This window comes from Novosphingobium gossypii (assembly GCF_050433305.1).
Lineage (GTDB): Bacteria > Pseudomonadota > Alphaproteobacteria > Sphingomonadales > Sphingomonadaceae > Novosphingobium > Novosphingobium gossypii.
Window position 1 is genome coordinate 1,059,670 of sequence record NZ_JBNPXM010000001.1, and the last position, 57,671, is coordinate 1,117,340.

The window sequence follows — 57,671 nt, forward strand, 5'->3', positions numbered from 1 at the left end:
GCGGCGCCGACCTGCGCATCGGGACCGAGCGCTACGGCGTCACGCTGTCCCTCCAGAACCTCACCAATTCGCGGGGCAACCGCTTCTCTTTAGGCACGCCGTTCGGCACCGGCCGCGACCAGACTACCCCCTTGCGCCCCAGAAGCGTGCGGCTGGGGCTCGACGCGCGGTTTTAATTCCGGCGGCAGGAACTTTTTTCCAAGGCTCTTTCATGACGCTTCCGTCTCAAAGGTCAGACTACAGACCTTAAAGGGACGATGATGCCTTCCCACATGACTGCCAGGACCCTGCTTGCCACCACGGCGGCGCTCGCCATCACGACCGGCGCGCATGCAGAGGACGTGAAGACCAAGCTGACTTCGCCCATCCGCACCTCCACGATCAGGAACGGCGGCGCAGATGCCATCTCCATCACCAAGGACGGTTCGGTCGTCCTGACCAGCGGAACCGCGGTTACGCAGGACAGCAACCACGCCGTCACCAACGCGGGCACCATCACCGTCACCAATTCGGACGGCGCCAACGGCATCCTGTCAACATCGGGCGCGGGCGATATCGTCAACACCGGCACCATCACGGTGGACGAGACGTATGCCCCCACCGACACCGACAAGGACGGCGATCTCGACGGCCCCTTCGCGCTGGGCTCCAACCGCACCGGCATCCGCACGCAAGGTGCGCACGCCGGCAAGATCACGCAAAGTGGCACTATCACCGTCAAAGGCAACGATTCCGCCGGCATCCGCCTTGGCGGCACGCTGACCGGCAACTTCACGCATGACGGCACCACCACCGTTCTGGGCGACCGCAGCGTCGGCGTTTCGGCGCAGCAGATCGACGGCAACGTGCGGCTGGCGGGCACCGTCACCGCGCAGGGCAAGGACGCCATCGGCGCGCGCTTTGCCGGTGACGTAAATGGCGCGATGGTCGTGCAGGGTACGGTGTCGTCGACCGGCTATCGCACGACCACGCCCCCCGCCGACCCCTCCAAGCTCGACGCTGACGACCTGTTACAGGGCGGCTCTGCCCTGATCGTGGAGGGCAACGTCAGCGGCGGCATCGTCCTGGCCGCCGCGCCCAAGGCGGATCCGGCCAAGCCTGATTCGGATGGAGACGGCATCGACGACAGCAAGGAAGGTACGGCCAAGGTCGTCTCCTTCGGCAGCGCCGCCGCGATGCAGGTCGGCGCGACGGACCGCGCGGTCACCATCGGCCCCGTCGCGGGCACCGCAAGCAAGTTCGGCCTTATCATCGAAGGCACAGTGGACGGACAGGGCCTCTATTCCGGCGTGGCTGCGAACGGCCTCGTCATCGGCGGGCGCGGCGGCGCGGTGACGATTGCCAACGGCATCGGCATTTCCGGCACTGTCAACGCCACGGCGGCGGGCGCAAACGCCACGGCCCTTCGCATCGGCTCCGGCGCGACGACGCCGCTGCTGCAGAACACCGGGACCATCTCAGCCGGTTCAGGCAATGCCGACAACGCGCTGGCCACCGCCGTGCGGATCGACGCGGGCGGCAACCTTCTAACGATCAGGAACAGCGGCACGATCAAGGCGGTCGCGGGCGAAAAGGGTTCCGCCACCGCGATCTCGGATGCCAGCGGTACTCTCTCGCTGGTCGAGAACGCGGGCACGATCTCCGCCACCGGGGCCAAGGACGGCGTGCGCAATGTCGCCATCGACCTGACCGCGGCAACCGGAGACGTCACCGTACGCCAGACGCAGGTGGCCTCCGGCTTCACCGCCCCCTCCATCGTCGGCGACGTGCGCTTTGCAGGTGGCAACGATACGCTGGACCTTGCCGACGGCACGCTGGCAGGTTCGGTATCGTTCGGCGCGGGCAACAACACGCTGCAACTGTCGGGCGATGCGGCGCAGACGGGCGCAGTGTTGTTCGGGTCGGGCAATGATACGGTCAGCCTGGCCGGAACGTCCAGCTACAGGGGCGCGATGGACTTCGGTGGCGGCGCTGACACCCTTACGCTGGCGGGAAGCGCTTACTTTGGCGGCTCCATCGCCAACAGCGCACAGCTTGCAGTCAAGGTTTCCGGCGGCGTGCTGGACATCAACAAGCCCGCATCCATCGCATCGCTGGACGTGGGCGCCACCGGCACCCTGCTGGTGACACTGGACAAGTCCGCAGGCGCCGGTTCGGCATACACGGTTGCGGGCAACGCCGCGTTCGCGGAAGGGTCGAAGCTGGCCATCCGCCTGGCCGACGTGGCAACGGCAGAGGGCAGCTATCAGGTACTCAGTGCCGGCAGCCTGACTGGCCGCGACAAGCTGGCGACCAACAGCGACCTTGTGCCTTTCATGTTCAAGGCCGAACTGGACAAGACCGCCGCCGCGAACACCATCGTCGTCGATGTATCGCGCCGCACGGTCAGCGAACTGGGCCTCAACCGCTCGGGCGCATCGGCCTATGATGCGGTGTTCAAGCAGATCGGCAAGGACGACAAGGTCGAGCAGGTGTTCCTTGGCATCACCAACGGCGACGCCTTCCGCGCCGCCGTGGGCCAGATGCTGCCCGACCACGCGGGCGGCGCCTTCGAAGGGATCAGCCTGGGTACGCGCGCTCTGGCCCGCCAGATGCAGGATCCGCAGGGACCGATCATCGGCAGCAGCCGCTTCAGCACCACCATCAACATGGCGATCTGGGGCAGCGACCGTAAGACGGGCCAGACCGCGGCTTACAAACTGAGCGGCTATGCCTGGTCCGCTACCGGGGAATACCGGACCGGCATCGGCCGGTTTGGCGCGACGGTCGCCTACATCGACAACAACCACAAGAACGGCTCGGTGTCCGAAGTGAAGGGCAAGGCGTTCGAACTGGCGGCGCACTGGCGCGGCAAGTTCGGCCCCGTCGCTGCCTTCGCGCGCGGATCGATGGGCAAGGCGGACTTCGACGGCACCCGCAGCTTCTACGGCGTGATCGGTTCCGAAAACGTGACCCGCACGATGGACGCCAGCTGGAACGGCGACTTCGTCACGGCGACAGGCGGCGTTTCGGTTGAGGGCGGTTCGCAGTTCTTCTTCTTCCGCCCCGGCGTCACGGTCGATTATGTGCGCCTGAAGGAAGACGGCTATACCGAAACCGGCGGCGAGAAGCTGAACCTGACAGTCGCGGGCCGCAAGAGCGACGAACTGGCGGTGAACCCCAGCATGACCGTGGGCGTCGATTTCCTGGGCATGAAGGCGCAGGACGAAAACTGGTTCCGCGTCGAAACCGAAGGCGGCTGGCGCGAGATCGTCAGCGGCGGTGTAGGCGCCACGACCGCCCACTTCGAAGGCGGCCAGAACTTCACGCTTGAGGGCGACGGCGCCACCAGCGGCTGGTTCGCCCGCCTGCGCGCTATCGGCGGCTCGTCCGGCTTCACGATGGGCGGCGAAGTCTCTGCCGAAGACCGGCACGGACGGGTCGATCTGGCACTGCGCGGCTCTGTCACGATCGGATGGTGAGCATGAAAAGGACGACGAACATGATCAGCAAAGAACGCGGGCGCGGACCACTCCTCTGCGCCATCGTTCTGGGCGCCGCGCTGCTTTCCAACTGCACCCCCCGCGTGCAGCCCGGCGCCCCTTCCCTTCCCGCCGCACCGTCGGTTGCCGACGCAGAGGAAATCCGCATATCGCGCGGTCCCTGCTTCGGCTTCTGCCCCGTCTATTCGATCGCGGTGGCGCCCGGCGGACAGGTGCAGTTCACCGGAGAGCGCCACACCACCGTGATCGGCACGCGATCGCGCACGGTAGGTCCGGCAGGGTACGAGGCGGTGCGCAAGTCCCTTGCCCCGCTTCGCCCGGCTTCGGGCACGACGCAGGACTTCGCCTGCGATGCTGCCGCCACCGACATGTCGCAGGTGACCGTCGAATGGGTATCTGCCACAGGCGCGCGCACCGGGTTTTCCTACAACATGGGTTGCCGATCGCCCAAGGGCTTGGAAATCAACCGCACGGTTGAGGAACAACTGCAGAAGCTGGATGGAGAAGGCTGGGCGGCGCAGAAAACCTGGCCCGGAGCCACACGCGGATAAGCACCCCCGCGCGGCGGCGCCTGCGGTTCCGTATCAAATCATTGCCACCCGGTTGACGCCACGCCCGCGCGGTGTGAGCGAACCGTAAACGCGAGGGGCATCACGCCGCCGAACCCTTGCGCGGCTGGAGAGGAACTGCAGGTGGCCCGTGCCTTCGCGCCGCGTTTCGCGGCTTATCTGACGCTGGTATTCATCGTGCTGGGCGTGCTGCAACTGGCCGCCAGCCTGGTGTTCTACCAGTCGATAGACCGGCAGACGCTGGACGAGGATCACGCGCGCCGCATCGCGGAGCTGCTTGTCGTCAGCGACCGCATCCATGCCGCCAACCCCGCGCTTACCGCGCCTACGATGAGCACCCGCCATCTTGCAGCAGCCGTCGGGTTGCAGCCCACGGTCAAAACGCGGACGGCGGACGGCGCTCTCAGCCGGATCGGCGCGCGGATCATAGATTGGGAGCCGGGGCTTGCCGGGCGCGACCTGAGGCTGGCGATGGAGCAGCCGCATCACGGCAAGTCCGATCTGGTCGGCTCGATCCGCATGTCGGATGGGCACTGGCTCAACTTCCGGTCGCGGGACATCAACTCGATGTGGCCGGTCGCCCTGCGCGCCACGGTGCTGACACTGGCAACGACGACCGCGTGCTTCGTGCTGGGCCTGATCGCGCTGCACGTCCTCACCCGCCCGCTACGCCGCATGATCGACGCTGCCGACGCCATCGGCCGGGGGCGCAACGTCATGGTGCAGGAAGGGGGGACGCAGGATCTGCGCAAGCTGGCGCATTCCATGAACCTCATGCAGGAACGCATTGCGCGGCTGCTGCAGGACCAGGCCAAGTCGTTCGAAGCGATCAGCCACGACCTGCGCACCCCGCTGTCGCGCCAGAAGGTCGCCGCCGACCTCCTTGACGATCCCGAACTGGGCAGCGTTATCCGATCCAGCGTCGACGAGATGGAGGCCCTTCTCGCCTCGCTCCAGCGCTTCCTGCGCGCCCAGCATCTGGACGCGGAGCCGGAACGGCTCGACCTTGTCGAACTCGCCCATGAAGTGCTCTCGCCCTATGCCGAGCAGGCGCGGATCGTCACAGCTGGCCCGGCCCATGCCGTTACGTTCCGCGAACCTTTGGCACTGGCGCTGCTGGCATTGGTGGAAAATGCCATCCAGTTCGGCGGAGAGGCCCGCATCTCCATCCAGCGCCACGACCGGCACTGGCGTATCGAGATTGCCGACTCCGGCCCAGGCATCCCGTCCGCCTACTTCGACGCGATCCTCGATCCGTTCTTCCGCCTCGACACCGCACGGGCGCGGGATACCAATGGCTTTGGGCTTGGCATCCCCACCGCGCACCGGCTGATGGTGCGTTTCGACGGGCACCTGTCCTTCGCCGCCGCGCCTGATGGCGGGCTGATCGCGCGACTGGACGTGCCGCATCCCGGCGAGAACTGAGGGCGCATCGGCGCGCTATGGCCTTGGCGTGCCGACGCCGCTATTCCACAGGGTGGATCGGCCCGGCGAGGCCGCCTTTGGAGAGCGACGCGTGAACTGGTGGACAATCGATGAAACCCACGATCCGGCCCGCGCCAGCTGGGTGCCTTCCGCGCAGGGACACCACGACTTCCCGATCCAGAACCTGCCTTTCGCCACTTTCACGCCTTCGTCCGGCGACGAGAGCAGGATCGGCGTCGCCATCGGCGACTTCATCCTGGACCTCGCTGCGGTTGCAGACGCCGGACTGGTGCCCACCCATGTGACGGGCATTTGCCGCGACCCCACGCTTGCCCGCCTGCTGGCCCTGCCGCCGGAGGAGCGCACGGCACTTCGCCGGGCGCTGTCCGATCTACTGAGCGACGTGGCACGGCAGTCCACGGTCGAACCCATGCTGCACCCCGCTGATGCCTGCACGCTGCACCTTCCGACGCGCATCGGGGACTACACGGACTTCTACGTCGGCATCCACCACGCCGGCAATGTGGGCCGCCAGTTCCGGCCCGACAATCCGCTGCTGCCCAACTACAAGCACGTTCCGATCGGCTATCACGGACGCGCCTCCTCCATCCGCCCGTCCGGAGTGCCCGTCGTGCGCCCACGCGGCCAGCGCAAGGCTCCGGACGCCGACGCGCCCGTCTTCGCGCCCTCCGCAAGGCTGGATTACGAACTGGAGATGGGCGTGTGGATCGGCCCCGGCAACACGCTGGGCGAGCCGATCGCGATCGCCGACGCTGCGCAACATATCGCGGGCTTCTGCCTCCTGAACGACTGGTCCGCGCGCGACATTCAGGGGTGGGAATACCAGCCGCTTGGCCCGTTCCTCGCCAAGAACTTCCACACGACGATCTCGCCCTGGGTCGTCACGCCCGAAGCCTTGGCGCCGTTCCGCATCGCCCAGCCGCTCCGGCCCGAGGGCGATCCCCAGCCCCTGCCCTACCTGCAGCTAGCCGATGACCAGCAGCACGGCTCGCTGGCCGTGACGCTCGAAGTGCATCTCACCACGCCAGCGATGCGCGATGCCGGCCTGCCCCCGCACCGGCTCAGCAGCGGCCCGGCAAGCAACATGTACTGGACCGTGCAGCAGATGGTGACGCACCACGCGTCCAACGGCTGCAACCTCTCCCCCGGCGACCTGCTGGGCACCGGCACGATCTCCGCCCCCGACCGCGATGGTTTTGGGAGCCTGCTCGAGCTGTCCGAAGGGGGCAGGAACCCGCTGGCGCTTCCGGGCGGCGAAACCCGCACCTTTCTGGAAGACGGGGACGAGGTGGCACTGTCCGCCACTGCCTCTGCCCCCGGCTATGTGTCCATCGGCTTTGGCGAGTGCCGGGCGCGGATCACTCCAGCGCCCTGACAAGGTCCGCGTTGAAGCGCTGCGGCGCCGTTACCTGCGGGCTGTGCCCATATTCGGGATAAGCGATCAGCCGCGCTCCGCCGATCCGCGCCGCTGCCGCACGCGCCAGCCGGGGATAGTCACCCAGCGTCGCGCGCAGGACCGGATCGGCGCGGTTCTTGCCGATGGCGGTGTTGTCCTTCTCGCCGATCATCAGCACCGTCGGGACGGAAATGCGCTGGATTTCGTGGATGACCGGCTGGTTGAATACCATGTCCGACGTCAGCGCCTGGTTCCACGCCACGATCGCGCCATCCTGCCCCGCGTACATCGACGCCAGCATGTCCACCCAACGGTCGTAGTCCGGGCGCCACTGGCCTGCATAATACGTGCTTTGCTGATAGGCCTTGATGCTGGCCCGCGTGGTCTTGAGTTCGGCGGCGTAGAGCTTGTCCACCGTGGTGTTGGGCACCCCCTTGGCGCGCCAGTCCTCAAGCCCGAGCGGGTTGACCAGCACCAGCTGTGATACGTCGGCCGGGTACTGCAACGCATAGCGCATCGCCAGCATCCCACCCATCGAATGCCCGACGATCACCGGCTTTTCGATCTTCAGCCGCACCAGCAGATCGTGTGTGTTGGCGGCCAGTGTGTGCAGCCCGTACTGGTAGCGCTCCGGCTTGCTCGACTTGCAGAACCCGATCTGGTCGGGCGCAATCACGCGGTACCCGGCGCCTGAAAGCGCACGGATCGTGGTATCCCACGTGCCTGCGCAGAAGTTCTTGCCGTGCAGCAGCACCGCCGTCCGACCGTTGGGCTTTGCGGGCATGACATCGAGGTAGGCCATGTCCAGCGTCTGGCTCTGGCTGGTGAAGCCAAAGTGCTGGACAGGCCGGCCGTAAGAGACGTCGGCCAGCATCGGATCGGCGCGTGCGGGCACGGCCACGACCGACGCCAGAGCTGCGGCAATGCCGATGAAACGCAGGGCTGGCAAAACGATATCTCCTTCAGCAGTTTACCGCTCAATGGTCGCAGACCGCCAAGGTTGCCGCAACACGGCACTTGCGCGCGCCTTTGCGCCCCGGTATCCGCGACCGGGTCCGGACTTATCGTCTGGGCAAAGATCGCGCCGGTGCTCCGAAAGGGGCTTAAAAGGGAAGGCGGTGGGGATGGTCTTCCATCCGAATCCGCAGCTGTCCCTGCAACTGTAAGCGGCGAGCGCGATGCACATCGCTTCCCCACAGCGCGGGAAGCAGCCACTGAGGCCGGACGCTGCGACATGCGAGGCTTCGGGAAGGCCGTGCATCGATGCGTTGACCCGCGAGCCAGGAGACCTGCCTGCGTCCGGTCGCTCTTGCTTTGGCCCAGGGGATGGCCGCGGCACGGTTCACCGTCTGAGCGACGACACGCATGCGGCATGGGGCCGCAGCGGACAGGGTCGCCGGGCGTCTTCGCGCCTGTCCGTCGCCCTTGCCTGCGCCGCCGTCAGCCCGGCGGTAAGCCCCGCCGCGAAACGTCGCCGGCGCGGGAGTGCAGACCTTGAGCAAAGTACCCACCACCGTCATCACCGGCTTCCTGGGCGCCGGCAAGACCACGCTTATCCGCCACCTGCTGCAGAACGCGCATGGCCGCCGCCTGGCGCTGGTCATCAACGAATTCGGCGAGGTTGGCGTCGACGGCGAACTGGTGAAGGGCTGCAACGACGAAGCCTGCCCGGAGGACGACATCCTCGAACTGGCCAACGGCTGCATCTGCTGCACCGTGGCCGACGATTTCCTGCCCACCATGCAGAAGCTGTTGGACCGCCCCACCCCGCCCGATCACATCATCATCGAAACGTCCGGCCTTGCCCTGCCCAAGCCGCTGGTCAAGGCGTTCCAGTGGCCCGACATCCGCACCCGCGCCACGGTAGACGGCGTGGTCGCGCTGATCGATGCAGATGCGGTGGCCGCTGGCCGCTTCGCCACTGACGAGGATGCGCTGGCTGCCGCCCGCGCCGCCGATCCCAACCTCGACCATGACAGCCCGCTGGAGGAACTGTTCGAGGAACAGCTGGGCTGCGCCGACATGGTCGTGCTCAACAAGACCGACCTCGTCGATGCCGACGTGCTGGCGCAAGTGGAGCAAACCGTCCTTTCGCATACCCGCCCCGGCGTTAAGATCGTGCGCGCGGATCACGGCGCGGTCGAGATCGCCGCACTGCTCGGCATCGTCGCGGCGGCAGAGGACGATCTCGACAGCCGCAAGTCGCACATCGACGGCCTCGACGACGATCACGACCACGACGATTTCGACACCTTCATCCTCGAAGGGCGCGAAGTGGCCGATCTCGACGCGCTGCTGGCGGGGCTGCGGGAACAGATCGCCACGCATGACGTGCTGCGCGTGAAGGGTATGGTGGCGCTTGCCGGAAAGCCCAGCCGCCTCGTCGTGCAGGGCGTGGGTCCGCGCATCCAGCACTTCTTCGACCGCGCCTGGAAGGCAGAGGAACCGCGCCGGACCCAGTTGGTGATCATCGGCCAGAAGGGTCTGGACCGCGCGGCGATAGAGACCGCGCTGGCGGACGTGCTCGGCACCGTCGCCGCCTGATGCACCTGCTTTCCGCCACCCCCGGCACGATCTCCAACGGCGAGGAGGCGATCGACCTCGACCAGCAGCCGGGCGACATCGTGATCCTGACGGTGGCGGACAGCGAACTGGCGTGCTTCGCGAAAGCGGCGGCGCAACTGCCGCAAGGGGCGCCCTCCGGGACCAGCCCAAGCGTGCGCCTCGCCAATCTGCTGCAGTTGCGCCACCCCTATTCGGTCGACCTCTACGTAGAGAAGGTGATCGCGCACGCGAAGTTCGTCTGCGTGGTGCTGTTGGGCGGCAAGAGTTACTGGCCCTATGGCATTGACGAGATCGCGCTGGTGGCTCGGGAGCGCGGCATCGCCTTCGCGGCCATAGCCGACGGGCGTGAGGAAGACCCGGCGCTGGCACGGGCATCCACCCTGCCCGCCGCCACCGTGGAGCACCTGCGCGATTACCTGCGGCAGGGCGGCACGGCCAACGCCCTGTCCTTCCTGCGCACCGCCGCGCGCCTGATCCACGCCGATTGCGGTCAGGCCGACGATCCCGTGCCGGTGGCCGATGCGGGCCTTTACCTCGCCGGGATCGACCGTCCCTCGCTGGCCGACCTGCGCGCGTCATGGCAGCCGGACGCGCCGGTCGTGCTGCTGGTGTTCTACCGCGCATTGATGATCGCGGGCACGCTGAACGCGGTCGATGCGATGGTGGCAGCGTTGCGACTGCGCGGCTTCAACGTCGCCGCCGTCCACGTCCGCGCCTTGCGGGAACCTTTCGCGATCGACTGGCTGACCGGTCTGATGGACGGGATCGCGCCCGACGTGATCGTCAACGCCACCAGCTTCGCGTCCTCTTCCAGCGGCGAACCGCGCGTCGGCGGCGTGCTGGAACGCGCCGACTGCCCCATCCTGCAGGTCGCCTTCGCGGGCGTGGAGGAAAGCGCCTGGCGCGATGCCGCGCGTGGTCTGGGTCCGCGCGACCTGGCGATGAACGTGGCCCTGCCCGAAGTGGATGGCCGCCTGTTCACCCGCGCCGTCGCCTTCAAGGCCGCCGAGCGGTTTGACGAAGTGACCCAGTGCGGCATCGTCGTCCCCCGCGTCGCCCCAGATCGGGTCGCCTTCGTTGCGGACCTGGCCGCCAACTGGGCGGCCCTGCGGCGCACGCCGCCCAAGGCGCGCAAGGTAGCGCTGGTGCTTGCCAACTACCCCAACCGCGACGGACGGATCGGCAACGGTGTAGGTCTCGACACGCCCGCCAGCGCAGCCTCTATCCTGTCGAGCCTTGCAGCGGCGGGGTACGACATCGCCGATGCGCCCACCGACGGGCAGGCCCTGATGCGCCTGATGACGGCTGGTGTGACCAACGACCTTTCCTCTCTGGACAGGCCCGGCGAGATCACGCTGCCGCTGGCCGATTACGAGGCCGCCTTCGCGCAAGTGCCCGAAGCCGCGCGGGCCGCCATGGTCGCGCGCTGGGGCGCACCGGAGGCCGACCCTTTCGTCAGGGAAGGCGCGTTCCGGCTGGCGGTCCATCGCTTCGGCAACGTCTGCGTCGCCGTGCAGCCCGCGCGCGGATACAACATCGACGCCAAGGAAACCTACCACGACCCGGCGCTGCCGCCGCCGCATGCCTACCTCGCCTTCCACGTCTGGCTCGACCGCCATTTCGGCGCGCAGGCGCTGGTTCATGTCGGCAAGCACGGCAATCTGGAATGGCTGCCCGGCAAGGCGGTGTCGCTGTCCGCCGATTGCTTCCCCGAGATTTGCGCCGGGCCGGTGCCGCAGCTTTACCCTTTCATCGTCAACGATCCGGGCGAAGGCACGCAGGCCAAGCGGCGCATTGGCGCGGTCATCGTCGATCACCTGACGCCTCCCCTCACCCGCGCGGAAAGCTACGGCCCGCTGAAGCAGCTCGAAGCGCTGGTGGACGAATACTATCTGGCCGCCGGGATGGACCCGCGCCGGCTGGAACGGCTGCGGCGCGACATCATCGACCTTGCCCGCTCGCAAGGGCTGGACAAGGACGCAGGCGCGCAGGGCGATGGCGACGATGCCCTGTCCGCCATCGACAACTACCTGTGCGAACTGAAGGAACTGCAGATCCGCGATGGCCTGCACGTCTTCGGCCAATCGCCCCAGGGTCGCCTGCGGCGCGACCTGCTGGTGGCGCTGGCCCGTACCCCTCGCGGGTATGACGGGCCGGAACAGGCATCGCTGCTGCGGGCGTTGGCGCAGGATTTCGGCTTTGCCTTCGACCCGCTGGACTGCCGCATGGCGGATTGCTGGGAGGGGCCAAGGCCGGGCGTGCTGGCCGCGGTGTCTGACGAACCATGGCGCACGCTGGGGGATACGGTGGAGCGGCTGGAACTGCTGGCGGCAGAGTGGATCGACACCCTGCCCCCGCCCCCCGCATCCCGTCACCCTGAACTTGTTTCAGGGTCCATTTCTCCGCCTGCCTCTGAGGTGGGGGTCACCATCGGCGCTATCGGTTCGCCCCAGCAAAACACCGCGTCTGAGGCGCGATGGACCCTGAAACAAGTTCAGGGTGACGATGTTGGGGAACGTGAATGTAGCCAAGTGGGGGACAGCAAGGTTCAGCCTGTCCTCCACGCCATCGCCAGCAACCTCGCCCCACGTGTGGACGCCTGTGGGTCCGCCGAGACTGCCGCACTACTCGCCGGGCTGGACGGCCGCTTCGTCACGCCTGGCCCTTCCGGCGCGCCGACACGTGGACGCCCGGACGTTCTGCCCACCGGGCGCAATTTCTACTCGGTGGACACGCGCGCGGTGCCCACCGCAGTCGCGTGGGATTTGGGCCAGCGGTCGGCGCAGTTGCTGGTGGAAGACTATCTCCAGCGCGAGGGCGAGTACCCGCGCGCCATCGCCTTGTCCGCATGGGGCACCGCCAACATGCGCACCGGCGGGGACGACATCGCGCAGGCGCTGGCGCTGATGGGCGTGCGGCCGCGCTGGGAATGGACTTCGGGCCGTGTCACCGGGTTCGAGATGATGACGCTGGCCGAACTCGGCCGCCCGCGCGTGGACGTGACCTTGCGCGTGTCGGGCTTCTTCCGCGATGCCTTCCCCGAACAGATGGATTTGATCGACAGCGCCGCCCGCGCCGTCATGGCCCTTGACGAAAGCGACGAGGACAACCCCGCCGCCGCCCGCCACCGCGCCGAAACCGCCGCCCTTGCAGCGCAGGGCGAGGATGCGTCGGTCGCTGCCCGCCGCGCGGGGGCCCGTGTGTTCGGCTCGAAGCCCGGCGCCTATGGTGCGGGCCTGCAGGCGATGATCGACGAAAAGCTGTGGCACGATCGCACGGATCTGGCGAACGTCTACCTCGACTGGGGCAGCTACGCCTACGGATCGGGGGTGGAGGGCGAGGCCGAGCGCGATCTCTACGCCGCCCGCCTGACCCAGGCCGACGCCGTGGTCCAGAACCAGGACAACCGCGAACACGACCTGCTCGACAGTGACGACTACTACCAGTTCGAGGGTGGCATCGCCGCTGCCGTCGAGCACCTGAAGGGCCGCGCGCCGCTGTCCTACCACAACGACCACTCGCGCCCCGAACGCCCGGTGATCCGCACTTTGGCGGACGAGATCGGCCGGATCGTACGCGGGCGCGTCACCAATCCCAAATGGATCGCAGGCGTCATGCGCCACGGCTACAAGGGCGCGTTCGAGATAGCCGCATCGGTCGATTACCTCTTCGCCTTCGCCGCCACCACGAGCGCGGTGCGCGATCACCACTTCGACGCCGTCCACGCCGCCTTCATCGAGGACGAGGCCGTGCGCGCCTTCATGGCCGAGGCCAATCCCGCGGCCCTGCGCGAAACTGCCGCCCGGCTGGCCGAGGCGCTGGAGCGCGGGCTTTGGAAACCCAGATCGAACAGCGCGGGCCTGCTGCTCGCACAAGTCTCAGGAGCATGAATATGGCCCAGCGCACCGACGAACAGCATGCAGAAAAGATGAAGAAAAAGCAGGCCGCGCACGACCGCATCATGGCGGGCAAGACCGTGGAAAAGAGCCTGCTGATCGTCAACACCGGCAAGGGCAAGGGCAAGACCACCGCCGCGCTCGGCATGGTGGTGCGGATGATCGGCCACGGGAAGAAGGTGGGCGTCGTCCAGTTCGTGAAAGGCGCGATGACCACCGGCGAAAAGGCGGTCTTCGATGCCTTCCCCGACCATGTGGAGTTCAAGCCGATGGGCGAAGGCTTCACCTGGAACACCCAGGACCGCGCCCGCGACATCGCCCTTGCGCGCGAGGCATGGGAAGAAGTGAAGCGCATGGTCGCCGATCCCGCCTACGACATGGTGCTGGCCGACGAATTGAACATCGTCCTGCGGTACGACTATCTGCCGCTGGACGAAGTGCTTGAAGTGCTAACCGGACGGGCCGACATGAAGCACGTCGTCGTGACCGGGCGCAACGCCCCCGAGGGTCTGGTCGAAGCCGCGGACCTAGTCACCGAGATGACGCTGGTGAAGCACCCCTTCCGCGAACAGGGCGTGAAAGCGCAGGCGGGCATCGAGTTCTAAGGGCCGACGCAAGGTGCAGCCCACCTTCACCCCCCAATTCCGCGACGACCTCTCCGCTCTCCTCGCATGGCGGCGCGATGTGCGGCATTTCCGCCGCGATCCGCTGGACGATGCGGTCGTGCTGCAGCTGCTTGCCACGGCGCAGCTGGCACCCTCGGTCGGCAATTCGCAGCCCTGGCGCTTCGTGCGGGTGCGTTCCGCACCGCTGCGTCAGGCGCTGGCCGCTCATGCCGACGCGGAAGCTGCTCGCGCCGGGGATGCCGCTTACGAAGGCGAGCGCCACGCCGCCTATACCGCGCTGAAACTCCACGCGCTGGACCATGCGCCCGAAGTCATCGCGGTGTTCTGCGACGAGGATACGCCCGTCGGCATGGGACTTGGCGCCGCAACGATGCCGCAGACGCGCGAATGGTCGGTCGTGATGGCGATCCATACCCTGTGGCTGGCAGCACGGGCGCAGGGACTGGGGCTTGGCTGGGTGTCCATCGTTCGGCCTGAAACGGTCGCCCGCCTGCTGGACACCCCGCCTGCATGGTGCTTCGTGGCCCTGCTGTGCCTGGGTTATCCGCAGGAGCCGGACCTTGTCCCCGAACTTGAGCGGCGCGGCTGGCAGGCCCGACTGGACGTGAGCGCCTGTGTCAGCGAGGTTTGATCCGCCCCGCTCCCTGAGCCATCGCGCGTGCCGCCCGGACATAGGCAGGGCCGCCGCAAACCGTCCACGCCTGCGGGATGGCGATGCGCGGGATCGAGCCGATGACCGGGTGGTGCATCATCGCAGTACCTTCATCGACCACTATATCGGTCGCGCTGTCGACGATCAGGACGTCGGGGCGCGATGCGGCAAGTTCCTCCACGCCCACTTGCGACAGTGCGGGCTTGCCCAGCTTTCCTGCAAGGTTGGTCAGGCCCACGCGCGTCATCATGTCGTCCACCAGCGTGCCGGTACCTGTCAGGTAACCGCGCCGCTGCCAGTAGGCCGCGACAAGCCCGCGTCTGACACGCGGCACGGACGCCAGATCGCGGTTCATCCGCGCGATCAGCGCATCTCCGCGCTCGGGATGCCCCACGGCCAGCGCCACCTTGCGGATGGATGCCAGAATCGCGTCGTAATCGTCGGCGGATTTCAGATCGACCGCCGGGTAGCGCGTCTTCAGCGCCCTGATCGCGGGATTGCGCCGCGCAGGCATGCCGATCACGAGATCGGGGTTGATCGCCATGATCTCCTCCGCCGAACTGTGCAGGAGCGACAGCCCTTTTGCACGGGCGGCGACGGCGGACATCTGCGCATCGGTGGCATAGCGCGTCAGCCCCGCGATCTGCGAACGATCCGCCAGTTCGACCAGCAACTGGTCTGCGCACAGGTTGACCGACACGATGCGCTTCGGGCGCGCATCCGGTGCGCCCCCACGCTCTGCCCCGGCGGCAGTGCCCGCGATTGCGAGAAGTCCGCCGATAGCCAGCGCGGTCGAACGAAGATAAGCCGTCAACGCCATACCGGCGTTTCCATAGCAATACGACTCCGGGACACAAGCGTGACGGAGAGCCGATCCAGACCGAGGTGTTCGTGCCTGAAATTCCCCTGTCCAGCCTGAAGCCGCGTCTGCGGCATCCGGCGCTGGTGCCCCTGCTTGTCGCCGCTATCGTCGCGGTGTTCCTGGCGTCGCTGTCGCTGGGCACGGTGCCGATCCCCATTGCGCAGCTTGCCGATGCCGCCTTCGGTCACGGCGATCCGGTGGTCCGCGCGATCCTGCTGGAACTGCGCCTGCCGCGCACGCTGATAGCGCTGCTGGTCGGCGCGATGCTGGGACTGGCGGGCGCGGCGTTGCAGGGATACCTGCGCAATCCGCTGGCAGAGCCATCGGTTCTGGGCGCGTCCAATTCCGCAGCGCTGGGTGCGGTCGCCGCGATCTATTTCGGGCTGGGAGACCTCAACCCCGCCGTCCTGCCGGTGCTGGCGATCCTCGGCGCACTGGCCAGTCTGGCCCTGCTGTTCGTGCTGGCAGGGCGTGCCGAAGGTCCGCTGGCGCTGATCCTGGCAGGCATTGCTGTCTCCACGCTGGCGGGCGCAGGGATCAGCCTGTCGCTGAACCTCTCCCCCAATCCGTTCGCCGCCATGGAGATCATGACCTGGCTGCTCGGCTCCATTGAGAACCGCGCGATGGAGCATGTGTGGACCGCGCTGCCGTGCATCGTGCTGGGCGCGGCGCTGCTGCTTTACGACGCCCGCGCGCTGGACGCCCTGTCGCTGGGAGAGGACGGTGCGCGGTCTTTGGGTGTCGATCTGGGGCGCACCCGCGCACGGCTGCTGCTGGGCGTGGCAATCGGCGTCGGTGGGGCAGTGGCGGTGTCGGGCTCCATCGGGTTCGTCGGCCTGATCGTGCCGCATCTGGTGCGTCCGCTGACCGACCGAAGCCCTTCTGCCGTGCTGCTGCCGTCCATGCTGGGCGGAGCCGTGCTGCTGGCGGCCGCCGACATCCTGGTTCGCCTGATCCCGACCGCCAGCGAGTTGAAGCTGGGCGTGGTGACCGCGTTCCTGGGCGTCCCGGTCTTCCTTGTCCATCTGCTGAAGGAGCGCCGCCTGTGGTGACGGTGACGATAGAGAACCTGTCCGCCGACCTTGGCCCCAAAGCAGGGCGGCGCGGCGTGCTGCACGGCATCAGCGCCACCCTGCGTCCGGGTGAACTGACCGGCGTGATCGGTCCCAACGGTGCCGGCAAATCTACGCTGATCCGGGCGATCCTGGGCCTGACCCCGGTGTCGCAGGGCAGCGTCGGCATAGATGGGCGCGCGGTGGCGCAGATGCAGCCGCGCGAACTGGCGCGCGTGCTAAGCTACCTGCCTCAGGGGCAGGCGCTGCACTGGCCGCTCAGCGTGGAACGGCTGGTGGCGCTGGGCCGCCTGCCCGGCCTTGGCCCGATGTCGCGCCTTGCCGAGGCGGACCTTGCCGCCATCCACGATGCCATGCAGCGCGCCGACGTGCTGCATCTGACAGGCCGCACCGCCACCGAACTGTCAGGCGGCGAACGCGCCCGCGTGATGCTGGCCCGCGCCCTCGCCGTGGGCGCGCCGGGGCTGATCGCGGACGAGCCCCTCGCCTCGCTCGATCCGGGGCACCAGATCGACGTCATGGAACTGCTGGCGGCAGAGGCCCGCGCCGGGGCCACGGTGGTGACCGTGCTGCACGACCTGACGATGGCCGCCCGCTATTGCCAGCGGCTGCTCCTGATCGATCGCGGCGCACTGGTGGCGCAGGGTTCGCCCGCCGAAGTGCTGACGGGGGAACGACTGCGTACGGTCTACGGCGTGACCGGGCGGATCGACCTGACGGGCGCTGCGCCGATGGTGGTGCCGCTGGAGCGTGTGCGGGGGTAAGACCCGCCCACGCTCAGCGTGCGAACGCCTTCACCTCGGCCAGACGGATCGCCCGCCCTTGGCCGGGCTGCATGCTGACGCGCAGGCGTTCGGCCTCCACCGCGGGCCATGTCACCCGCGTCACGCCATTGGCCAGAGGCGCGGCCTTCGGAGCGGCGACCTGCTGCCAGCGCCCATCGCGCCAAAGCTCGACGCGGATGCTGCGCGGGGCGGCAAAGCGGCTGGCATCGGCAAAGTAGGCCAGTTCCGCCGCGCCCAGGGTGATGCGCTTGCCGAAGTCGAGGGCGTACCACTGCGGCTTGCTGCCGGCATCGGAATCCCACCCGTTGGGCAGTTCGGGATAGAACCACGCACGCCCATCGACGGCATCGTGCAGCTTCTCCGCATCGGTCCCCGAAGAGGCCGTGGGCGTCGGATAACCGCCGCGCACCAGCTGCACCGCAACGTTCTCCTCCCGCACGATCGGCGCGTTGGTCTTGCGCGAAACCGGCACTTCCAGCCTGCCAAGGTCCGCCCGGCGCGCGACTTCGCGACCGTCCACCACAATGGCCAGACCCTTGCCATAGCGCGCGCCCTTCGCGTCCCACGTCACCGAAACCTCGTGCCCGTGGTACGGCACACGCTCGATCCGGAACCAGTCCAGACCGCCGGTCTGCGGCGACAGCGGGTTCACCTCAAGCATGTCGTCCGCACGCGGGCGAATGCCGACGAGGCCAGTCAGGATAAGGTCGATGTAGCCCGAATGGAAATAATGGTGGCTGCGGTCCAGCCCGACGATGGGCTTGCCCGTCTCGGGATCGTAGTCTTCCTCAAGGTCCAGCCTGTCGCCCTGGTAATGCAACTGCGTGTACTGGCGCATCATGTGCATCCAGTCGGCGCGGCTGACGGGGCCGTGCTGGTCGTAATGATCGAGCAGGTTGCCCATCGCGGTCAGCACCTGCGTGGTCTGGTATGGCCAGATCGGCCCGTTCCACTGGCATTCCGGGTCCGGCCCGAGATACCGATACTGCCGCATGTAGTATTCGTAAGTCTTCTCGACCGTACGCATTCCTGCCTTGCCCGCCAGCGACTGCGGATCGGTCAGGTGGCCCCACGCCTTGGCATAGCGCGCATCGTCAGGAACCAGATCGAACATCCAGGGCAGATAGCCGACGAGTTCGCGGTTGCGGATCGGGTCCCAGTATTTGACGTGCTCGTTCGTCAACTGGTGACGGTCGGTGAAATGCTCAAGCTTCGGGTTCCACAAGTCGGCCAGCACCCGCGTGCGCAGCGCCTCGGCGCGATCGGCGTATTCCTTCGCCATCGCCGTGTCGCCCGCCATCGCCGCCATGCGCGACAGGGCGCGGGCATTGGCGAACATGTAGCTGTTGACCGACGGCCGGAACGCATCGCCGCCCCTAAAACCGTCCTTGCCGCCCGACGCATCGATCGAAGACACCGTGTATTCGGTGGCATCCAGAAGCGGCTCCACGAAGTAGAGCCCCTTGGTGAAATCGAACTTTTCGTCCCACAGGCGATAGACGTGGCGCATCACCTGCAGGTGCCGCAGCAACGCCTTGCGGTCGCCGTCGACGAGGTAGCGGCCCCATACCGAATCCGCCATATGATCGGTGAAGTGGCGGTCGTTGCCGCCTTCGTACATGAAATTGATGTAGTCGTCGGTGAAGCGACGATCGTTCAGCCAGCGCCCCTCGGCGATGTGAAAGCCGCTGGCGTCGTTCAGGCTGGCGAACGGATGGCGCTGCCAGTCCACGTCGTCGGCGAATTCGGTGGTGATGTAGCCCTGCTCGCCGAGATCGCGCTGATGGGCACGGAACAGGCCCCAGCGGTAATAATAAACCGCGTCGATGCGCTCATCGGAGGATTCGAAGAAGGGAATGCGCTGGAGGTACCAGTCCGCATCGTTGCCGAACCGGCTGCGGGCGATGGCCTGCGTATCCATCGGCGGCCCAGATGCAGGGGCAGACGCAGGCGGGCTGGCCGCCGTTGCAAGGAGTGCCAAAACAGGAAGGGCCATGACGGCCAGTTTCTTGCGCAAGTTCTCGGTCCTCCGTCCGCGTCACCCCGGCAAAGGCCGGGACCGCTGACCATGAGCAACCGATGTTGCTGCCGGCTTCCCCGCGATGTTACGCAAGTGCAGCCAGCCAGCGGACCCGGGCCATGCCGGGACGGGGTATCTCAGCAAAGAGGGCGGCCGAACCGTGCCGGGTGTTGGGAGAGGAAGGAGCCCCGACCCGTTCCGGCCGCCCGAGCGGGCCGCAATCCGCAGGAATGGCATTCTGCGTATTGCGGCGCGCCGATCAGTCGAACTTGAAGCGCACGCCCACCGCAAAGGTGCGGTCGATCAGCAGCGTGCTGGAGTTGAACTGGGTCGGGTTACCGACGTCGCCGAACTTGTAGTAGTTCTGCTGCTTCGCCTTGGTGAGGTTCACCGCGTCGAAGGTCACGCCGATGTCGTCGTTGACGTTCCAGGTCAGCTGAAGGTCGAGGCTCTTTTCAGGAGCGCGCCAGAAGCCGATCGGGTTCGCGAACGAACGCCCTTCGTTGCTCTGGAGGAAGCCCTTGCGCCAGATGTACGACAAGCGGGCACCGATCGGGCCGTTATCATACGCCAGCGTGGCATTGTACGAGAGCTTCGACACGCCGAAGAACGCCGACTTGGTGGAACCGGTGATCTCGCCCTCGGTATTGACCACCGGAATGGTCTGCTCGGAGTCGAGGATCGTGGCGCTGCCCGTGAAACCAAGGCCGTTGAGGAAGCCGGGCAGATAGGTCGGGAAGTAGGTCAGGCCCAGTTCCACGCCCTTCAGCACGCCGTCCGAAGCATTGACCGGACGGGTGATGTTGAACGTCTCGGTGTAGGTTTCGTTACGCGGCAGGTAGTTGTTCGGGATGATCTCCCGCGCAACCAGCGGCACGACCAGCCCGCTGATCTCGCGGCGGAAAGCCGTCGCGTAGATCGCGCTGTTGCGCTCGAAGTACCACTCGACGGCGACGTCGATGTTCTTCGAATGCGTGGCGCCAAGGCTGGCGTTACCTGCACTGCCCGTACCGAAGCCGATGCGCGAAAGGTCGCCCGCCAGCGTCACGTTGGGGTTGAGATCACCGAATGCTGGACGACGCAGCGTTTCGCCGTAGTTGAAGCGGACACGCAGGTTGTCGGTGATGCCGTACCGCGCCGTGAACGAGGGCAGCCACTTGGCCGAACCGGTCGAAACCGAGGTACGCGCGAAGTTGTTGCCGCGATCGAAGTAGTCGTAGTCGGTATCGATCTGGACGTAGCGCACGCCGCCCTGGACCTGCAGCGGACGACCGAACAGTTCGATCTCGCCATCGGCCATGATGTAGGCGGCGGTGTTGATCTCGCCGATACCGAAGACGTGGCCGAAGGTCAGCTGGTCGGACAGCAGCAGCGCCGGGTTGACCGAACGGTACAGGGTGCGCACGGCATCCTTGTCCATGGTGCGCGGATCGGCGAGCACCCAGCTGGTCGGCACGTCTGCACGGCCGTCGAAGAAGCCGCTGTTCGTGAACGGAGTGCCCTGACCGAACTGGTCGAGCGTCACGCCCGGCAGGCCGCCGGCGCCCTGGTCACGCACATAGCTGTCGGCCTTGCGGTCGTCGTAGCGGAAGCCCGCCTTGATCCGACGCAGGAAGCCTTCGTCCCATTCGTATTCGCCGTCGAGCATGACGGTCAGCGCGCTGCCGGTGTTCTTCGTGCCGCTGTCGAACAGGTTGCCCACGGTCCACTGCGAAGCGTCGGTCAGCACGCCCTGGTTGGCAAAGCTGTACGCGGGCAGGCCGCCACCGGCGTTGAAGTCCACGTCGATGTCGAGCGGCGCGCGATCGGTACGGATGGCGAAGAACGAGGTCTCGTTCTTACTGTCCTGGTACGTGACGTCGGCGTTGATCTTGCCCCGATCGCCCACGTCCCACTTGGCGTTGAACGCATAGACGTAGCTGTCCGTCTTGCTGGTGGCGGTATCGCCGCTGTTGAAGCCGGCAACCGAGCCAACCTGGCGCGACTTGATGATGTTGGTGCCGTCATACAGCTCGAAGCTGTTCGCAGCGTCCGCCGGCAGGTCGCCCCACCAGTCGGCGAAGCTGAAGTGCAGGCTATTGAGCGTCTTCTGGCGGAAGCCGGTGTAGAACACCTCGGCGGTGTAGACCGAGCGATCGTCCGGTGCCCACTGCAGCGCGGCGTTCACCGAAGGACGGGTGCGCTTGCCGTAGAGGTCGGAAGCGATCACCGCGTCGCGCGAGAGGTAGTAGGGCACGTCGACGCCGTTGATGTTGAGCGTCGAACCCGCCTTGGTCGAAAGACCGGCGTCGAGGCCCGGCGTCCACAGGTTGCCCTGCGGGTTGGATGCAGTCACCGCGCGACAGTCGGTGGTGAACAGGCGCTCCAGCGCAACGAAGGCCGCCCCGCCGGCACAGGCGCCCGGCAGGTTGCTGTTGGTCACCTCCGGGCGTGCGCCGGTCGCGGTCAGGAACGGCACCATGGCGCCGGCCTGGAGGTTCTGGTTGCGGAACTCGGCGCGGGTATAGCTGGCGTTGACCAGGAAGCCGATCTCGCCGATGCCGGTATCCCACTTGTTGGCGACCAGCAGCGCGACGTTGGGGTTCGCCTTGTCACGCAGTTCCGAGTAGACGCCGCGCGCCAGACCGGAGATGGTGAAGCCGTCGAAGTCCAGCGGACGGCGCGTCTGCACGTCGATCTGACCGGCCAAGCCGGTTTCGATCTGGTCGGCCGAACGCGTCTTGTAGACGTCGACCTTCTTGACGAGGTTGGCGGAAATATCCTGCAGCGCGAACGATGTGCCCGCTGCGGTGAAGATGTTGCGACCGTTCAGCGTAGTCAGCGGGTCGGTCAGACCACGAATGGTGATCGTGCCCGCTTCGCCGCCGGCGCGGTCGGTGATCTGGATGCCGGTGACGCGCTGCAGCGCTTCGACGACGTTGTTGTCAGGCAGCTTGCCCACGTCTTCGGCGACGATCGAGTCGACGATCTGGACATTGTCCTTGCGGCTGTTGATGGCGCCGACGATCGAGGCGCGCACGCCGGTGACGATGATGTCTTCTGCGCTGGCATCTTCAGCAGCCTGCGGCGCCACGTCCTGGGCCTGCGCGGCTGTGGCGAGGCCGAAAGCGAGAACGGATGCGGTGCACAAAGCGAATGGCTTGAAAGCCATGGATCAACCCTCCCATCGGGGCTGGCCCATTACCATGCCCCATCCTTTACCCGGCCTGATTATTAGTCCGACTATTAGGACGCAAGAGGAAAAACGAAAACTCCGACAAATTCGTTATGCAACTGTGGCCGATCCGACGCAGTCGAAGCCAAAGCCCGCAGGTTTGGCTTCGACTGCGTCAGTGGCAGTTCAGTCAGCCAGCCAGGCAGCAGACGCCTCGTAAGCGTCGGCCAGCACCACCTTGTCGGAGGAATGCGCCAGCGCCCTGCCCTCGTGAGCCACGGATGCAAAGCGCACGGTGCCACTGGCGGGCCCGGCTTCGCGACGGAACAGGTCGGCACCGGGCTGCGCACCGGTCGCCGTGATGGGAGCTAGGGTCACGATGCCATCCGCCTGGGCAACGAGGCAATGGTCGGACTTGAGGATCGGCGACAGGCGCACCGCACCGTTGCCTGCCGGAAGCGAGCGGAACTGCGTCTGCGGCAAGGCACCTTCGCCGACGGACAGGCGAGCGCCGTCCTGCACCAGCCGCGCAGTTCGGCGCACAGCGGGAATGAAGCGTTCAGGCAGCGGCCCGTTGCCGACCGGCACGCCGAAGTCCGGCTGGCCGTTCGCATCGAAATAAAGCCGCTGGATACGGGTGTGGCGATCCGGGTTGAACAGCGGGTCGCCTTCGATCTTCTCGTAGTCGCGGCCGTGATAGACGAGGATGTCGTTCCCCTTCTCATCGACGGTGAAGCTGTTGTGGCCCGGGCCGTAGACCGACGTTTCGCGGCAGGTCTGGAAGACCGGCTTCGGCGCCTTGGTCCAGTTTCGCGGGTTCATGATGTCCGCGTTCTCGTCCACGCTGAGCAGGCCCATGCAATAGCGGGCATCGGTGGCGCTGGCCGAGTAGGTCATGAACAAGCGGCCATTGCGGTTGATGAAGGCGGAACCTTCGTTGACCTTGTAGCCGCGGATTTCCCAGTCCAGCGTCGGCACCGTCAGGCGCGCGGGCGCGGATGCCAGCGTCAGCGCGTCCTTCATCGGTGCGATGTAGACGTTGGAATTGGTGTCGATGCCCGGCTCGCGCTGCGCCCACGAGAAGTAGCGCGTGCCGCGATGCGTGAAGATCGTCGAATCGAGGTTGAAGCTGTCCCAAGGCGCCTTGAATTCGCCCAGGACCGACCAGTTGCCGGTCATCGGGTCCGGCCCGTCGCAAACCACCGCATAGGTGCGGATACGGAACACGTCCTCGCCGCCGCCGCTTGGCCCGGCTGCGAAGTAGACGATCCAACGGCCATCCACGAAGTGCAGTTCGGGCGCCCACAGGAAGCCGGACATCGGGCCGGTCGCTTCATGGCGCCACAGCACGCGTTCTTCCGCATCGGCAAGGCCTGCAAGCGTCTTCGCCCGGCGCAGGGCAAGGCGATCGTACTCGGGCACGGAGCCCATCAGGTAGTACCAGCCGTCGTCGTGGCGGAAGATCTGGGTGTCGGCGCGCTGCTTGACCAGCGGGTTGCTGGCGGCCGGACTATCCACGCCCGGTGCGGCGGTCAGCGCCGTCTTGCCGGGCGCGGTGCAGGCGAGCGGAATGAGCGAAGTCGCGGCGGCGAAACTGCGGCGCGTCAGGCTGATGGTCATGGCGTCCTCTGCGTGTGTTTTGGCGGTACTGGAAAAAGCGGCGCCCCGACCGGAACCGGGGCGCCGTCAGGTGGGTGTTCAGTATTCGGCGACAGGCCAGCCGTCCGCGTCCCAGCGCAATGGCGCAATGCGCAGCGTGGGTCGCCCTTCGGCCTGCTTGTCGTAGGCGTGATACGCCAGGTACGTGGTGCCGTCCTTGTCGGTGAACGCGCCCGCATGGCCGGGGCCGCGGAAGCGCTGCTGCTCCTGCAGGTCGGAGCGCAGCAGGATGGTGCCGCCGCCCTGCATCATGTCGCTGCCGTCGCGGCCGAGGTAAGGCCCGGTGATCTTCTTGGACCGGCCGACCACCGTATAGTACGTGCTATTCACGCCCTTGCAGCAGTAGTCGTAGGACGCGATCAGGAAGTACCAGCCGCCGTGCGGGATGATGAACGGCGCTTCGACCGGGGCCGGCCCACCGGCGGGCGCAGGGCGGCGCGCGATGGAATAGGGCTCCGTTCCGGGGGCGACCTTGCCGGTTCTGGCATCCAGCGGGAACAGCTTGATCCCGGTCCAGAAGCTGCCCAGCGACAGCCACTGCCGCCCCTGCGCATCGACCACGAAGTTCGGATCGATGGCGTTGAAGTCATCGTCCTTCGTCGACATGACGACAAGGCCCTGATCCTTCCACCTGGCCTTTGCGCCCAGCGTCGGGCTGGTGGCAAGGCCGATGGCCGAACGGTTCGATCCGAAGGTCGAGACGGAGTAATACAGCCGGTACTCGCCATTCACGTAGGAGATGTCAGGCGCCCAGATACCGTCGGTGCCGGGTATCGCCTCCTTCGCCCAGGCGGGAATCTGGGCGAAGACGGAACCGGCATCCTTCCACGTCTTCAGATCGGTGGACGTCTTGATGCCGATATACTTGCCCACCGTGCTGAACACGTAATACGTGTCACCCTCGCGGATGATGACCGGATCGTGCACGGTAAGATCGCCGGTCAGCTGCGAATTGAGCGTTCCCGCCCCCTTCTCACCGACCTGTGGCGTCTGGGCCGAGGCGGCGCCGGCACAAGCCAGAGCCGCCAAACCTGCCACTGCGCCGATGAAGGCAGCCTTCATCACTGCAACTCCAGCATCACGACCGACTTGGCGGGCAGAGCCACGACCAGCTGGCCGCCCTGCACGCTGGCGCCGGTGAAGGCAGCGGGCTTCACCACTTCAGGCGCGGCGAAGGTGTTGTGTGAGTTGATCGCCGACGCCGTCAGGATGCGGCCCGAAACCGCCGATGCCGCCACGCCGTCCAGCTTGATCGTCACCGTGTTCGCCTGGTTCGGATCGAGGTTCGACAGGGCGACGTGCACCTTGCCGTCCTTCGCCTTGACCGCCGAGCCGCTGACCGCAGGCATCGTGTATTCGTCCTTCGAGTACCACGGCGACTTGATCTGCATCGGCAGCACGGTGGCATCCTGCCACGGCTTGTACATCTCGAAGACGTGATACGTCGGGGTCAGCACCATCTTGCTGCCCTCGGTGAAGATCATCGCCTGGAGCACGTTCACCATCTGCGCGATGGCGGTCATGCGCACGCGGTCGGCATGCTTGGCGAAGATGTCGAGGTGGATCGAGGCGATCAGGGCATCGCGCAGGGTGTTCTGCTGGCGCAGGAAGCCCGGATGCGTGCCTTCGTCCTGCGCGTACCACGAACCCCATTCGTCCACGGCCAGGAAGATCCGCTTTTCGGGATCGTACTTGTCCATGATCGCCGAGTGCTTGGTGATCAGCTCGTCCATCCGGCGTGCGCCGTTCAGCGCGTCGGCCCAGCCATGTTCGTCGAAGTTGACGGCAGGCGCGCGCGGCGGCCAGCCACCCGCGGGGTGGACGTAGTAGTGCAGCGAAACGCCGTCGAGCTGGGGCGCGGCGACGCGCATCATCGTCTCGGTCCAGTTGTAGTCGTCGACGTTGGCGCCTGCGGCCACCTTCAGGATCTTGGTCCCGGCGGGCGGCTTGATGAAGGTGGCGTAACGGCGCGTTTCATCCGCCGCAAACTCGGGACGCATGTTGCCGCCGCAGCCCCACAGCTCGTTACCGACGCCGAAATACTTGACCTTCCACGGTTCCTTGTGGCCGTTGCGCGCGCGCTCGTCGGCCAGCGAACCGGCGGGCGAGGTCATATATTCGACCCATTCGGCCATCTCGCGCGGGGTGCCGTTTCCTACGTTGCCCGCCACATAGGCTTCGGCGCCGACCTGGCGGATCAGTTCGAAGAACTCGTGCGTGCCCACGGTGTTCGGCTCGGTCACGCCGCCCCAGTGGGTGTTGATCTTGACCGGGCGCTTGGCCTGCGGGCCGATGCCTTCGCGCCAGTTGTATTCGTCGGCGAAGCAGCCGCCCGGCCAGCGGATGACCGGCACCGACAAGTCCTTCAGCGCGCTGACCACGTCGTTGCGGAAGCCGTTGGTGTTGGGGATCTTGCTTCCCTTGCCCACCCACAGGCCACCGTAGATGCCCTCGCCCAGATGCTCTGCGAACTGGGTGAAGACTTCCTTGTGGTAGACGGCGCCGGGCTTGTCGGCCTCGAGCGTCGCGGTGGTGGGCTGCCCATCGGTGTCGGCGGACACGGGCGTGGAAAGAACCGTCGCTGCCATAAGCATGGCGAGCGACGTACGGCGGAAGAACTTGGTCATTTTCAGTCCCCTCCCAAGGGAATCAGATGGGAATCAATCGTGAAATTCGTCGACGGCCTTGCGATGGCCGCGCAGGAATGCGTCCGCCACCAGCCGGAGCGGAGCGACATCCACGTCGCTGCGACCGCCGCGGATGAGGTTGGCGAAACGGGCGTAGAGGCCCGGATATTCCATGTCCTCGTTGTGCTCGGTGCCGGTCGGCAGGGTCAGCACGGCGCCGCCGTTAGCCAGCCGAAGCGTGCCGGCATCCGTCTCGACGATGATGTCCCACGACTGCGGGCCTGTCTGGCGCCAGTCGAGGTCCATGTGGATGGGCGCGCCTGCCGTATCGCGGAACTCGATGTCCGCAGCGATGGGCGCAGCCCGGTTGGCCGGGATTTCCAGCGTCGCATTCTGCAGGAACATCGGGCGCGGCAGGATGTGCGTGACGATGGAAAGAGCGTTGATGCCCGGATCGAAGACGCCAAGGCCGCCCGGTTCCCAGATCCAGGCCTGGCCCGGATGCCACACGCGCACGTCCTCGCGCCAGACGATCGACACCTTGTCGATCCGGCGCTCGGCCAGCCACGCGCGAGCCGGAGCCACGCCTGCGGCAAAGCGCGAGTGCCACGATGCGAACAGAGTCGCGCCGGTCTTCTCGGCACGGCTTTCCAGCGCGACGACTTCGGACAGGGTCGCACCCGGCGGCTTTTCCAGGAACACGTGCATGCCCTTGGACAGCGCCTGCACGGCCAGATCGTAGCGGACCTGCGGCGGGGTGCAGAGCGCCACCGCGTCCACCGCCGGACCGTTCGCGATCAGCTCTTCAAGGCTGCGCGCATGAGGCACGCCCTCGACGCCGGGGTCGCGCGGGCTGACGGTGGCGGCGAGGCTGAACGCCTTGTTGCCGGCAATTGCGGGAAGATGCTGGTCGCGGGCGATCTTGCCCACGCCCACCACGGCAATACGAATCGGATCCACGCTCAGAGCGCCTTCACCGCGAAGGCGCGTTCCTCGACGCGCACCAGCGGGTTCGACACCGGCAGCGTGAAGGGCGCAGCCAGAATCTCGAACACGTCGCCTTCCTGCGTCTGCACGCCTTCGGCGAACGACAGCGTGGCGGTGCCGAAGAAGTGAACGTGCACGTCGCCGGGGCGGCGGAACAGGTCGTACTTGAAGTGGTGATGCTCAAGGTTGGCCAGCGTGTGCGACATGTTGCCTTCGCCCGACAGGAACGGCTTTTCCCAGATCGTCTCGCCATTGCGCACGATCTTGCTGGAACCCTCGACGTGCGAAGGCAGATCGCCCAGCAGCAGTTCCGGGCCAAGCGCGGCCTGACGCAGCTTGGAGTGGGCCAGCCACAGGTAGTTGTGACGTTCGGTGACGTGATCCGAATACTCGTTGGCCAGAGCATGGCCCAGACGATACGCGGTGCCGTCGTTGCCGATCAGATAGATGCCGGCCAGTTCCGGCTCCTCGCCGCCGTCCTTGGCGAACGCAGGCATTTCCAGCGGGGCGCCGGGACCGACAAGCTGCGAACCATCGCCCTTGTAGAACCATTCCGGCTGCTGGCCGACTGCGCCCGCAGCAGGCTTGCCGCCTTCCAGACCTTCCAGAAACATGCGCATCGAATCGGTGACGTGCTCACCCGAAGCCGCCGCCTTGTGCATCTTGTCGCGGCCCTCGGCCGAACCCAGGTGCGTCAGGCCGGTGCCGGCGAGCAGCAGGTGCGCATCGTCCTCATGGTCGATCGGCGCAAGCAGGCGACCGGCGGCGTATTCGGCGGCGATGTCCACCGCTTCGCCCTGCCCGGCATCGCGCGCGGCATCGGCCAGCGACTGGCCGGCGGCGATGGCGCCCAGCGCCAGTTCGCGCACCGAAGCGACACCCGGCAGGAAGTGCGCGGTATCGCCATCGGCAAGGATCACGGAACGAACGCCCTCGGCGCTCAGGTGCTGGAGCAGGCGAAGATAAGTCATGGCATTCTCCCAAAGACGGCGCGCCCTTCTTGAGGGACGCGCCGCCCGGATGGTTGGATCAGTTGAGCGTAAGCGTGCCGTCGATCAGGCGCGGGGCGCCGTCACCGAAGGCATCGTCGCGCAGTTCCGCCGGAAGCAGGCCCTGTGCGAAGTTCTGGTAGCTGACCGGACGCAGGTAGCGGTCGATCGCCAGGCTGCCGACCGACGTGGTGCGCGGATCGGAGGTCGACGGGAACGGGCCGCCATGCACCATCGCGTGGCACACTTCGACGCCGGTGGGCCAGCCGTTGACGAGGATACGGCCGACCTTGCGCTCCAGCACGGGCAGGACGCGGGCGGCAGCACCCTCGTCCGTGTCGTCCATGTGGAGGGTTGCGGTCAGCTGGCCTTCGAGGCCTTCGAGCACGGTCAGAAGCTCGGCTTCGTCCTTGCAGCGCACGACGATCGAGGATGCGCCGAACACTTCGTCACCTGCCGCCTTGTCGGCAAGGAACTGGGTGCCGGTGGTCTGGAACAGGACCGCGCCGCCAGTGGTGCGGCTGCCTTCTTCGCCCTTCGCCAGCGTTTCGACGCCAGGAAGACCCGAAAGCGTCTCCACGCCCTTGGCGTAGGCGGCGGCGATGCCGGTGGTCAGCATCGTTTGCGGCTTGGCTTCCGACACGCCCGAGGTCGCGGCGGCGATGAACGCGTCGAGGCCTTCACCCTCTACCGCGAGGATCAGGCCGGGGTTGGTGCAGAACTGGCCGGCGCCCATCGTCAGCGAACCGACGAATGCGGTGCCCAGCGCTTCACCGCGTGCCTTGAGCGCCTCGGGAAGCAGCAGGACGGGGTTAATGCTGGACATTTCGGCATAGACCGGGATCGGCACTTCGCGGGCCTGCGCCAGCTTCGCCAGCGCCAGACCGCCACCGCGCGAGCCGGTGAAGCCGACTGCCATGATCGCCGGGTGCTGGACCAGCGCCGCGCCCAGTTCATTGGACGGACCGACGAGGTGCTGGAACACGCCCGCGGGCAGGCCGGCATCCTTCACCGCCTTGGCGATGGCACCGGCGATCAGCGCACCGGTGACCGGGTGCGCGGGATGGCCCTTGACCACCACGGGGCAGCCTGCGGCCAGCGCCGAAGCGGTGTCTCCACCGGCGGTCGAGAACGCCAGCGGGAAGTTCGAGGCACCGAACACCGCAACCGGACCGACCGGGATCATGCGCAGGCGCAGGTCCGGGCGCGGCAGCGGCGCACGGTCGGGAAGCGCGGGATCGATGCGCAGCTGCTGCCACTGACCCTTGCGCACGACGTCCGCGAACAGGCGCAGCTGACCGACGGTGCGGCCACGCTCGCCTTCGCCACGACCACGCGGCAGGCCGCTTTCGGCAATGTATGCTTCGATCAGCGGCTCGCCGATGGCGACGATCTCGTCAGCGATTCGCTCAAGGAACGCAGCTCGAGTCTCACGGTCGGTGGCGCGATAGGTGTCGAACGCGGCAGCCGCCGCTTCGCAGGCAGCGGCCACGTCTGCGGTGGTACTGATGGCGATGGGCTCGCCCTGCGGCTCGCCGGTAGCGGCGACGATGGAACGGAATTCGGTCATTGGGTACTCCCTATTTACTCCGACATATTGGCAGAACGGACGAAACGCAATGTTTGTCGTTCCTCTTCCTGCAAACCGCTGTTAGTTTCTCAGGAGGAGGAGCCCATACCTGTGCCAGATGCCGATTTGACGACCACCGACGCGAACTTCAAGTCGGGCGACGATGCTCGTGGCCCCGGACGGCGATTGCACGGAGCGATAGCACACAAGCTGGGCACCGCGATCTTGTCAGGCAAATATGCACCCGGAGACATCCTTTCGGGCGAAGTCGCCTTCGCAGAGGAACTGCAGGTGTCGCGCAGCGCCTATCGCGAAGCGATTCAGGTGCTCACCGCCAAGGGCCTCGTCGCCAGCCGTCCCAAGGCCGGCACCCGCGTCCTCCCGCGCGATCGCTGGAACCTGCTCGACCCTGAAGTGCTGGGCTGGGCTTTCGCGGGCGAACCCGACATAGAATTCGTGCGCAGCCTGTTCGAACTGCGCGCCATCGTCGAACCCGCCGCCGCCCGCCTTGCCGCCCAGCGCCGCGATAAGGCCGACCTCAAGGCGATGAAGGACGCCCTTGCCGCGATGCGCCGCCACACCCTCACGACCGAAGCCGGGCGCACCGCGGACCGCGATTTCCACAATGCTATCCTGCAGGCCACCCGCAACGACGCCCTCCTGACGCTGAGCGCCTCGATCGGCGCCGCAGTGAACTGGACCACCCAGTTCAAGCAGCGCGCCCGCGCCCTGCCGCGCAATCCCATCCCCGATCATGTGAAGGTCTATGACGCCATCGCCGCCGGAGATCCGGTCGCGGCGGCAGAGGCGATGAACGTGCTGGTGGATATGGCGCTGGAGGATACGCGCAGTTCGATGGAAGACCGGCAGGGGTGACGTACGCAGGGGTTTACCGCCCCTGCACCCCGTGAACTTACGGCGTAGCGCGCGCAGCATCCTCAACCGGAATTACGCCGCAGGCTGTTTACATCTGCCGCCGCGAATTGAGCGCGAAACCAAACAGCGAGCGCGACCTCGACGGTTCACGGGGTGCAGGGGTGGTAAACCCCTGCTCTCCCCTTCTTCCAAAACGAAAAAGCCCCGGCGGTCATCCCGCCGGGGCTTTTCTTGTCAGACTGCCGAAAGCTTACTCGAAAGTCGCTTCCGGAGCGGCGACCGCGTTGGTCGTCTTGCTGCCCCACAGGGCGTAGAACAGCACGTAGAGTTCACATACCGCCGTCAGCAGGAACGAGGTCTGGAGGCCGTAGTTGTCGGCCAGCCAGCCCTGCACCACCACCAGCGCGCCGCCGGCGATCGCCATGACCAGCAGGCCAGAGCCTTCTTCGGTCAGCGGGCCAAGGCCCTTGATGCCGAGCGTGAAGATGGTCGGGAACATGATCGAGTGGAACAGGCCAACGAGGATCAGCGACCACATCGCGACAGGGCCGTGCGCGAACACGGTGATCATCATCACCACGAAGGCGCCGATCGAGAAGAACGCCAGCACCTTGCCCGCGTCGAAGCGCTGCATGATCGCCGAGCCAACGAAGCGGCCCACCATCATGCCCCCCCACAGGAAGGCGAGGTACTTGCCTGCCTGCTCATGCGTCAGGTTGGCGATGTCGGGCTGGCTGACGAAGTTCACGAAGAGGTTGGCGACGCCGATTTCCGCGATCAGGTAAATGAAGATCGCGGGAATGCCGAACACCAGGTTGCGGTGGTTCCACAGCGACAGGTGCTTGCGCTGTTCCTTGGCCAGACGCGAATTGGCCGAGCCCATCTTGGGCAGCGGGAACTTGGCGATGACGATGGCCAGGATCACCAGCACGACGGCGACGAGCGCGTAAGGCAGGATCACGGAATGGGCGTCTGCCATGCGTTCGGCTTCGGTCAGGACGGTGCCGGCGGTGGCCGTGCCGCCCTTGGAGCGGCCGAGGATCAGATAGGCACCGAACAGGGGGGCCAGCATCGTGCCCGCCGAGTTCAGCGCCTGCACCAGATTGAGGCGCGAGGACGCGGTTTCGGGCTTGCCGACGACCGCGACGTAAGGGTTGGCGGCAACCTGCAGCAGGGTGATGCCGCTGGCGATCACAAACAGCATCACCAAGGTCACGCCGTAGGACGGGATGCTGGCGGCCAGCATCATGCCCAGCGCGCCCGCAGCCATGATAAGCAGGCCGACGACGAGAGACTTCTGGTAGCCGATCCGCTCGATCAGCTTGGCCGACGGGATCGAAGCCACGAAATAGGCGATGAACCACACCGATTCGATCAGCGTCGTCTGGGTGTAGCTCAGTTCGAACACGCTGCGCAGGTGCGGCAGCAGCGTGTTGTTGATGACGGTGATGAAGCCCCACATGAAGAACAGGCTGGCGAGCAGCGTCAGCGCGGGGCCATAGCGCACGCCTTCGCTGTGCGTGTGGACGACGGGGGCGTCTCCGGACGAGACCACTGGCGGCATGTCATTCCTCTCGTAAACGGGACCGGCTGCGCGTCACACTTCAGCAAACCGGCTTGCGCTCTTTCTATTTGTCGGACTATATGCGCCGAACGGCGGCGTCAATGGGCCGCGTCATCCAACATCTGGCAGAATCGCCATGCAAAGTACGACATGCGGGAGCTAAGGGAATGAGGAATCCGGGCAAGTTCTTTCTGATGGCGGCGGCTTCGGCAGCGGCTCTGGCCGCGACGCCGGTGTTGGCCGCCGACGCGACGCAGGCGAGCGCGGGCAAGCTTTCGGACGGCAGCGACGTCACCGCCGTCACGCTCAAGGCCGCCAACGGCGTTTCGGCCACGATCCTGACGTTCGGCGCCACCTTGTGGAAGCTGAATGCGCCCGACCGCGAAGGCAAGGTCGCCGACGTGCTGCTCGCCTACGACAAGATTTCCGATTTCGAGACGCGCCCGAACTTCTGGGGCGCCACCATCGGGCGCTACGGCAACCGCATCGCCGACGGCAAGTTCACGCTCGACGGCAAGACCTTCCAGCTTCCGCTCAACGATCATGGCCAGTCGCTGCACGGCGGCGGCAAGGGCTTCGACGTGAAGAACTGGAAGCTTGAATCGGTGAAGTCCGGCAAGGTCGCGACTGCCGTGTTCTCGCTGGTCAGCCCGGACGGCGATGCCGGCTATCCCGGCACGGTGAAGGCCCGGGTCACCTACTCGCTGGACGAGGCGGGCAACCTGCAGATCGCCTTCGACGCGACGACCGACAAGCCCACCGTCCTCAACATGACCAACCACGCCATCTTCAACATGGCCGGCGAAGGGTCGGAGCGGGACGCCACCACCAACGTGCTGACGCTGACGTCCAGCCGCTATACCCCGGTTTCGGAAAAGCTGATCCCGACCGGCGAACTGCGCGACGTCACCGGCACCGCGTTCGACTTCCGCAAGGGCAAGCCTGTGGGCGTGGGCCTGCGCGACGGCAACGACCAGCAGATCGTCTACGGTCGCGGCTTCGACCACAACTTCGCCCTCGACAAGGGGCAGACGAAGACGCCGGAACTGGCCGCTCGTCTGGAAGACCCCGTCTCGGGCCGCGTGCTCGAACTGCTGACGACAGAACCGGGCGTGCAGTTCTATTCGGGCAACTTCCTGGACGGCACGTTCATCGGCAAGAACGGCCACCTCTATCGCATGGGCGACGGCGTCGCGCTGGAACCACAGAAGTTCCCGGATAGCCCCAATCACGCCAACTTCCCTTCCACCCGCGTCGATCCCGGCAAGCCGTACCGGCATGTCATGATCTATCGCGTCTCCACTTCCGCGCGCTGAACCGGACCAAAGAAAACAACCATGACCGAAAACTCTGCTCCCAAGCTGCGCTCGCGCGCCTGGTTCGACAATCCCGACAACATCGACATGACCTCGCTCTACCTGGAGCGATACCTGAACTTCGGCCTCAGCCTTGAGGAACTGCGTTCGGGCAAGCCGATCATCGGCATCGCCCAGTCGGGCAGCGACCTGTCGCCGTGCAACCGCCACCATCTGGTGCTGGCTGAGCGCATCCGTGAAGGCATCCGCGAGGCGGGCGGCATCGCGCTGGAATTCCCGGTCCACCCGATCCAGGAAACCGGCAAGCGCCCGACCGCCGGCCTTGACCGCAACCTGTCGTACCTTGGTCTGGTGGAGGCGCTGTACGGCTATCCGCTGGACGGCGTGGTGCTGACCACCGGCTGCGACAAGACGACCCCGGCGATGCTGATGGCTGCCGCCACCGTCAACATCCCGGCGATCGCGCTGTCGGTCGGCCCGATGCTGAACGGCTGGCACAAGGGCGAACGCACCGGTTCGGGCACCATCGTGTGGAAGGGCCGCCAGATGATGGCGGCGGGCGAACTGGACGCGGACGGCTTCATCAAGCTCGTCGCATCCTCCGCGCCCTCGACCGGCTATTGCAACACCATGGGCACGGCGACGACGATGAACTCGCTCGCCGAAGCGCTGGGCATGATGCTGCCGGGTTCGGCTGCGATCCCCGCGCCTTACCGTGATCGCCAGGAATGCGCCTACCACACCGGCAAGCGCATCGTGGACATGGTGCGTGAAGACCTCAAGCCCTCGGACATCCTGACGCTCGACGCGTTCCACAACGCGATCGTCACCAACGCCGCCATCGGCGGTTCGACCAACGCGCCGATCCACCTTGCAGCGCTGGCCCGCCATGTCGGCGTGGAACTGCCGCTCAAGGACTGGGAAACCTACGGCCACAAGATCCCGCTGCTGGTGAACCTGCAGCCCGCCGGTGAATACCTGGGCGAAGACTACTATCACGCCGGCGGCGTCCCCGCAGTGGTCGCGCAGCTGATCGGTCAGGGCCTCATCAAGGAGGGCGCGCTGACCGTCAACGGCAAGACCATCGGCGACAACTGCCGCGACGCGACGATCGAGGACGACAAGGTCATCAAGACCTTCGACCAGCCGCTGGTCGAGGAAGCGGGCTTCCTGGTGCTGTCGGGCAACCTGTTCGATGCAGCGATCATGAAGACCAGCGTGATCTCCAAGGAGTTCCGCGACCGCTACCTGTCGAACCCCGAGGATCCGGAAGCCTTCGAAGGCCCGGCGATCGTGTTCGACGGCCCCGAAGACTATCACCACCGCATCGACGATCCGGCGATGGGCATCACCGCCGACACGCTGATGTTCATGCGCGGTGCCGGGCCGATCGGCTATCCTGGCGCAGCTGAAGTCGTGAACATGCGTCCGCCCGCGTACCTCATCACCGAAGGTGTCAGCGCCCTGCCCTGCATTGGCGACGGTCGCCAGTCGGGCACCAGCGGCAGCCCCTCGATCCTCAATGCGTCGCCCGAAGCGGCCGCGATGGGCGGTCTGGCGCTGCTCAAGACCGGCGACCGTGTGCGCATGGATCTGAAGGCCGGCAAGGTCGACGTGCTCATCTCCGACGAGGAAATGGCCGCACGCCGCGCCGCGCTGGAAGCTGATGGCGGCTACAAGTACCCCGCATCGCAGACCCCGTGGCAGGAAATCCAGCGCGCCCTCGTGGGCCAGATGGACACCGGCGCGATTCTGGAAGGTGCGGAAAAGTACCAGCGCATCGCCCAGACCATGGGCCTGCCGCGCGACAATCACTGATCGAACGGGTCCGTCATTCCCGTTTACGCGGGAATGACGGACGTTCGTTGAAACATAACGATTACGGGAGAGAGATCGCATGACCCTCTGGCGCAAGATCGAACGCAACGTGCGCGATACCCTTGGCGAGGGCGCTTTGTGGAGCGCACGCGACGGTGCGTTCTACTGGGTCGATATTCTCGCTCCCGCCCTCAACCGGCTGACGCTGGCGGATGGCAGCATCCAGCGCTGGGACATGCCCGCGCCGCTCGGCTGGGTGGCTGAACGTGCCACAGGCGGCCTCATCGGCGGTTTCCGCGACGGGGCCGCGCCGATCTCGCTCGATCCACTGACGGTGGGCGATCGTTCCGACCCCGAGCCCCACCTGCCCGGCAACCGCATGAACGACGGCAAGGCCGACCGCCACGGCGCCATCTGGTGCGGCACGATGGACATGAGCGAGGACGCGGTCTCCGGGTCGTTCTATCGCCTGTCTCCATCAGGCGAATGGCAGCTGATCGACTCCGACTATACGGTGACCAACGGCCCGGCGTTCTCCCCCTGTGGCAACTGGCTGTATCACACCGATTCCGGCCGCCGCACGATCTACCGCTTCCCGATCGAGGGCGAAGGCGTTGGCGCGCGCGAGGTCTTCGCCCGCTTCACCGAGGAGGACGGCTACCCGGACGGCATGACCACCGATGCCGAGGGCTTCCTGTGGGTGGCGCACTGGGACGGCGGCCGCATCAGCCGCTTCGCCCCCGATGGCACCCGCGACCGTTCTATCGAACTGCCCGCCCGTCGTATCACCAACATCGCCTTCGCTGGCGATAAGCTGGACCGCATGTTCGTGACTTCCGCCGCGAAGGACCTGCCGGACTCGGAGTTCGACGGCGCGCTGTTCGAAGTCGATGCCGGCGTGACCGGCAATCCTGCGGGCGTCTACGCCGGATAACCGCATGCGTCGTCCCGGCGCGATGCACAAAATTACACATTGCTACGAAAATGGTGCTTACGCGCCGCCGATCCGCCCGGCATATCGGGCCATATGTTCACTACCCGTCGTATCGTGATCGGCGGCGTCGTTCTCGGCGCCCTTGTCCTCCTCCTCGTATGGAAGCTGTTCCTTTCCGCCCCGGCCGAGCCTGACGTTGCCACGGTGAAAGTCACGCGCGGGGCGTTGGAACGCACCGTGGAGGCTACCGGCACGCTGGAACCCAAGGAACTGGTCAGCGTCGGCGCGCAGGTGTCGGGGCGGCTCGATCAGCTGAACGTGGCGGTGGGGGACGTGGTGCACCAGGGTGACCTGATCGGCCGCATCGACCCGCGCACCGCCACCAACAGCCTCGACACCGCCCGCGCAGACCTTGCCAATGCGCAGGCGCAGCTGGCGGGCGCCAAGGCCACGCTGGCGCGCACGCAGTTGGCCTTCAACCGGCAGAAGGCGCTTGGCGCAGGGGAAGCAACATCGCAGCAGGACTTCGAAACGGCGCGGCAGGAGCTGCAATCGGCGCAGGCAAGCTACGACGCGCTGCAGGCACAGATTCGCGCCGCCGCCGTCAGCGTGAACACCGCCGAAGTGCAGCTGGGCTTCACCAAGATCACCGCACCGATGGACGGTGTGGTGGTGGCGGTGGTGACCAAGCAGGGACAGACGGTCAACTCCAACCAGTCCGCACCAACCATCGTCATCCTGGCCAAGCTGGACGTCATGACGATCAAGGCCGAAGTGTCCGAAGCGGACGTCATCAACGTCAGGCCGAACCTGCCGGTCTACTTCACGATCCTGGGCGATCCCGACAAGCGGTATGAGGCCAAGCTGCGGATGATCGAACCGGCGCCCGAATCGATCGTAGACGAAGTGAACAGCACCTCCAGCAGTTCGTCCTCCAGCAGTTCCACATCCACCGCCATCTATTACAACGCGCTGTTCGAAGTACCGAACGAGGACAACCGCCTGCGCGCCCTGATGACCGCCAAGGTCACCATCGTGCTGGACCGCCGCGCCAATGCCCTGATCATTCCTGCGACCGCGCTGGGCGCCAGAGCCAAGGGCAGCACGTATACCGTGCGCGTAAAGACCGACGATGGCGCCATCGAAAACCGTCAGGTGAAGGTGGGCCTCAATAACAACGTCAACGTCGAAGTCGTCTCCGGCCTGAAGGAGGGCGAGGCGGTCGTCATCGGCGAAGCGAAGGCGGACGGCGAATCCTCCGGACGCGGTCGCAGGCGGATGGGCCCGCCGGGATTCTGAGCGCGAAGATGGACGTCACCCCCCTCCTCTCGCTCTCGCATGTCCGGCGCGAGTATCCGTCCGGCGACGGCGTGTTCGCCGCGCTGAAGGACATCGACCTGACCATCAACGCAGGCGAGATGGTCGCCATCGTCGGCCAGTCCGGTTCGGGCAAGTCGACACTGATGAACATCCTGGGCTGCCTGGACCGGCCCACGTCCGGCTCCTACCGCGTCAATGGCCGCGATACCGCGAAGCTGGAACCGGATGAACTGGCGGCGCTGCGGCGCGAACATTTCGGCTTCATCTTCCAGCGCTATCACCTGCTGACCGACCTGACCGCGCTGGGCAACGTCGAAGTGCCCGCCATCTACGCCGGCAAGCCGCGCGGCGAACGCGCCGGTCGTGCCGGGGAAATCCTTGCCCGACTGGGCTTGGGCGAACGCACGGGCCATCGTCCCGGCCAGCTTTCGGGCGGCCAGCAGCAGCGCGTCTCCATCGCCCGGGCGCTGATGAACGGCGGCGAGGTGATCTTCGCCGACGAACCGACCGGCGCACTCGATTCCGCCAGCGGCGTGGAAGTGATGGCGATCCTGGGTGAACTGCACGCAGAGGGCCACACCGTCATCATCGTCACTCACGACATGAAGGTGGCCGAACATGCAGAGCGGATCATCGAGATCCGCGATGGCGAGATCATCGCCGACCGCCACTCCGCCGACGCGAAACCCGCGCGCGCGCTGGCCCCGCCCCCGGTCGGCGCCAGCGGCTTCGGACAGCTGGCCGACCGCTTCCGAGAGGCGTTCCGCATGGCCGTGCTGGCCATGTCGGCCCACAAGCTGCGCACGTTCCTGACGATGCTGGGCATCATCATCGGCATCGCCTCGGTCGTGTCGGTGGTGGCGCTGGGCAACGGATCGCAGGCCAAAATCCTGTCCGACATATCGGGCCTCGGCACCAGCACCCTGACCGTCTACCCCGGCAAGAGCTTCGGCGACATGCGATCGGGCAAGATCCAGACCCTGAAGGACAGCGACGCCGAAGCGCTGGGCCAGCTTTCCTACATCGACAGCGTGACGCCCAGCGTCTCTACCAGCGTCACCGCGCGCTACCGCAACGTCGCCGCGACCGCACAGGTCAGCGGCGTGGGCGCCGACTATTTCCGCGTGCGCGGGCTGAAACTGATCGCGGGCGGGCTGTTCGATACGCAGGCGGTGCGCCGCCTGGAGCAGGATGCGGTCATCGACGAGAACACGCAGAAGACCCTGTTCCCCGATGGCGAGGATCCGCTGGGCAAAGTCGTGCTGCTGGGCAAGGTTCCGGTGCGGATCGTCGGCGTCGTCGGCACGCAGCAGCAGGGTTTCGGCGGTAGCGACAGCCTGACCGCCTACGTCCCCTACACCACCGCGATGAGCCGGATGCTGGGGCAGAGCTACGTCTCCAGCATCACCGTGCGCATCAGCGACAACGTATCCACGTCGGCGGCGCAGGACGCGGTGACGCAGTTGCTGACCCAGCGGCACGGCACGGTGGACTTCTTCATCAGCAATTCCGACGACATCCGCCAGACCATCACCAGCGCCACGCAGACGATGACCCTGCTGGTCGCGGCGATCGCCGTGATTTCGCTCATCGTCGGCGGGATCGGGGTGATGAACATCATGCTCGTCTCGGTCACCGAACGCACCGCGGAGATCGGCGTGCGCATGGCCGTGGGCGCGCGCCAGTCCGACATCCTGCAGCAGTTCCTGATAGAGGCGATCCTGGTCTGCCTGATCGGCGGCGTGATCGGCGTCGGGCTGTCGCTGGCGGTCGGCGTGGTGTTCTCCTACCTCGCTTCCGACTTTGCGATGGCCTATTCGACGACATCGATCGTCGCGGCGTTCGCCTGTTCCACCCTGATCGGTGTCGTGTTCGGCTTTCTGCCCGCGCGCCGGGCGGCGGCGCTCGACCCGGTCGACGCCCTTTCGAGAGACTGATCGTGCCCTTATCCCAGCGCTCCCACATGCGAAGCCGCCTGCTTGCCGTCCTCGCTGTCCTGCCGATCACCGCCGGCTGCGGCAGCGTCACCCGCTCGCACTATGCGCCGCCACCTTTACCGGTCGCCGCTGCCTGGGACGCGACCCCGCTTGGCGATCCCGCGCGACCGGGCAGCCTGTGGTGGAACGCCTTTGCGGACCCCGCTCTCACTTCCGTGGTCGACCGAGTACTGGCCGCGAACCCGAACCTTGCCGCCGCAGGCCTGCGCCTGAAGCGGGCGCGGCTGTCTTCGGACCTTGCGCGGCAGGCCCTGCTGCCCAGCCTGTCAGCTGGCCTGTCCTCCGATGCTTCCAAGGCGCTGGACGGCGGCACGCCATGGAACAAGGGCAGCGCCGCCTCGCTCAATGCCTCGTGGGAGATCGACCTGTTCGGGCGGCTCGATGCGCAGGCGGACGCCGCCCGATGGGAAGCGCACGCCACCGCGCAGGATCTGGCCGAAACCCGGCTGGCGCTGATCGGCACCACCGTCCAGACGTGGTGGCAGCTGGGCTATGCCAACGAGCAGATTGCGCTGGGCGAACAGAGCCTTGCCTACGTGCGCCGGGCCCTGGCGCTGGTGCAGCGGCAGTACGATGCGGGCGCGGTGTCGCGGCTGGAACTGCGTGACGCCCAGCAGACGGTGGCGGCGCAGGAATCATCCCAGACGCAGCTGGTGCAGGCACGGGTAGAGGCGCTCAAGACCCTGGCCGCCCTGTTGGCGCAGCAGGACCATGCGGGCGACGAACCGCGCACGCTGCCGCAGGCCGACCTGCCCGGCATCACGGCAGGCGTTCCCGCATCGCTGCTGGCCCGCCGCCCGGACCTTGCCGCTGCCGAACTGCGCCTGCGCTCCACCCTGGCGACGAGCGATGCCACGGTGGCGGGGTACTATCCCACATTCAGCCTGACCGGCGCGCTGGGCACGGCCAGTTCGTCACTGCTCAAGTTCTTCACCAATCCCGTCGCCAGCCTTGGCGGCGCGCTGTCGCTGGCGGAGCTGAACCCGGCCAAGGTGCGGCTGGCGACCGGCGTGGCGCGGGCGGATTACGACATCGCCGTGCAGGATTTCCGCACGACCTTCTACGATGCCCTTCGCGACACCCAGATCGCCCTGTCGGCGCGCGACCAGTACATCCGGCAGGCCCGGTTCGCACAGGCCAACTACGATGCCGCGGTCGATGCCGAGGCGCTGTACGAGCGGCAGTATCGCGCGGGCCTGATCCCGCTGCGCAGCTGGCTGGACGCACAGGAGCGCGCCCGCAGCGCGCGCAGCGGCCTGATCCAGAACCGCTACAACGGCCTTGTTGCGCAAGTGCAGGTCTATCAGGCGCTTGGCGGCCAGCCGACCGGGATCTGAGACGTCAGAGCAGCCAGCCAATCGGTAGACGCTGCGCAATGCCGATCATCAGACCGGCCAGCGCGCCCATCCCGGGTTCCTGCGTGGTTTCGTCGCCATCGCAGGTCCAGCGCAGGCGGTCCTGCGCATCAAGGGTCACCTCGTAGGCGGCATCCGGGATGATCGTCTCGAACGCGTCGGCGACATGCTCCGCCAGCAAAGGACTGTGGATCACGAAGCCCATCTCGGTATTGAGCCGCAGCGAACGCGGATCGAAGTTGAACGAGCCGACGAACAGCCGCTCCCGGTCGGCGGTGATGGTCTTGGCATGGATGGTCGATGCGCCCGAACGCAGCGCGGCGAAAGATCCGCTGCCGGTCGGGCGCAGGCGACTGCCGATGCCCAGCCGGTTGCCTTTGCGCCGTTCCCTCCTGCTGGGCGCATCGCGCACCGTCGCCGCCGTCTCGAACAGGCGCACGCCCGCACGCAGCAGCCGACGGCGCCAGGGCGCATATCCCGCATGGACCAGCGCCACGTCAGTGGCGGAATAGCCGTTGGTCAGCACCGTGACCTTCACGCCCTCGCCCGCCAGCGCTTCCAGCTGCGCACTTCCCTGTTCGCCCGGCACGAAATAGCCCGAGACGATCGCCAGTTCGCGCCGGGGCTTGCCGATCGCACCGTCCAGCTTGCCTGCCAGCAGATCCGCCTCGTCCATGTCGTGCACGACTTTGGCGGGATCGTCGCTGATCATGCGGACCTGCGCCCACTCCAGATCGAGCGTGCCTTCGGTCGCCTCGCGTACCAGCGGCAGGCTTTGCAGGCGGTCGACATAGCGGCGGGCGGACGCATCGCGTTCCACCACCGACGCGCGCGTGGTCAGCTTTCGGCGCTGCCTTCGTCCTAGGATCGGCAGGATCTGCCGCGCCGGGTAGGCGGAATCGCTGGACCAGTAGCGCTCGAAATCCGCCTCAACCTCCGCCGCGACCGGGCCCATCGCCAGCACATCCAGATCGGCGAACAGCCCGCCGTCTCCCGCGCCGAAATATTCGTCTCCGACGTTACGCCCGCCGACGATGGTGACGGCACCGTCCACGGTGAAGCTCTTGTTGTGCATCCGCCGGTTGAGCCGCCCGAAATCGACAAGGAAGCCGATCGACTTGGGATAGCGGATGCGGAACGGGTTGAAGATCCGCACTTCGATGTTGGGATGATCGTTCAACGCCGACAGGATCCGGTCAAGCCCGGCGATGCCGTTGTCGTCCAGCAGCAGCCGCACCCGCACGCCGCGCTGGGCGGCGGCGTGGACTGCTTCCAGCAGCAGCGTGCCGGTGCGGTCGCCGTGCCAAATGTAGTATTGCAGGTCGAGCGTCCGCTCCGCCGCCTGCGCCAGAAGGTAGCGCGCCGCAAAGGCATCGACCCCGTCCGACAGCAGGTGCAACCCCGACAGCCCCGGATGGCGGGCCGCCCGCTCACGCGCGGTCCGCGCCAGCTTGCTATCGCTTGCGTGCGGCGGCCGGGATCTGCGGCGGGCTCGGCGGCGGGGCAAACGGTTGGCCCGGTGCAGCCCGAAACCTGCAGCCGCCACCGCCGCCAGCACCAGGCCGGGGGCCAGCAACCCCTTGAGCCACTGCTGCATGCCTGGTTCTCCCCTAAACATCTGATAAGACGGCCCACCGCTCCTTTTTAACCCCGGCACGCCCAACTTGTTTCAAGCTGGGGAGCGGGCTTGCGGACCAATCGCCCCTGACGCCCTCAGGTGATCACGTTCGGAGCGGTCCTGCCGGTGTGCGCCTCGATCCCCGCGATCGCTTCCGCCGCCGCGATCTGATGCTCCAGCATCGCGGCCGTTTCCGCGTCGAGGTTCCCGAAGCGCGGCTCGTAGCGTTCGAGGTACACGCGAAGGGTCGCCCCTTGCGTACCGGTGCCGGACAGGCGCAGCACGATACGGCTGCCGTCCTCGAACAGGACGCGGATGCCCTGGTTGGCGCTGACCGAACCATCGACCGGATCGGTGTAGGAAAAGCTGTCCGCGTGGCTCACCGTCAGCGGCCCGAAAGTCTTGCCCGGCAGCGTTGCCAGTTGCGCCCTCAGGCCATCCATCAGCGCGTTCGCGCCTTCGCTGGCGATGCCTTCGTAATCGTGCCGTGCGTAGTAGTTGCGCCCGTAGCGTGCCCAGTGTTCGCGCGCGAGGTCGTCAACGCTGATGCCGCGCACCGCCAGGATGTTGAGCCACAGCAGCACCGCCCAAAGCCCGTCCTTCTCGCGCACATGGTCAGACCCGGTGCCCGCGCTTTCCTCGCCGCAGATGGTGACCTGTCCCGCATCAAGCAGGTTGCCGAAGAACTTCCAGCCGGTGGGCGTCTCGAAGACGGGGACGCCCAGCGCTTCGGCCACGCGATCGGCGGCGGCGCTGGTCGGCATGGAGCGCGCGATGCCCGCCAGCCGCCCGCGATAGGCCGGCGCGATCTCTATGTTGGCGGCCAGCATCGCCAGCGAATCCGACGGCGTGATGAACCGTCCGCGCCCGATGATGAGGTTGCGGTCGCCATCGCCGTCCGACGCCGCGCCAAGATCGGGCGAGTCCGGCGACATCATCAAGTCGTAGAGATCCTTTGCATGGATCAGGTTCGGATCGGGATGATGCCCGCCGAAGTCCTCAAGCGGCACGGCATTAACCACGGTGCCCGGCGCGAAGCCGAGACGGCCTTCCAGGATTTCCTTAGCATAGGGGCCGGTCACCGCGCTCATCGAATCCATGCGCATGGTGAAGCCCGAGGCGACGACCTTGCGGATCGCGTCGAAGTCGAACAGCTCCTCCATCAGGTCGGCATAGTCGGCCACGGGATCGATCACCTGCACCACGGTTCCGGCAACGTCCACCTCGCCCACGGCGTCGAGGTCGATGTCGGGCGCCTCCACCGTCAGCCAGCGGTCGATCGTGCCAGTACGCTCATGCACGGCGTTGGTGATGCCTTCAGGCGCGGGACCGCCGTTGGCGATATTGTACTTGATGCCGAAATCCTCGTCCGGGCCGCCGGGGTTATGGCTGGCCGACAGCACCAGGCCGCCGCTGGCGCCGTACTTGCGGATGACGTGGCTGGCCGCCGGCGTCGACAGGATGCCGCCCTGCCCCACTAGCACGCGCGCATAGCCGTTCGCTGCTGCCATGCGGATCGCCTGCTGGATGACGGTGCGGTTGTGGAAACGCCCGTCGCCGCCGATCACCAGCACCGCCCCGGCCTGAGGCTGCACCACGTCGAACACAGACTGGATGAAGTTCTCTGCGTAGTTGGGCTGCTGGAAAATCTTGACCTTCTTGCGCAGGCCGGACGTGCCGGGAGCCTGGCCATCGTAGGGGGTGGTCGGGACCGTGACGATCTGGGTCAAGCTGAATGTCTCCATGGAATACTGCGATAGCATGTGTGCACGATACGACACTTTCGTGTCGCCGCGTCTATTGTCAAATCATGCTTGGGCAATGCCCGGAGCGACAATCGGTTGCCGTTGCAGGTTCATTAACCCGCCTATAAGTATTCAACCTAGGATACCTTAGCCCTACCCTGCGCCGAGCGTACAGGCGCGCCGCATGAGTATTACCGGATGCACGTACAATCCGCCCCGGTCGACGAAGCCGCCCGCCTTGCCGCCCTGCAGCGGCTTGCCATTCTCGACACCCCGCGCGAGGCGGCCTTTGACAATATTGTCAGCCTTGTCCGTACGGTGTTGCACGTGCCGATCTCCGCCGTAACCCTGGTGGACCGCGACCGGCAGTGGTTCAAGGCGATCGAGGGTCTGGACGCCACGGAAACTCCGCGCAGCGAATCGTTCTGCGCCCACGCCATCCAGCGCAACGCGCCGCTGCTGATCCCGGATGCAACGCAGGATGACCGGGTGTCCGACTATCCGGCGGTGATGCAGGATCCGCACGTTCGCGCCTACGCCGGGGTGCCGTTGGTCACGTCTGACGGTTACAACGTCGGCGCCTTGTGCGCAGTGGACACCAAGGCGCGCGAATTCACCGAAGGCGAAGTGGCGATCCTGCGCGACTTTGCGCGCATCGTCGTCAACGAGATGGAACTGCGCCGCATCGCTGAGCGCGACCAGTTGACCGGCGCCCTCAGCCGGCGCGGCTTCATCGAGAAGGTGAACCAGGAAATCGCCCGCTGCCACCGCTATGGCCGGGACGCCTCGCTGGTGCTGATCGACGTGGATCACTTCAAGTCGGTGAACGACAGCTGGGGTCATCCGGCGGGCGACGCGGTACTGCGTGAACTGGCCGCCACGCTGCAGGAGGCGGGCCGCTCCGCCGACGTGCTGGGCAGGTGGGCGGCGAGGAATTCGCCATGCTGCTGCCCGAAACAGGCGTGCCCGAAGCGCTCGCCGCCGCCGAACGCTTTCGCGCGGCGGTGGAGGCGCGGCCCATCGTGGTGGCGCCTTCCCGCACCATCGCGATCACCGCCAGCTTCGGAATTGCTGCCCTGGATCAGAGCATCACCGTGGCCGAAGAGTGGCTCGCCAAGGCGGACGAGCCGCTTTACGAGGCGAAGCGCGGCGGGCGCAACCGCTGCGTTCTGGGGTAAGCGCTTTTTGCCACGGTGCGTGAAGCCACGCCGCTCGGGTCATCCTTATCGAACAGGCGCGACCATCACCGTCACACGCGCTTCGCCGTTCCCCGCGATCTGCAGGAAATGGCGCCCAACCGGCAGATCGTAGTCCACCATCTTGGCAATGCCGGAGCAATCCGGCCCATGGCCATGCCCCACCGATGCGACCGCCTCGCCATCGACGATCACTTCCACCCACGAGCGCCCGCTCTGCGCTATGCGATAGCGGCCGGGCCGGGCCACATCGAACGCCAGCAGCCCGCCATAATTGTCACCCTTGGCAGGCTTGCGCGGTTCCACTGTATACACGACCCTTGATGCAGGCAGGAGGGTGACCTCAGCCGCAACGCCCTGCACCAGCAGCGCCTTGCTGGCGATAGCGCCGACTTTCGCTGCCGCCATTGCCTTGCCATGAGCCGCGCTCCAGCCCGTCAGGTCCGCAGGGATCGCTGCAGCTGTAGTGCAAGCGCCGCCATGCTCCTCGGTCGGCTGCGCAGCATGGGCGACAGTGCTGGCGCCCAGCGTTGCGAAAAGAAGAAATCCTAGGCCCCGTGTCATGGTAGATGGCTCCATACCGTTGCTATGAGAGACGCCGCGCAAGATACTATGTACGACGCGATATAGAAACGCTTCAAGCCGAAACGGGAAAGCGATCAAGAACACCTTCGGGCAATGCGTCGCAGTCCGACAATCCCACACTAAAGCAGCCCCAGCGCCTTCATGCTGGCGACGTGGTTTCCCGCCACTACGCAATGATCGTCGAGCCGTATCTCCAGCGGCTCGACGACGACGCGCAGCTGCAGGGTGGCCGCGATGTCGTCGCTGCTGGGACGGGCCGCGCCGGAGGGGTGGTTATGCGCCAGGACCACCCGGTGCGCGTCAAGGTCGAAGGCACGCCGTACCGTGGGCCGCAGCGGGATCAGGCATTCGGTGCGCCGCACCCCGGTATAGAAATCCTCGGCGATGTAGATCCCCTGCACGTTGCAGAAGACCACCAGCACGCATTCTTCGCGGCGACTGCCGAGCCGTGCGACCAGATAGCGCCGGAACGCCTCGGACCCGGTATCGAGTGGTACTCCCAGCATGGCCTCACGCGCGGCGGCCTCTGCCAGATCGCGCGCCGCAACGATGGCCGCAACGACCGCAAGGTTCGCGCCGCCCTGCCCCGCCAGCGCATCCCTCAGGGCTTCTGCCGAGGCCGAATAGAGCGTGCGCAGCGACCCGAAGCGCAGGATCAGCTGTCTTGCAACCTCCGGGGCGGCGGGTCCGGCGCAGGGGGCCAGAAGCGCCGCCAGGACGCATAGTTGCCCAGCTTCCTGCGCCGCGACATGTGACACACTACCCCCAGCACGATCGCCACGAACTGGATGTAGGACGGCGTTATCGCCATCACGTCGTAGGCGAAGCGGTTGATCTCCTCCAGCGCCAGACGGTAGAAGTGGCCGAACATCGCGATGATCTGGGCCCCGGCTATCCATAGCGGGTACACCCGGTTGGCCTGGAGCGCGACGACGAACATGCAGGCCATGGCCACCGCGTCGATGAACAGGTGACCGATATTGGTGTGGCGCCAGATGAACGACCCGCCCAGCGCCAGATGGTGCAGCTTGTCCACCACGCCCATCCCCGCCAGCAGTCCGGAGCAGATGCACTCCGGCTGCGGAAGCCTGCGAACCAGGCAGTAGAGGAAGAGCAGCACGTAGACGGCAAGCTGGATCTTGTCCTTGTGCACCCACAGGATCGCCAGCCACGACAGGTCAGGCATGACGATGCCTTTCCCCTCGCGGCGGCGATCCTGCGCAATGGAATGCGTTAGCCCTCGCCCGCGTCAGGCAGCGCGCAAAACAGGCTCCGAGCTGATGGCGCCCTTTTCGGGACAGCTGCCCTCGTCGTCGGTGATCGCCTTCACTTCGCGACCGATGCCACGCAGTTCCTCGTGCACGCGGATCATGTCGTTCTGGCTTTCGATCAAGGTGCGCTGGGCCTTGGCAAGGCGCATCAGTGCAGTCTGGCCGGTGAAGACCTGAACACCGTCGGCCTGGCGGGCGAGCAGCATCGATTCCATCAGCCGCGCCGAAGCGAGCAGCGCGGAATCGAGCGAAAGTTCGGCCTCGGGAAGCTGGCGGGCGATCCGGGCAGTGGCGGCGGCAATGGTCATCGACATGGTAGTCCCCCTGACGCGGCCCCGGCTCGGCGGGCGCGCCCATCACACAGTTGGTTTCAGGAGGGCGGGACAAAGCCGTCAGACCAGGTCTGCAAGCGCCCGGACCACACCCAGACCGACCATCGCCACCAGCAGGATCCCCCCAGCTATGGCGATCATGGCCGCAGTCCGGCTCAGCCCGGCATTTGCCCCGTCGAGCACCTCCGGGACCACCGGGAAGTAGGCATCCCGCTGCCACGGAGCAGTGACGGTGTACGTCACGGCATCCGAGAGAGCGAGGCCCACTGCCCGGTCGTCCTGCACCGTCAGTGGCGGTTCGAGCGGGGTTTCAGGAACCTGAGGAATCTTATCTGGTATCGGATTACAGGCTGCATCCAGGTCCAGGAGGTACTGTCGATAGGCGCGCGCCAGTTCCGCCCGCGGCGGCGAACCGGTGCGGATCCGCACGCCTTCGATGCGCTGGTTGACCGCGCTTTCGGAGATGCCCAGTTCCCAGGCGATTTCCTTGCTGGTGCGATTCTCGGAGACGTAGCGCAGCACTTCGTGCTGTTTCGGCGTCAGTCCGGGCAGGACGCGCATGAGGGTTTCGCTGTGTGCGCGCAGAGATCCCTGTGCCTTGGAATTATCGTCAATCATAGCCTGCCGGAAAGCCATCACGCATCAGCATCGAATGTAATCAATGACATGCATCTATAGCAACCATAACTCCGGTTAGCTAAATTTTATCAATCAAAACGTTCAATATGGATGAAATAGCCAAACAAGAACGCCCCGGGAATATCCCGAGGCGTTCTGCTGATCCGGTATGAACGGGAAGGACGATTATTCCTCGCCCATGCGCAGGGCGGCGATGAAAGCCTCCTGCGGAATCTGGACGTTCCCATATTCGCGCATGCGCTTCTTGCCTTCCTTCTGCTTGTCGAGCAGCTTCTTCTTGCGGCTGATGTCGCCGCCATAGCACTTCGCGGTCACGTCCTTGCGCATGGCGCTGATGGTTTCGCGGGCGATCACCTTGGCGCCGATGGCCGCCTGGATCGGCACCTTGAACATGTGGCGCGGGATCAGTTCCTTCAACCGCTCGACCAGCTGGCGACCACGCGGCTCGGCCTGGCTGCGATGGACGATCATCGACAGCGCATCGACCGGCTCGTTGTTCACAAGGATGTTCATCATCACGAGGTCGCCTTCCTGAAGGCCGATCTGCTCGTAATCGAAGCTGGCATAGCCGCGGCTGATCGACTTCAGGCGATCGTAGAAATCGAACACCACTTCGTTGAGCGGCAGTTCGTACGTCACCTGCGCGCGGCCGCCGACATAGGTCAGATCCTTCTGGATGCCGCGCCGGTCCTGGCACAGCTTGAGGATCGAGCCGAGGTATTCGTCAGGCGTATAGATGATGGCCTTGATCCACGGCTCTTCCATGTCCGCGATCTTCACTGGATCGGGCATGTCGGCGGGATTGTGCAGTTCCTTCACGGTGCCGTCGGTCATCGTCAGGCGATAGACCACCGAGGGCGCCGTGGTGATGAGGTCCAGGTCGTACTCGCGGCTCAGGCGCTCCTGGATGATCTCCAGGTGCAGCAGGCCGAGGAACCCGCACCGGAAACCGAAACCCAGCGCCGCGCTCGATTCCATCTCGAAGCTGAACGAGGCATCGTTGAGGCGCAGCTTGCCGATCGATTCGCGCAGCTTTTCGAAGTCGTTCGCATCGACCGGGAACAGGCCGCAGAACACCACCGGCTGCACTTCCTTGTAGCCCGGCAGCGCCTGCGTGGCGCCCTGCTTCACGGTGGTGATGGTGTCACCGACCTTGGCCTGCTCCACTTCCTTGATCTGCGCGGTGATAAAGCCGATTTCGCCGGGGCCGAGTTCGGGCAGATCGATGCGCTTGGGCGTGAAGCAGCCGACGCGGTCGATCAGGTGTTCGGTGCCGCCCTGCATGAACTTGACGTTGAGCCCCTTCCTGATCACGCCGTCGATGACGCGCACCAGGATGACCACGCCCAGATACGGGTCGTACCACGAATCTACCAGCATCGCCTTCAGCGGCTTGTCGCGCTCACCCTTGGGCGGCGGGATCTTCTTCACCACCGCTTCCAGCACTTCGGTGATGCCGATACCCGACTTGGCGCTGGCCATGACCGCCTCGGAAGCGTCGATACCGATCACTTCCTCGATCTCGTTGCGGACCTTTTCGGGTTCGGCGGCGGGCAGGTCGATCTTGTTGATGACAGGCACGATTTCATGGTCGTGCTCGATCGACTGGTAGACGTTGGCCAGTGTCTGCGCTTCCACGCCCTGCGCCGCGTCCACCACCAGCAGCGCGCCTTCGCAGGCCGCCAGACTGCGGCTGACTTCATAGGCGAAGTCGACGTGGCCCGGCGTGTCCATGAGGTTCAGTTCATACGTCACGCCATCGGACGCGGTATAGTTCAGGCGCACGGTCTGCGCCTTGATGGTAATGCCGCGTTCCTTCTCGATGTCCATGTTGTCGAGCACCTGGGCGCTCATCTCGCGCTCGGACAGGCCGCCGGTGGTCTGGATCAGACGGTCGGCGAGAGTCGACTTGCCATGGTCGATATGGGCAATGATGCTGAAGTTACGGATCTGCGCGAGTTCGGTCATGGCAGCGCCGTTAGAGCATTTTGAGCCGGTGTGAAATCACCCGCGACGACGGAAAATGCGAAAAATGGAGCATCCGTGTGGCAATTCGCCTTGTCAGAGCGCGCGGTGCCGTCAGGCGGTGCGCCGAAGGGGCGTATTGTCCGCCCTTTCCCGCCGTGCCCGCGCTGCCGAGAACAGCACTGCGCCCGCGTCATCAAGCTCAAGAGACTGTGCGAATTCAAGGCCCATGCGGTCCTCCTTGCACCAGCGCGTCTGCGCCATCACGACATAGCCTTCCGACAGATGCACCCCGAACGTAGTCCCTACCGGCACGTTCCACAGCCCTTCGATCATGGCGCCGCTCTGCGAGATGTTGCGGATGGTGCCATCGTAGCTGTGTGGGCCGTGCTCCAGCACCACCTTGCGCAGCATCGTCTGGCGGCTGGCTCGGGCCGAGCGCGGGCCTTTCGCCACTGCGACCAGTCCGTCCGCCAGCTTCGCCGTCACTCCCTGCGCGCTCAGCGGGCGTTCGTAGATGAAGCCCTGAACGTGGCTGCAGCCGAGCATGCGGACGAGGTCCAGCTCGTCCATCGTCTCGACGCCTTCCGCCGTCGTCTCCATGCCCAGCGCCTCGGCCAGGCTGACGATGGACGAGATGATCGCGCCATTGCGGCTGCCCTGGATGGTGGCGCCGCGCACGAAACTCTGGTCGATCTTGATCTTGTCGAACGGCGCCTTCTTCAGGTAGCCGAGCGAGGAATAGCCCGTCCCGAAATCGTCCAGCGCCAGACGCACGCCCAGGTTCTTGAGCGCCGAGAACATCGTCTCGGTGGTCTTGTCATCGCCCAGGAACACGCTTTCGGTGATCTCCAGCTCCAGCCGCGATGGGGCGATGCCCGCCGCCGCAATGGCGCTGGTGACGATGGCAGGCAGCGCCGCGTTCGCGAACTGCAGGGGCGAGACGTTGACGGCCACGCGCACTTCCTCGGGCCATGTCGCCAGATCGGCACAGGCCGTGCGCAGGGCCCATTCGCCGATCTGTGCAACCAGCCCGGTTTCTTCCGCCACCGGCACGAACTTGGCCGGAGAGATGTAGCCGTGGACCGGATGGTTCCAGCGCAGCAGCGCTTCGAACCCGGTGATCGCCTCGCTCGTGGTGCGCACCTGCGGCTGATAATGCAGTTCCAGCGCGCCGTTGGCGATGGCATCGCGCAAGTCCTGCTCCAGCTGCTGGCGTTCCTTGGCATCGGAATGCAGGTCTTCGTCGTAAAAGTGATGCCGCCCGCGCCCGCCGCCCTTCGCCGCATAAAGCGCAAGGTCGGCGTTGCGGATCAGGGCGTCGGCGGTCATCCCGTCGTCCGGGCACAGCGCGATGCCCACGGACGCGCCGATGACCACGCGCGCGCCCTCTATTGTATACGGTTGCGAGAGGTTTTCGATGATGCGGCGGGCCAGATGCGCCAGCCCTTCGCGGTTTTGGACACCGTGCAGGATGACCTGAAACTCGTCGCCACCCAGACGGCCCACGCGCCCGCGATCGCCGACGGTGCTGTTCAGCCGCTCGGCCACCTGCTTGAGCAGGGCATCGCCCGCCGGGTGTCCCATCGTGTCGTTGACCTGCTTGAACCGGTCGAGGTCGAGCAGGAATACCGCGCAGGCACGCGTTTCGATGCGCGGACTGGTGAGGATCTTCTCCAGCCACTCCGACATCTGGAACCGGTTCGCCAGCTTGGTCAGCGAATCGAAGCGTGCCAGCTGGGTGACGTGCGCCTGCGAACGGCGCTTCTCGGTCAGGTCCGTGCCCGAGCCGCGAAAGCCCATGAAGTTGTTGAACTGGTCCAGCACGGGGCGGCCCGAGATCGACCACCAGCGCTCCTCCGCCTCGTTCGTGGCCGCGCGCACCCCCAGATCCTGGAACGAGGAGCGCGTGTTGAGGTGGAACACCAGCGTGCGTTCGCCCTGCTGGCCGCCTGCCGCCAGCCGGAACATGCCGGTGAAGGGCTGCCCTGCAAGTTCGGCGGCGCTGCCACCCAGCAGAGCGGCGATCGATTCGGTGACATACGTCACGCGGCCCTGCCTGTCCGTTTCCCAGAACCAGCCCTGCCCGGTCTGCTCGTATTCGTGCAGCAACTGTTCGGCGCGGCGCTGTTCCCGCTCGCGCTCGGCATGATCAAGCGATTGCGTTGCCACGCTGCCCGCCTGCCGTATCGCAACCAGCAGGCCGATGATCCCGCCGATGGTCAGCAGCAGGATGGATGTCACCGACCCCTGCTGAACCGCGGCCCCGCCCCACAGGCCAATCGTCGCTGCGATGATTGATGTCAGGCGGCTTTCCAGAAGCGCCGTCGCGAGCAAGACGACGATGACGAAGACGTTGGCCGTAATCTCCCACCCCAGGCCGGGGTGCAGGTTCGTCCAGCGTGCCGTGCCGGATCCGAACAGCGCCATCGGCATCACCACCGCGACCCCCAGCAGCGGATAGCGCTGCCACCCTTCGGGCGCGATGCCGCGCTCGATTCGGGCAAGCGAACCGCCGGCCAGCGCCAGCGCCATGCCCGCCGCCACGCAAAACGCGGAGGCAATATCGGGCAGCGTGCGGGACACCAGCCCCATCAGCCCGGCACAGACCAGCATGACCGGCGCCATCAGCATCCAGCGGCGCGAAACGAAATAGTGCAGGCAGTCGCCGGCATCGGATCGGGTGCGCCAGCGGGCGAACCCGGCAAACGGCGACGTCGCCGGAACAGCCGCCGATTCGGCGCTCACCGCGTTGGCCTCGGCTCCGTCTGCGGCGGGCACAGCCCTGCTTCCGGCGCTCGCGCGCGCCGCCCGTCGTTCTCCTCGTACAGCCGGATTTGCCATGGCCGCACCATGGCGTCGGCCGTCTTGCGAAAGCGTTAAGCGCCGAGCCGCACAGCACATTCGGGGCAACGATCGGCCCTCTGGCGCATTTTACTTGATAGCGCTGCCCGGTCATGATTGCCTGTCCACCAGACCGGCGATCGATCCGCAGTCCGGGACCGGCAGCCGGCCTATGACGGGAGACATAGCCATGCGCCATATCGCCATCGTCGGATCGGGTCCGGCGGGTTATTACACAGCCGAAGCGGCACTCAAGCAATGGGGCGATCACGTTCGCGTCGATATCTTCGATGCCCTGCCGGTGCCGTTCGGCCTGATCCGCAGCGGGGTCGCGCCCGATCATCAGCACATCAAATCCGTTGCCGACCGCTATGAAAGCACAGCGCTGAACAGCAACGTGCGGTTCGTGGGGAACGTGAAGCTGGGCCGCGACCTATCAGTTGCGGAGCTTCAGGGCCTTTACGACGCCGTTATCCTGGCGACCGGCGCGCCCGCCGACCGCGCCCTGGACATACCGGGCGCCAACCTCGGCAACGTCTTCGGATCGGCGGCCTTCGTCGGCTGGTACAACGGCCACCCGCAGTTCGCCGACCTGCACCCGCAGCTGGATGCCGATACCGCCGTGGTCATCGGCAATGGCAATGTCGCGCTGGACGTCGCGCGGCTGCTGGCGAAATCCCCCGAAGAGTTCGAGGGCACGGACATCGTGGCCCATGCACTTGCCACGTTCGCACGCTCTTCCGTGCGCCGCATCGTCATCCTTGGACGGCGCGGGCCGCATCAGATCGCGATGACGCCCAAGGAACTGGCCGAGCTTGCCGCCCTGCGCCGTTCCCACCCCGTGGTCGATCCCGCCGACCTGCCGCCGGTGGAGGCCGACGCCCCGCTCGACGTCAACTTGCGCAAGTCGCTGGCCTACCTGCGCGGCTTCGCCATCGGCCCTGCCCCTGACCGGGACGAGGCCGATGCCGAGGAAGTCGTGATCGAGTTCGACTTCCTTGCCGCGCCGCACGCGATCCTGGGCATCGATGGTCGGGTGGAAGCCGTCGAAGTCGAACGCACGCGGCTGGAAACCGGACCCGGCGGCCCGAAGGCGGCGGGCACTGGAGAACTCTATCGCATCCCGGCTGGCCTCGTCGTCTCGTGCATCGGGTATCAGGCGACGCCGATTCCGGACATTCCCTATGATGAACAGGGCGGTCGCTTCGCCAACGTCGACGGGCGCATTCGCCCCGGCCTCTACTGCGTAGGCTGGGCGCGGCGCGGGCCGACCGGCACCATCGGCTCCAACCGGCCCGACGGCTTTTCGGTGATCGACAAGGTGGCTTCCGACCTTCCCGACAACCTCGGCAAGTCCGGGCGCGCCGGGTTCGATGCTATGGCGGAGGAACGCGACCTGAAGGTGGTAAAGTTCACCGACTGGCAGAAGATCGAGGAGGCCGAAGTCGCCGCCGCCCGCAACGGCTCCCCGCGTGAGAAGTTCGTGGCGGTGGAACGCATGATAGAAGCCGCCGCCCGCACCTGATGCGGTTGCCTGAATGAAAAAAGGCCGGGGTTTGCGCCCCGGCCTTTTCCTGTGTTCCGTACCGTCCGGTCAGACGCGCATCGGCATCAGCACGTAGAGCGCGGGGCTCTTTTCGTCCTGACGGATCAGCGTCGGCGCGGCGGCGTCGGCAAGGTGCAGTTCTACCGTGTCGCCATCGATCTGGCCAAGGATGTCCTTGAGATAGTTGGCGTTGAAGCCGATCTCGAACCCGTCCGACGCATACTGCGCGGGCACTTCCTCAGCCGCCGTGCCGTTGTCGGGCGAGGTGACCGAAAGCGTGACGCGGTCGGTATCGAGCGCCATCTTCACGGCGCGGGTCTTTTCGGTGGCGATCGTCGCCACGCGGTCCACGCCCTGGAAGAAGGTCTTGGGATCGACCTTGAGCAGCTTGTCGTTCCCGGTCGGGATGACGCGGGTGTAATCGGGGAACGTGCCGTCGATCAGCTTGCTGGTCAGCACTACGCCGTGTTCGCCGCCGAGCGTGAAGCGGATCTTGCTGGCGGACAGGTCGACGAGGACGTTTGTGTCCAGCGCCTCTTCCAGCAGCTTGCGCAGTTCGCCCACGCATTTGCGCGGCACGATCACGTCCGGCATGCCTTCCGAACCGTCCGGGCGGGCGATAGTGAAGCGCGCCAGACGGTGGCCGTCGGTGGCGGCGGCCTTCAGTTCCTCGTCGCTGACGTGCAGGAAGATGCCGTTGAGGTAGTAGCGCGTTTCTTCGGTGGAGATCGCGAAGCGGGTGCGGTCGATCAGCTGGGCCAGCGTGGCTGCCGGAACCTCGAAGCTGGTGGGCAGTTCGCCTTCCGCGATCATCGGGAAGTCGTCGCGCGGCAGCGTGGGCAGCTGGAAGCGGCTGCGTCCGGCCTTCACGACCATGCGGTTGTCTGCCGAATCGAGGCTGACCTGGCTGCCTTCGGGCAGCTTGCGCGCGATGTCGAACAGCAGGTGCGCTGAAACCGTGATCGCGCCCGCCTGCTCCACCGAGACGGCGCCCAGCGTTTCCACGACCTGCAAGTCGAGGTCGGTCGCCATGATCCGAAGCGAACCGCCGGCGGCGGCCTCGATCAGGACGTTGGAGAGGATCGGAATGGTATTGCGGCGCTCGACGACCGACTGCACGTGGGAAAGGCAGCGCAGCAGCGTGGAACGTTCAATAGTGGCCTTCATGACAGCCTCAAGTCCCCCTTGGTCGGGCACGGGATACGGGTATCCCTCAAGTTCGGACGCCTATCTCTAACGGGAGTCCGGGGCGCGGCAAGCTGGATATGTCCGCAAAACCGCGAATCTGGGGATAAATCGGGGGTTTGTCCGTCTTTCATTCCCCGGAGGCCGCCGCCGCCCCGGATCACGCCCGGGACGGCGGTTGCATCAGATCACACCATCACCATGCCGCCGTTGACGTGCAGGGTCTGGCCGGTGACGTAGCCCGCTTCCCGGCTGGCGAGGAAGACGGCGGCGGCGGCGATGTCGTCGCCTTCGCCCATGCGGCCCATCGGGATGCGGCCGTTGAGCGCGTCCTTCTGCGCTTCGGGCAGCACGTCGGTCATCGCGGTGCGGATGAAACCGGGCGCGATGCAGTTCACGGTCACGCCGCGGGAGGCCAGTTCCTGCGCCAGGCTCTTGGACATGGCGGTGATGCCGCCCTTGGCCGCGCAGTAGTTCATCTGGCCGGGGTTGCCGGTGGTGCCGACCACCGATGTCACGTTGACGATGCGGCCGAAGCGGGCCTTCATCATCGGCTTGGTGACCGCGCGCATCAGGCGGAAGGTGGATTCAAGGTTGATGCGGATCACCTGATCCCACTCCTCGTCCTTCATGCGCATCGCCAGATTATCGCGCGTGATGCCGGCATTGTTGACGAGGATGTCGATCTTGCCCAGCGATTCGAGCGCGGCGGGCACCAGCTTCTCGACCTGCTCGGCGTCGCCGAGGTTGCAGGCGATGGCGACGTGATCGTGCTCCTGAACGTGCTGCGGGGTGTGCTCGTCAAGCTCGTCGCGGAAGGCGCGCAGCTTGTCGGCGTTGGAACCGGAAATCGCCAGACGGCAACCCTGCGCGGCAAGCGCGCGGGCCACAGACGAACCGATCCCCCCGCTCGCACCGGTCACCAGGGCAGTCATTCCGTTGAGGTTGAACATGGGAAACTCCTAGATCGCCATCCCGGCGATGCTTCATCAGACGGCCAGCCGCCCCGGGTCAAGCCCGGGGGGCAAGCATTAGAGGCTCTTGGCCAGTTCCTCGATCTCGGCCATCGAGGTGGCGGCGGTGACGTCCACTTCGCCTGCCGAACGCTTGATCATCGGGCCGACGACCTTGCCGCCGATCTCGACGAAGCGCTCCACGCCGGCCTCGCGCATGGCGATCGCGCTTTCGCGCCAGCGGACGCGGCCGG

The 57,671-nt window shown here is 66.2% G+C and carries 43 protein-coding genes and 1 riboswitch (2 of these 44 only partly in view); of the genes, 20 read left to right on the top strand and 23 right to left on the bottom strand.

Annotated elements, in window-relative coordinates:
* The 5 genes from GGR40_RS05395 to fahA form a co-directional block, all read left to right on the top strand.
* On the top strand, positions 1-176 hold the final stretch of the coding sequence (locus GGR40_RS05395) for a TonB-dependent receptor (protein WP_429275136.1). 2,248 nt of this gene lie to the left of the window's left edge; only the last 176 of its 2,424 coding nucleotides appear in the window; its start codon lies beyond the left edge, outside the window; the stop codon is at positions 174-176.
* 96 nt (positions 177-272) lie between these two features.
* Positions 273-3,461: an autotransporter outer membrane beta-barrel domain-containing protein gene (locus GGR40_RS05400; RefSeq protein WP_429275137.1), complete on the top strand. Its 3,189-nt coding sequence runs from the start codon at positions 273-275 to the stop codon at positions 3,459-3,461.
* A gap of 20 nt (positions 3,462-3,481) precedes the next feature.
* The gene (locus GGR40_RS05405) at positions 3,482-4,033 is read left to right on the top strand and encodes a DUF6438 domain-containing protein (protein WP_429275138.1); all 552 of its coding nucleotides are present in this window, start codon (positions 3,482-3,484) and stop codon (positions 4,031-4,033) included.
* 141 nt (positions 4,034-4,174) lie between these two features.
* Positions 4,175-5,476, top strand: coding sequence for a sensor histidine kinase (locus GGR40_RS05410; protein WP_429275139.1), 1,302 nt, complete (start codon positions 4,175-4,177; stop codon positions 5,474-5,476).
* Between the two features lie 91 nt (positions 5,477-5,567).
* Positions 5,568-6,872: a fumarylacetoacetase gene (gene fahA / locus GGR40_RS05415; RefSeq protein WP_429275140.1), complete on the top strand. Its 1,305-nt coding sequence runs from the start codon at positions 5,568-5,570 to the stop codon at positions 6,870-6,872.
* Here the strand turns inward: fahA and GGR40_RS05420 are convergent.
* Positions 6,856-7,842: an alpha/beta fold hydrolase gene (locus GGR40_RS05420; protein ID WP_429275141.1), complete on the bottom strand. Its 987-nt coding sequence runs from the start codon at positions 7,840-7,842 to the stop codon at positions 6,856-6,858. The two genes, fahA and GGR40_RS05420, sit on opposite strands and share 17 nt — an antisense overlap.
* Positions 7,843-7,961: 119 nt before the next feature.
* Positions 7,962-8,204, top strand: a riboswitch (cobalamin riboswitch).
* Positions 8,205-8,387: 183 nt separating this feature from the next.
* Here GGR40_RS05420 and cobW point away from each other — a divergent pair.
* The 4 genes from cobW to bluB are packed head-to-tail and all read left to right on the top strand — an operon-like array spanning position 8,388 to position 14,611.
* Complete coding sequence (cobW, locus tag GGR40_RS05425; RefSeq protein WP_429275142.1) at positions 8,388-9,437, top strand: cobalamin biosynthesis protein CobW; 1,050 nt, start codon at positions 8,388-8,390, stop codon at positions 9,435-9,437.
* Positions 9,437-13,348: a cobaltochelatase subunit CobN gene (cobN, locus tag GGR40_RS05430; RefSeq protein WP_429275143.1), complete on the top strand. Its 3,912-nt coding sequence runs from the start codon at positions 9,437-9,439 to the stop codon at positions 13,346-13,348. The genes cobW and cobN overlap by 1 nt, the downstream gene beginning before the upstream one ends.
* 2 nt (positions 13,349-13,350) lie before the next feature.
* Complete coding sequence (gene cobO / locus GGR40_RS05435; protein WP_429275144.1) at positions 13,351-13,959, top strand: cob(I)yrinic acid a,c-diamide adenosyltransferase; 609 nt, start codon at positions 13,351-13,353, stop codon at positions 13,957-13,959.
* Between the two features lie 13 nt (positions 13,960-13,972).
* Positions 13,973-14,611 carry a 5,6-dimethylbenzimidazole synthase gene (bluB, locus tag GGR40_RS05440; RefSeq protein ID WP_429275145.1) on the top strand — a complete coding sequence of 213 codons (639 nt, stop codon included), beginning with the start codon at positions 13,973-13,975 and terminating at the stop codon, positions 14,609-14,611.
* Here bluB and GGR40_RS05445 read toward each other — a convergent pair.
* Positions 14,598-15,452, bottom strand: a complete 855-nt coding sequence (locus GGR40_RS05445) for an ABC transporter substrate-binding protein (protein WP_429275146.1) — start codon at positions 15,450-15,452, stop codon at positions 14,598-14,600. The genes bluB and GGR40_RS05445 overlap by 14 nt on opposite strands.
* A gap of 107 nt (positions 15,453-15,559) precedes the next feature.
* On the opposite strand from GGR40_RS05445, the gene GGR40_RS05450 reads away from it, so the two are divergent.
* Together GGR40_RS05450 and GGR40_RS05455 are read left to right on the top strand one after the other, a co-directional pair.
* Positions 15,560-16,546 carry a FecCD family ABC transporter permease gene (locus tag GGR40_RS05450; RefSeq protein WP_429275230.1) on the top strand — a complete coding sequence of 329 codons (987 nt, stop codon included), beginning with the start codon at positions 15,560-15,562 and terminating at the stop codon, positions 16,544-16,546.
* Positions 16,540-17,331 (top strand): ABC transporter ATP-binding protein, encoded by a 792-nt coding sequence (locus GGR40_RS05455; protein ID WP_429275147.1) that lies wholly within the window; start codon positions 16,540-16,542, stop codon positions 17,329-17,331. The genes GGR40_RS05450 and GGR40_RS05455 overlap by 7 nt, the downstream gene beginning before the upstream one ends.
* A gap of 13 nt (positions 17,332-17,344) precedes the next feature.
* On the opposite strand, the gene GGR40_RS05460 is transcribed toward GGR40_RS05455, so the two are convergent.
* The 8 genes from GGR40_RS05460 to GGR40_RS05495 all read right to left on the bottom strand — a co-directional run bounded on the left by GGR40_RS05460 (position 17,345) and on the right by GGR40_RS05495 (position 30,358).
* Complete coding sequence (locus GGR40_RS05460; RefSeq protein WP_429275148.1) at positions 17,345-19,333, bottom strand: MGH1-like glycoside hydrolase domain-containing protein; 1,989 nt, start codon at positions 19,331-19,333, stop codon at positions 17,345-17,347.
* A gap of 298 nt (positions 19,334-19,631) precedes the next feature.
* Positions 19,632-22,523 (bottom strand): TonB-dependent receptor, encoded by a 2,892-nt coding sequence (locus tag GGR40_RS05465; RefSeq protein ID WP_429275149.1) that lies wholly within the window; start codon positions 22,521-22,523, stop codon positions 19,632-19,634.
* A 189-nt stretch (positions 22,524-22,712) separates the two neighbouring features.
* Entirely contained in the window at positions 22,713-24,146 is a 1,434-nt protein-coding gene (locus GGR40_RS05470; RefSeq protein WP_429275150.1) for a glycoside hydrolase family 43 protein, read from the bottom strand.
* A 78-nt stretch (positions 24,147-24,224) separates the two neighbouring features.
* Positions 24,225-25,247 (bottom strand): arabinan endo-1,5-alpha-L-arabinosidase, encoded by a 1,023-nt coding sequence (locus GGR40_RS05475; protein ID WP_429275151.1) that lies wholly within the window; start codon positions 25,245-25,247, stop codon positions 24,225-24,227.
* Positions 25,247-26,812, bottom strand: a complete 1,566-nt coding sequence (locus tag GGR40_RS05480) for an alpha-N-arabinofuranosidase (protein WP_429275152.1) — start codon at positions 26,810-26,812, stop codon at positions 25,247-25,249. Before GGR40_RS05480 ends, GGR40_RS05475 begins: the two co-directional genes overlap by 1 nt.
* 33 nt (positions 26,813-26,845) lie before the next feature.
* On the bottom strand, positions 26,846-27,772 hold the full coding sequence (locus tag GGR40_RS05485) for a Gfo/Idh/MocA family protein (protein ID WP_429275153.1): 927 nt from the start codon (positions 27,770-27,772) through the stop codon (positions 26,846-26,848).
* A 2-nt stretch (positions 27,773-27,774) separates the two neighbouring features.
* On the bottom strand, positions 27,775-28,770 hold the full coding sequence (gene araD1, locus GGR40_RS05490) for an AraD1 family protein (protein WP_429275154.1): 996 nt from the start codon (positions 28,768-28,770) through the stop codon (positions 27,775-27,777).
* A gap of 58 nt (positions 28,771-28,828) precedes the next feature.
* Positions 28,829-30,358: an aldehyde dehydrogenase (NADP(+)) gene (locus GGR40_RS05495; protein ID WP_429275155.1), complete on the bottom strand. Its 1,530-nt coding sequence runs from the start codon at positions 30,356-30,358 to the stop codon at positions 28,829-28,831.
* A gap of 111 nt (positions 30,359-30,469) precedes the next feature.
* Between GGR40_RS05495 and GGR40_RS05500 the strand changes: the two genes are divergently transcribed.
* Complete coding sequence (locus GGR40_RS05500; protein ID WP_429275156.1) at positions 30,470-31,234, top strand: FadR/GntR family transcriptional regulator; 765 nt, start codon at positions 30,470-30,472, stop codon at positions 31,232-31,234.
* A gap of 250 nt (positions 31,235-31,484) precedes the next feature.
* On the opposite strand, the gene GGR40_RS05505 is transcribed toward GGR40_RS05500, so the two are convergent.
* Positions 31,485-32,798, bottom strand: coding sequence for a sugar MFS transporter (locus GGR40_RS05505; RefSeq protein WP_429275157.1), 1,314 nt, complete (start codon positions 32,796-32,798; stop codon positions 31,485-31,487).
* 167 nt (positions 32,799-32,965) lie between these two features.
* On the opposite strand from GGR40_RS05505, the gene GGR40_RS05510 reads away from it, so the two are divergent.
* The 6 genes from GGR40_RS05510 (at position 32,966) to GGR40_RS05535 (ending at position 41,520) form a co-directional block, all read left to right on the top strand.
* Positions 32,966-34,114 (top strand): aldose epimerase family protein, encoded by a 1,149-nt coding sequence (locus GGR40_RS05510; RefSeq protein WP_429275158.1) that lies wholly within the window; start codon positions 32,966-32,968, stop codon positions 34,112-34,114.
* A gap of 21 nt (positions 34,115-34,135) precedes the next feature.
* Entirely contained in the window at positions 34,136-35,932 is a 1,797-nt protein-coding gene (locus GGR40_RS05515) for an IlvD/Edd family dehydratase (RefSeq protein WP_429275159.1), read from the top strand.
* A gap of 79 nt (positions 35,933-36,011) precedes the next feature.
* Positions 36,012-36,866 carry an SMP-30/gluconolactonase/LRE family protein gene (locus GGR40_RS05520; protein ID WP_429275160.1) on the top strand — a complete coding sequence of 285 codons (855 nt, stop codon included), beginning with the start codon at positions 36,012-36,014 and terminating at the stop codon, positions 36,864-36,866.
* Between the two features lie 93 nt (positions 36,867-36,959).
* Positions 36,960-38,165, top strand: coding sequence for an efflux RND transporter periplasmic adaptor subunit (locus GGR40_RS05525; protein ID WP_429275161.1), 1,206 nt, complete (start codon positions 36,960-36,962; stop codon positions 38,163-38,165).
* An 8-nt stretch (positions 38,166-38,173) separates the two neighbouring features.
* Positions 38,174-40,123, top strand: coding sequence for a MacB family efflux pump subunit (locus tag GGR40_RS05530; protein WP_429275162.1), 1,950 nt, complete (start codon positions 38,174-38,176; stop codon positions 40,121-40,123).
* 26 nt (positions 40,124-40,149) lie between these two features.
* Positions 40,150-41,520 carry an efflux transporter outer membrane subunit gene (locus tag GGR40_RS05535; protein ID WP_429275163.1) on the top strand — a complete coding sequence of 457 codons (1,371 nt, stop codon included), beginning with the start codon at positions 40,150-40,152 and terminating at the stop codon, positions 41,518-41,520.
* A 4-nt stretch (positions 41,521-41,524) separates the two neighbouring features.
* Here the strand turns inward: GGR40_RS05535 and GGR40_RS05540 are convergent, their stop codons facing one another.
* Positions 41,525-43,135: a phospholipase D family protein gene (locus GGR40_RS05540; RefSeq protein ID WP_429275164.1), complete on the bottom strand. Its 1,611-nt coding sequence runs from the start codon at positions 43,133-43,135 to the stop codon at positions 41,525-41,527.
* 116 nt (positions 43,136-43,251) lie between these two features.
* Entirely contained in the window at positions 43,252-44,886 is a 1,635-nt protein-coding gene (locus tag GGR40_RS05545; protein ID WP_429275165.1) for an alpha-D-glucose phosphate-specific phosphoglucomutase, read from the bottom strand.
* Between the two features lie 213 nt (positions 44,887-45,099).
* On the opposite strand from GGR40_RS05545, the gene GGR40_RS05550 reads away from it, so the two are divergent.
* Positions 45,100-46,212: a GGDEF domain-containing protein gene (locus tag GGR40_RS05550; protein WP_429275166.1), complete on the top strand. Its 1,113-nt coding sequence runs from the start codon at positions 45,100-45,102 to the stop codon at positions 46,210-46,212.
* Here the strand turns inward: GGR40_RS05550 and GGR40_RS05555 are convergent.
* The 7 genes from GGR40_RS05555 to GGR40_RS05585 form a co-directional block, all read right to left on the bottom strand.
* Positions 46,125-46,661, bottom strand: coding sequence for a hypothetical protein (locus GGR40_RS05555; protein WP_429275167.1), 537 nt, complete (start codon positions 46,659-46,661; stop codon positions 46,125-46,127). The two genes, GGR40_RS05550 and GGR40_RS05555, sit on opposite strands and share 88 nt — an antisense overlap.
* A gap of 140 nt (positions 46,662-46,801) precedes the next feature.
* Positions 46,802-47,440, bottom strand: coding sequence for a JAB domain-containing protein (locus tag GGR40_RS05560; RefSeq protein WP_429275168.1), 639 nt, complete (start codon positions 47,438-47,440; stop codon positions 46,802-46,804).
* The gene (locus GGR40_RS05565) at positions 47,338-47,868 is read right to left on the bottom strand and encodes a hypothetical protein (protein ID WP_429275169.1); all 531 of its coding nucleotides are present in this window, start codon (positions 47,866-47,868) and stop codon (positions 47,338-47,340) included. The genes GGR40_RS05560 and GGR40_RS05565 overlap by 103 nt, the downstream gene beginning before the upstream one ends.
* Before the next feature lie 63 nt (positions 47,869-47,931).
* On the bottom strand, positions 47,932-48,267 hold the full coding sequence (locus GGR40_RS05570) for a hypothetical protein (protein ID WP_429275170.1): 336 nt from the start codon (positions 48,265-48,267) through the stop codon (positions 47,932-47,934).
* Between the two features lie 78 nt (positions 48,268-48,345).
* On the bottom strand, positions 48,346-48,846 hold the full coding sequence (locus tag GGR40_RS05575) for a helix-turn-helix transcriptional regulator (protein ID WP_429275171.1): 501 nt from the start codon (positions 48,844-48,846) through the stop codon (positions 48,346-48,348).
* Between the two features lie 243 nt (positions 48,847-49,089).
* Positions 49,090-50,892 (bottom strand): translation elongation factor 4, encoded by a 1,803-nt coding sequence (gene lepA / locus GGR40_RS05580; protein ID WP_429275172.1) that lies wholly within the window; start codon positions 50,890-50,892, stop codon positions 49,090-49,092.
* 111 nt (positions 50,893-51,003) lie between these two features.
* Positions 51,004-53,733: an EAL domain-containing protein gene (locus GGR40_RS05585; RefSeq protein WP_429275173.1), complete on the bottom strand. Its 2,730-nt coding sequence runs from the start codon at positions 53,731-53,733 to the stop codon at positions 51,004-51,006.
* Positions 53,734-53,923: 190 nt separating this feature from the next.
* On the opposite strand from GGR40_RS05585, the gene GGR40_RS05590 reads away from it, so the two are divergent.
* Complete coding sequence (locus GGR40_RS05590) at positions 53,924-55,258, top strand: FAD-dependent oxidoreductase (protein WP_429275174.1); 1,335 nt, start codon at positions 53,924-53,926, stop codon at positions 55,256-55,258.
* Between the two features lie 69 nt (positions 55,259-55,327).
* Here the strand turns inward: GGR40_RS05590 and dnaN are convergent, their stop codons facing one another.
* The 3 genes from dnaN to fabD form a co-directional block, all read right to left on the bottom strand.
* Complete coding sequence (gene dnaN / locus GGR40_RS05595) at positions 55,328-56,446, bottom strand: DNA polymerase III subunit beta (protein ID WP_429275175.1); 1,119 nt, start codon at positions 56,444-56,446, stop codon at positions 55,328-55,330.
* 206 nt (positions 56,447-56,652) lie between these two features.
* Complete coding sequence (gene fabG / locus GGR40_RS05600) at positions 56,653-57,417, bottom strand: 3-oxoacyl-[acyl-carrier-protein] reductase (protein ID WP_429275176.1); 765 nt, start codon at positions 57,415-57,417, stop codon at positions 56,653-56,655.
* Between the two features lie 78 nt (positions 57,418-57,495).
* Positions 57,496-57,671 carry the final stretch of an ACP S-malonyltransferase gene (fabD, locus tag GGR40_RS05605; RefSeq protein ID WP_429275177.1) on the bottom strand. 760 nt of this gene lie beyond the right edge of the window, so the window shows 176 of its 936 coding nt (coding positions 761-936); its start codon lies off the right edge, out of view; it ends in the stop codon at positions 57,496-57,498.

Excerpts from the sequence above, each read along its gene's own strand:
- GGR40_RS05480 (WP_429275152.1), bottom strand. The coding sequence starts at position 26,812 with ATGACCAAGTTCTTCCGCCGTACGTCGCTCGCCATGCTTATGGCAGCG.
- GGR40_RS05505 (WP_429275157.1), bottom strand. The coding sequence starts at position 32,798 with ATGCCGCCAGTGGTCTCGTCCGGAGACGCCCCCGTCGTCCACACGCAC.
- GGR40_RS05555 (WP_429275167.1), bottom strand. The coding sequence starts at position 46,661 with ATGACACGGGGCCTAGGATTTCTTCTTTTCGCAACGCTGGGCGCCAGC.
- GGR40_RS05475 (WP_429275151.1), bottom strand. The coding sequence starts at position 25,247 with ATGAAGGCTGCCTTCATCGGCGCAGTGGCAGGTTTGGCGGCTCTGGCT.
- GGR40_RS05445 (WP_429275146.1), bottom strand. The coding sequence starts at position 15,452 with ATGGCGTTGACGGCTTATCTTCGTTCGACCGCGCTGGCTATCGGCGGA.
- GGR40_RS05530 (WP_429275162.1), top strand. The coding sequence starts at position 38,174 with ATGGACGTCACCCCCCTCCTCTCGCTCTCGCATGTCCGGCGCGAGTAT.
- GGR40_RS05570 (WP_429275170.1), bottom strand. The coding sequence starts at position 48,267 with ATGTCGATGACCATTGCCGCCGCCACTGCCCGGATCGCCCGCCAGCTT.
- fabG (WP_429275176.1), bottom strand. The coding sequence starts at position 57,417 with ATGTTCAACCTCAACGGAATGACTGCCCTGGTGACCGGTGCGAGCGGG.
- GGR40_RS05470 (WP_429275150.1), bottom strand. The coding sequence starts at position 24,146 with ATGACCATCAGCCTGACGCGCCGCAGTTTCGCCGCCGCGACTTCGCTC.
- GGR40_RS05585 (WP_429275173.1), bottom strand. The coding sequence starts at position 53,733 with ATGGCAAATCCGGCTGTACGAGGAGAACGACGGGCGGCGCGCGCGAGC.
- GGR40_RS05510 (WP_429275158.1), top strand. The coding sequence starts at position 32,966 with ATGAGGAATCCGGGCAAGTTCTTTCTGATGGCGGCGGCTTCGGCAGCG.
- GGR40_RS05520 (WP_429275160.1), top strand. The coding sequence starts at position 36,012 with ATGACCCTCTGGCGCAAGATCGAACGCAACGTGCGCGATACCCTTGGC.
- araD1 (WP_429275154.1), bottom strand. The coding sequence starts at position 28,770 with ATGACTTATCTTCGCCTGCTCCAGCACCTGAGCGCCGAGGGCGTTCGT.
- GGR40_RS05550 (WP_429275166.1), top strand. The coding sequence starts at position 45,100 with ATGCACGTACAATCCGCCCCGGTCGACGAAGCCGCCCGCCTTGCCGCC.
- GGR40_RS05575 (WP_429275171.1), bottom strand. The coding sequence starts at position 48,846 with ATGCGCGTCCTGCCCGGACTGACGCCGAAACAGCACGAAGTGCTGCGC.
- GGR40_RS05525 (WP_429275161.1), top strand. The coding sequence starts at position 36,960 with ATGTTCACTACCCGTCGTATCGTGATCGGCGGCGTCGTTCTCGGCGCC.
- GGR40_RS05495 (WP_429275155.1), bottom strand. The coding sequence starts at position 30,358 with ATGACCGAATTCCGTTCCATCGTCGCCGCTACCGGCGAGCCGCAGGGC.
- GGR40_RS05535 (WP_429275163.1), top strand. The coding sequence starts at position 40,150 with ATGCGAAGCCGCCTGCTTGCCGTCCTCGCTGTCCTGCCGATCACCGCC.
- lepA (WP_429275172.1), bottom strand. The coding sequence starts at position 50,892 with ATGACCGAACTCGCGCAGATCCGTAACTTCAGCATCATTGCCCATATC.
- dnaN (WP_429275175.1), bottom strand. The coding sequence starts at position 56,446 with ATGAAGGCCACTATTGAACGTTCCACGCTGCTGCGCTGCCTTTCCCAC.
- GGR40_RS05590 (WP_429275174.1), top strand. The coding sequence starts at position 53,924 with ATGCGCCATATCGCCATCGTCGGATCGGGTCCGGCGGGTTATTACACA.
- GGR40_RS05540 (WP_429275164.1), bottom strand. The coding sequence starts at position 43,135 with ATGCAGCAGTGGCTCAAGGGGTTGCTGGCCCCCGGCCTGGTGCTGGCG.
- cobO (WP_429275144.1), top strand. The coding sequence starts at position 13,351 with ATGGCCCAGCGCACCGACGAACAGCATGCAGAAAAGATGAAGAAAAAG.
- GGR40_RS05515 (WP_429275159.1), top strand. The coding sequence starts at position 34,136 with ATGACCGAAAACTCTGCTCCCAAGCTGCGCTCGCGCGCCTGGTTCGAC.
- GGR40_RS05405 (WP_429275138.1), top strand. The coding sequence starts at position 3,482 with ATGATCAGCAAAGAACGCGGGCGCGGACCACTCCTCTGCGCCATCGTT.
- GGR40_RS05565 (WP_429275169.1), bottom strand. The coding sequence starts at position 47,868 with ATGCCTGACCTGTCGTGGCTGGCGATCCTGTGGGTGCACAAGGACAAG.
- cobN (WP_429275143.1), top strand. The coding sequence starts at position 9,437 with ATGCACCTGCTTTCCGCCACCCCCGGCACGATCTCCAACGGCGAGGAG.
- GGR40_RS05400 (WP_429275137.1), top strand. The coding sequence starts at position 273 with ATGACTGCCAGGACCCTGCTTGCCACCACGGCGGCGCTCGCCATCACG.
- GGR40_RS05465 (WP_429275149.1), bottom strand. The coding sequence starts at position 22,523 with ATGGCTTTCAAGCCATTCGCTTTGTGCACCGCATCCGTTCTCGCTTTC.